Origin of the sequence: Roseibium algicola (assembly GCF_001999245.1) — a bacterium.
Lineage (GTDB): Bacteria > Pseudomonadota > Alphaproteobacteria > Rhizobiales > Stappiaceae > Roseibium > Roseibium algicola.
On sequence record NZ_CP019630.1, the window covers coordinates 850,337 to 908,007 of the forward strand.

At 54.7% G+C, this 57,671-nt stretch carries 49 protein-coding genes, 1 tRNA gene and 1 pseudogene (2 of these 51 running past the window's edge); 24 read left to right on the top strand and 27 right to left on the bottom strand.

Annotated elements, in window-relative coordinates; translation table 11 throughout:
* From hisD to B0E33_RS04070, 3 genes are all read right to left on the bottom strand, one after another.
* A protein-coding gene (hisD, locus tag B0E33_RS04060) for a histidinol dehydrogenase (RefSeq protein ID WP_077293138.1) crosses the window boundary here: on the bottom strand, window positions 1–1,293 show its 5' portion. It extends 15 nt beyond the left edge of the window; only the first 1,293 of its 1,308 coding nucleotides appear in the window; the start codon lies at window positions 1,291–1,293; the stop codon falls past the left edge of the window.
* A 42-nt stretch (window positions 1,294–1,335) separates the two neighbouring features.
* On the bottom strand, window positions 1,336–1,773 hold the full coding sequence (locus B0E33_RS04065) for a DUF2948 family protein (RefSeq protein ID WP_077290487.1): 438 nt from the start codon (window positions 1,771–1,773) through the stop codon (window positions 1,336–1,338).
* A 148-nt stretch (window positions 1,774–1,921) separates the two neighbouring features.
* Window positions 1,922–2,134, bottom strand: a complete 213-nt coding sequence (locus tag B0E33_RS04070; protein ID WP_022999898.1) for a hypothetical protein — start codon at window positions 2,132–2,134, stop codon at window positions 1,922–1,924.
* A gap of 155 nt (window positions 2,135–2,289) precedes the next feature.
* Here B0E33_RS04070 and B0E33_RS04075 point away from each other — a divergent pair, with 155 nt between their 5' ends.
* The gene (locus tag B0E33_RS04075; RefSeq protein ID WP_077290488.1) at window positions 2,290–2,778 is read left to right on the top strand and encodes a DUF3124 domain-containing protein; all 489 of its coding nucleotides are present in this window, start codon (window positions 2,290–2,292) and stop codon (window positions 2,776–2,778) included.
* A gap of 78 nt (window positions 2,779–2,856) precedes the next feature.
* Here the strand turns inward: B0E33_RS04075 and murA are convergent, their stop codons facing one another.
* Entirely contained in the window at window positions 2,857–4,146 is a 1,290-nt protein-coding gene (gene murA, locus B0E33_RS04080; protein WP_062489663.1) for a UDP-N-acetylglucosamine 1-carboxyvinyltransferase, read from the bottom strand.
* Window positions 4,147–4,321: 175 nt separating this feature from the next.
* The gene (locus B0E33_RS04085) at window positions 4,322–4,504 is read right to left on the bottom strand and encodes a hypothetical protein (RefSeq protein WP_022999895.1); all 183 of its coding nucleotides are present in this window, start codon (window positions 4,502–4,504) and stop codon (window positions 4,322–4,324) included.
* A 605-nt stretch (window positions 4,505–5,109) separates the two neighbouring features.
* Here B0E33_RS04085 and B0E33_RS04090 point away from each other — a divergent pair.
* Together B0E33_RS04090 and B0E33_RS04100 are read left to right on the top strand one after the other, a co-directional pair.
* Window positions 5,110–5,184 (top strand) — tRNA-Thr (locus tag B0E33_RS04090).
* A gap of 692 nt (window positions 5,185–5,876) precedes the next feature.
* Window positions 5,877–6,293, top strand: coding sequence for a GFA family protein (locus B0E33_RS04100; RefSeq protein WP_077290490.1), 417 nt, complete (start codon window positions 5,877–5,879; stop codon window positions 6,291–6,293).
* 496 nt (window positions 6,294–6,789) lie between these two features.
* On the opposite strand, the gene B0E33_RS04105 is transcribed toward B0E33_RS04100, so the two are convergent.
* The 11 genes from B0E33_RS04105 to B0E33_RS04155 form a co-directional block, all read right to left on the bottom strand.
* A complete protein-coding gene (locus B0E33_RS04105) occupies window positions 6,790–8,229 on the bottom strand; it encodes an IS1182 family transposase (RefSeq protein WP_077290491.1) in 1,440 nt (479 codons plus the stop codon).
* A gap of 486 nt (window positions 8,230–8,715) precedes the next feature.
* Window positions 8,716–10,158 (bottom strand): DUF11 domain-containing protein, encoded by a 1,443-nt coding sequence (locus B0E33_RS04110; protein ID WP_077290492.1) that lies wholly within the window; start codon window positions 10,156–10,158, stop codon window positions 8,716–8,718.
* Between the two features lie 205 nt (window positions 10,159–10,363).
* Window positions 10,364–11,533 carry a BatD family protein gene (locus B0E33_RS04115; protein ID WP_167579487.1) on the bottom strand — a complete coding sequence of 390 codons (1,170 nt, stop codon included), beginning with the start codon at window positions 11,531–11,533 and terminating at the stop codon, window positions 10,364–10,366.
* Between the two features lie 86 nt (window positions 11,534–11,619).
* Entirely contained in the window at window positions 11,620–13,137 is a 1,518-nt protein-coding gene (locus B0E33_RS04120; protein ID WP_077290494.1) for a VWA domain-containing protein, read from the bottom strand.
* On the bottom strand, window positions 13,134–14,120 hold the full coding sequence (locus B0E33_RS04125) for a VWA domain-containing protein (protein ID WP_077293139.1): 987 nt from the start codon (window positions 14,118–14,120) through the stop codon (window positions 13,134–13,136). The genes B0E33_RS04120 and B0E33_RS04125 overlap by 4 nt, the downstream gene beginning before the upstream one ends.
* Window positions 14,117–14,593: a DUF4381 domain-containing protein gene (locus tag B0E33_RS04130; protein ID WP_077290495.1), complete on the bottom strand. Its 477-nt coding sequence runs from the start codon at window positions 14,591–14,593 to the stop codon at window positions 14,117–14,119. The genes B0E33_RS04125 and B0E33_RS04130 overlap by 4 nt, the downstream gene beginning before the upstream one ends.
* Window positions 14,590–15,576: a DUF58 domain-containing protein gene (locus tag B0E33_RS04135; RefSeq protein WP_077290496.1), complete on the bottom strand. Its 987-nt coding sequence runs from the start codon at window positions 15,574–15,576 to the stop codon at window positions 14,590–14,592. Before B0E33_RS04135 ends, B0E33_RS04130 begins: the two co-directional genes overlap by 4 nt.
* A gap of 9 nt (window positions 15,577–15,585) precedes the next feature.
* Window positions 15,586–16,578, bottom strand: coding sequence for an AAA family ATPase (locus tag B0E33_RS04140; RefSeq protein ID WP_077290497.1), 993 nt, complete (start codon window positions 16,576–16,578; stop codon window positions 15,586–15,588).
* Between the two features lie 66 nt (window positions 16,579–16,644).
* The gene (locus B0E33_RS04145; protein WP_077290498.1) at window positions 16,645–17,016 is read right to left on the bottom strand and encodes a response regulator; all 372 of its coding nucleotides are present in this window, start codon (window positions 17,014–17,016) and stop codon (window positions 16,645–16,647) included.
* Between the two features lie 168 nt (window positions 17,017–17,184).
* A complete protein-coding gene (locus tag B0E33_RS04150) occupies window positions 17,185–17,805 on the bottom strand; it encodes a response regulator transcription factor (RefSeq protein WP_077290499.1) in 621 nt (206 codons plus the stop codon).
* A 3-nt stretch (window positions 17,806–17,808) separates the two neighbouring features.
* Window positions 17,809–19,845, bottom strand: a complete 2,037-nt coding sequence (locus tag B0E33_RS04155; protein ID WP_077290500.1) for a sensor histidine kinase — start codon at window positions 19,843–19,845, stop codon at window positions 17,809–17,811.
* 240 nt (window positions 19,846–20,085) lie between these two features.
* Between B0E33_RS04155 and B0E33_RS04160 the strand changes: the two genes are divergently transcribed.
* From B0E33_RS04160 to B0E33_RS04195, 8 genes are all read left to right on the top strand, one after another.
* Window positions 20,086–21,651 (top strand): arylsulfatase, encoded by a 1,566-nt coding sequence (locus B0E33_RS04160; protein WP_077290501.1) that lies wholly within the window; start codon window positions 20,086–20,088, stop codon window positions 21,649–21,651.
* Between the two features lie 72 nt (window positions 21,652–21,723).
* Window positions 21,724–22,710, top strand: a complete 987-nt coding sequence (locus B0E33_RS04165; protein ID WP_077290502.1) for an HAD family hydrolase — start codon at window positions 21,724–21,726, stop codon at window positions 22,708–22,710.
* A gap of 218 nt (window positions 22,711–22,928) precedes the next feature.
* Window positions 22,929–23,702: a DUF2092 domain-containing protein gene (locus B0E33_RS04170; RefSeq protein WP_077290503.1), complete on the top strand. Its 774-nt coding sequence runs from the start codon at window positions 22,929–22,931 to the stop codon at window positions 23,700–23,702.
* Window positions 23,703–23,721: 19 nt separating this feature from the next.
* On the top strand, window positions 23,722–24,252 hold the full coding sequence (locus tag B0E33_RS04175; RefSeq protein WP_077290504.1) for a DUF6515 family protein: 531 nt from the start codon (window positions 23,722–23,724) through the stop codon (window positions 24,250–24,252).
* A gap of 473 nt (window positions 24,253–24,725) precedes the next feature.
* Window positions 24,726–25,397, top strand: coding sequence for a helix-turn-helix domain-containing protein (locus tag B0E33_RS04180; protein WP_077290505.1), 672 nt, complete (start codon window positions 24,726–24,728; stop codon window positions 25,395–25,397).
* 567 nt (window positions 25,398–25,964) lie between these two features.
* Window positions 25,965–27,029 (top strand): tyrosine-type recombinase/integrase, encoded by a 1,065-nt coding sequence (locus B0E33_RS04185; protein WP_077290506.1) that lies wholly within the window; start codon window positions 25,965–25,967, stop codon window positions 27,027–27,029.
* A gap of 943 nt (window positions 27,030–27,972) precedes the next feature.
* The gene (locus B0E33_RS04190; RefSeq protein ID WP_077290507.1) at window positions 27,973–29,277 is read left to right on the top strand and encodes a hypothetical protein; all 1,305 of its coding nucleotides are present in this window, start codon (window positions 27,973–27,975) and stop codon (window positions 29,275–29,277) included.
* A 6-nt stretch (window positions 29,278–29,283) separates the two neighbouring features.
* Complete coding sequence (locus B0E33_RS04195) at window positions 29,284–30,075, top strand: COG3904 family protein (protein ID WP_077290508.1); 792 nt, start codon at window positions 29,284–29,286, stop codon at window positions 30,073–30,075.
* Between the two features lie 41 nt (window positions 30,076–30,116).
* Here B0E33_RS04195 and B0E33_RS04200 read toward each other — a convergent pair whose 3' ends face one another.
* Complete coding sequence (locus tag B0E33_RS04200) at window positions 30,117–31,007, bottom strand: PhzF family phenazine biosynthesis protein (RefSeq protein ID WP_077290509.1); 891 nt, start codon at window positions 31,005–31,007, stop codon at window positions 30,117–30,119.
* Between the two features lie 95 nt (window positions 31,008–31,102).
* On the opposite strand from B0E33_RS04200, the pseudogene B0E33_RS31615 reads away from it, so the two are divergent.
* A pseudogene (locus B0E33_RS31615) lies at window positions 31,103–31,237 on the top strand (LysR family transcriptional regulator); the annotation flags it as partial.
* 66 nt (window positions 31,238–31,303) lie between these two features.
* Entirely contained in the window at window positions 31,304–31,984 is a 681-nt protein-coding gene (locus B0E33_RS04205) for a LysR substrate-binding domain-containing protein (RefSeq protein ID WP_228148056.1), read from the top strand.
* 268 nt (window positions 31,985–32,252) lie between these two features.
* Here B0E33_RS04205 and B0E33_RS31075 read toward each other — a convergent pair whose 3' ends face one another.
* Window positions 32,253–32,606 (bottom strand): LysR substrate-binding domain-containing protein, encoded by a 354-nt coding sequence (locus B0E33_RS31075; protein ID WP_167579488.1) that lies wholly within the window; start codon window positions 32,604–32,606, stop codon window positions 32,253–32,255.
* Between the two features lie 147 nt (window positions 32,607–32,753).
* Here B0E33_RS31075 and B0E33_RS31080 point away from each other — a divergent pair, with 147 nt between their 5' ends.
* Window positions 32,754–33,104, top strand: coding sequence for a patatin-like phospholipase family protein (locus B0E33_RS31080; protein ID WP_167579489.1), 351 nt, complete (start codon window positions 32,754–32,756; stop codon window positions 33,102–33,104).
* A 269-nt stretch (window positions 33,105–33,373) separates the two neighbouring features.
* On the opposite strand, the gene B0E33_RS04215 is transcribed toward B0E33_RS31080, so the two are convergent.
* Together B0E33_RS04215 and B0E33_RS04220 are read right to left on the bottom strand one after the other, a co-directional pair.
* Window positions 33,374–34,303 (bottom strand): response regulator transcription factor, encoded by a 930-nt coding sequence (locus B0E33_RS04215; RefSeq protein WP_077293140.1) that lies wholly within the window; start codon window positions 34,301–34,303, stop codon window positions 33,374–33,376.
* Window positions 34,290–37,703, bottom strand: coding sequence for a hybrid sensor histidine kinase/response regulator (locus B0E33_RS04220; protein ID WP_077290512.1), 3,414 nt, complete (start codon window positions 37,701–37,703; stop codon window positions 34,290–34,292). Before B0E33_RS04220 ends, B0E33_RS04215 begins: the two co-directional genes overlap by 14 nt.
* A gap of 516 nt (window positions 37,704–38,219) precedes the next feature.
* On the opposite strand from B0E33_RS04220, the gene urtA reads away from it, so the two are divergent.
* From urtA to B0E33_RS04255, 7 genes are all read left to right on the top strand, one after another.
* The gene (gene urtA / locus B0E33_RS04225; protein ID WP_208984573.1) at window positions 38,220–39,398 is read left to right on the top strand and encodes an urea ABC transporter substrate-binding protein; all 1,179 of its coding nucleotides are present in this window, start codon (window positions 38,220–38,222) and stop codon (window positions 39,396–39,398) included.
* 168 nt (window positions 39,399–39,566) lie between these two features.
* The gene (gene urtB, locus B0E33_RS04230; protein WP_031268940.1) at window positions 39,567–40,493 is read left to right on the top strand and encodes an urea ABC transporter permease subunit UrtB; all 927 of its coding nucleotides are present in this window, start codon (window positions 39,567–39,569) and stop codon (window positions 40,491–40,493) included.
* A gap of 10 nt (window positions 40,494–40,503) precedes the next feature.
* Window positions 40,504–41,667 carry an urea ABC transporter permease subunit UrtC gene (gene urtC, locus B0E33_RS04235; RefSeq protein WP_077290513.1) on the top strand — a complete coding sequence of 388 codons (1,164 nt, stop codon included), beginning with the start codon at window positions 40,504–40,506 and terminating at the stop codon, window positions 41,665–41,667.
* 9 nt (window positions 41,668–41,676) lie between these two features.
* The gene (urtD, locus tag B0E33_RS04240; protein WP_022999885.1) at window positions 41,677–42,432 is read left to right on the top strand and encodes an urea ABC transporter ATP-binding protein UrtD; all 756 of its coding nucleotides are present in this window, start codon (window positions 41,677–41,679) and stop codon (window positions 42,430–42,432) included.
* A 9-nt stretch (window positions 42,433–42,441) separates the two neighbouring features.
* Complete coding sequence (urtE, locus tag B0E33_RS04245) at window positions 42,442–43,131, top strand: urea ABC transporter ATP-binding subunit UrtE (protein WP_077290514.1); 690 nt, start codon at window positions 42,442–42,444, stop codon at window positions 43,129–43,131.
* Window positions 43,132–43,189: 58 nt separating this feature from the next.
* A complete protein-coding gene (gene fmdA / locus B0E33_RS04250; RefSeq protein ID WP_055658422.1) occupies window positions 43,190–44,419 on the top strand; it encodes a formamidase in 1,230 nt (409 codons plus the stop codon).
* A gap of 83 nt (window positions 44,420–44,502) precedes the next feature.
* Window positions 44,503–44,877 (top strand): FmdB family zinc ribbon protein, encoded by a 375-nt coding sequence (locus B0E33_RS04255; RefSeq protein ID WP_077290515.1) that lies wholly within the window; start codon window positions 44,503–44,505, stop codon window positions 44,875–44,877.
* 59 nt (window positions 44,878–44,936) lie between these two features.
* Here B0E33_RS04255 and B0E33_RS04260 read toward each other — a convergent pair whose 3' ends face one another.
* The 3 genes from B0E33_RS04260 to B0E33_RS04265 form a co-directional block, all read right to left on the bottom strand.
* The gene (locus tag B0E33_RS04260; protein WP_265733511.1) at window positions 44,937–45,812 is read right to left on the bottom strand and encodes a capsular polysaccharide export protein, LipB/KpsS family; all 876 of its coding nucleotides are present in this window, start codon (window positions 45,810–45,812) and stop codon (window positions 44,937–44,939) included.
* A 324-nt stretch (window positions 45,813–46,136) separates the two neighbouring features.
* On the bottom strand, window positions 46,137–46,997 hold the full coding sequence (locus B0E33_RS30825) for a class I SAM-dependent methyltransferase (RefSeq protein ID WP_156912339.1): 861 nt from the start codon (window positions 46,995–46,997) through the stop codon (window positions 46,137–46,139).
* A 33-nt stretch (window positions 46,998–47,030) separates the two neighbouring features.
* Window positions 47,031–47,750 (bottom strand): methyltransferase domain-containing protein, encoded by a 720-nt coding sequence (locus B0E33_RS04265; RefSeq protein WP_077290517.1) that lies wholly within the window; start codon window positions 47,748–47,750, stop codon window positions 47,031–47,033.
* A gap of 485 nt (window positions 47,751–48,235) precedes the next feature.
* On the opposite strand from B0E33_RS04265, the gene B0E33_RS30830 reads away from it, so the two are divergent.
* From B0E33_RS30830 to B0E33_RS04275, 3 genes are read left to right on the top strand one after another with little or no spacing between them, the layout of a single operon-like run.
* Window positions 48,236–49,588, top strand: coding sequence for a hypothetical protein (locus B0E33_RS30830; RefSeq protein ID WP_156912340.1), 1,353 nt, complete (start codon window positions 48,236–48,238; stop codon window positions 49,586–49,588).
* Window positions 49,528–51,558: an HAD family hydrolase gene (locus tag B0E33_RS04270; protein ID WP_077290518.1), complete on the top strand. Its 2,031-nt coding sequence runs from the start codon at window positions 49,528–49,530 to the stop codon at window positions 51,556–51,558. The genes B0E33_RS30830 and B0E33_RS04270 overlap by 61 nt, the downstream gene beginning before the upstream one ends.
* Window positions 51,558–52,754, top strand: coding sequence for a glycosyltransferase (locus tag B0E33_RS04275; RefSeq protein ID WP_077290519.1), 1,197 nt, complete (start codon window positions 51,558–51,560; stop codon window positions 52,752–52,754). The genes B0E33_RS04270 and B0E33_RS04275 overlap by 1 nt, the downstream gene beginning before the upstream one ends.
* Here B0E33_RS04275 and B0E33_RS30835 read toward each other — a convergent pair.
* The 4 genes from B0E33_RS30835 to B0E33_RS04290 all read right to left on the bottom strand — a co-directional run.
* Window positions 52,751–53,950: a DUF6716 putative glycosyltransferase gene (locus B0E33_RS30835; RefSeq protein WP_156912341.1), complete on the bottom strand. Its 1,200-nt coding sequence runs from the start codon at window positions 53,948–53,950 to the stop codon at window positions 52,751–52,753. The genes B0E33_RS04275 and B0E33_RS30835 overlap by 4 nt on opposite strands.
* Window positions 53,951–55,072, bottom strand: coding sequence for an acylneuraminate cytidylyltransferase (locus tag B0E33_RS04280; protein ID WP_265733512.1), 1,122 nt, complete (start codon window positions 55,070–55,072; stop codon window positions 53,951–53,953).
* A gap of 65 nt (window positions 55,073–55,137) precedes the next feature.
* On the bottom strand, window positions 55,138–56,067 hold the full coding sequence (locus B0E33_RS04285) for an N-acetylneuraminate synthase family protein (RefSeq protein WP_077290521.1): 930 nt from the start codon (window positions 56,065–56,067) through the stop codon (window positions 55,138–55,140).
* A 314-nt stretch (window positions 56,068–56,381) separates the two neighbouring features.
* Window positions 56,382–57,671 carry the 3' portion of a KpsE/RkpR family capsule polysaccharide export protein gene (locus B0E33_RS04290; protein WP_077290522.1) on the bottom strand. It continues 36 nt past the right edge of the window, so 1,290 of the gene's 1,326 nt are visible here — the last part of the coding sequence; its start codon lies beyond the right edge, outside the window; its stop codon occupies window positions 56,382–56,384.

Here is a 57,671-nt window from a genome sequence, read left to right on the forward strand (position 1 = left end):
GATGGAAACAGAGCGCGCGTGCGCCGACAACCCCTCTGATTCACCAAGAGCGATTGCCGCCGGCCCGAGCTGACGCAGATTATCCGCATTGCATTTCAGGATCGAGGTGCGTTTGACGAATTCCAGCACGCTCAGACCCGACGAAAAGCGAGCCGACCGCGCGGTCGGCAACACATGATTGGAGCCGCCGACATAGTCGCCAATGGCTTCAGGCGTATAATGGCCCAGGAACACGGCGCCTGCGTTGCGCACCTTCTTCAGCAGCGCTTCCGGATCGGCAACGGCAAGTTCCAGGTGTTCGGGAGCAATTCGGTTGGCTAGCGGCATTGCCGCCTCCAGATCGTCCACCAGGATGATTGCTCCGTAATCCTGCCAGCTGGCACGGGCAACATCTTCGCGCGGCAACGTTTTCAACTGCGCTTCGACCGCAGCTTCCACCTGATTCGCGAGGTCTTCGCTGTCGGTGATCAGGATTGACTGCGCAGCGGTATCGTGTTCGGCCTGTGCCAGCAGATCGGCAGCAAGCCAGTCGGCATTGTTGCCGCTGTCGGCCAGGATCAGCACTTCGGACGGGCCCGCGATCATGTCGATGCCGACAGTGCCGAAGACACGGCGCTTGGCAGCCGCCACAAAGGCATTGCCCGGACCGACGATCTTGGCGACCGGGGCAATGGTCTGCGTTCCATAGGCAAGAGCAGCAACGGCCTGTGCACCGCCAATACGGTAGATTTCCGTGACACCGGCAATTCTGGCGGCAGCCAGCACCAGCGGGTTCAATACCCCGTCCGGGCTCGGAACCACCATGACGATGCGTTCCACGCCCGCGACCTTGGCCGGCACGGCATTCATCAGAACCGAACTCGGGTAGCTCGCGGTACCACCGGGCACATAGATGCCGACAGCCTCGACTGCGGTCCAGAGCGAACCGAGTTCCACGCCGATGGGATCGGTATAGCGGTCGTCCTTCGGCATCTGGCGGGCATGGTGGGCGTGAATGCGGTCGTGGGCAAGCTGCAGGGCGTCCAGCGTCTCCTGCGGCACCTTTGCAAGCGCGGCATCAATTTCTGCGGCGGACACCGTCAGTTCGGCCATGCTCTCGGCCTGCAGCCGGTCGAACCTTGCCGTATAGTCGAGGACTGCCTTGTCGCCTTCCGTGCGAACACGCTCGAGTATGTCCCGCACGATCTGGTCGACATCCTCCGACACTTCCCGTTTGCCGGAAAGGAGAGCCTTGAACTGGTCTTCGAAGCGGGCGTCGTTGATGTTAAGGCGTAGAACCACGCAATTCTCCATCATGTGCGGTGCCGTGCACCGTCTGTCATTCCGTGCGGGCGGTCAGCTGAGGTCGTGTTGCGGCAGGTTCGGCGTGGACCATGCGGCGCCCAGGTCCGACAGTTGCGCCTCGATGCAGTCCACCTCGAGCGCAAGGCTGCCACCACCTGCAAAGGCGAGCTGGATCGTGCCGGCCGGCTCTTCGCCCGGCTCGAAGGTCACGGCGAGCAATTCCAGGACGGCACCCTTGGCCTTCTGGTTGATGTTCTGCGCCTTCATGCCCCTGACCTGCGCAAAGGCGAGAGCCGTGCGGCGGCGCTCATGTTCCTTCGATCGCTTGTCGGCTTCCTTGTCCCACACGAACCGGTTCAACACGAACACGGCCTTCTGCTCCTTCGGCAGATAGCGGATATCCGCGATGGTGATCACCGCGTCCTGCAGATGGGCGGAAAGAACCTGAAGGTCTTCCTGGTCAAGGGCGGCAAGTTTCAGCTGGTCCATTTGCTCTTGTTCTGATCCGGTCATGCGTTGTCTGGCAGGACGCATATAAGCGACTTTATGCCTGGTCCCAAGGCTGTTGCCTAATGGGGAATAACGGTTTTGGCAATCTCCAATGCCCTGAAACATGCCTTACGGCATCGTGGAGCCCTCAAGGGCCCTCATCCACCCGCTGGCGCAGATCCGCCTTGACCTCGTCCAGCGATGCAATCCGCCGGAAGATCCGACGGCCCAGCCAGAGCCCGAACACAAGCAAGAAGAAGCCCAGAGACGGCCCGTAGGGTGCCGGAACAAGGACAACAGCGAACAGTGCCGCGAAGGCAAAGGCCAGCTGGACCAAAAACCGGATTGTCTGTGCATTCATGCAGTCGCTCCAACATCGTCCCGCAGGTTATCCCGGCGTCGATTTGTAATCACCTGCCATCTGCCTTCCGTCTTGCAATCAGGGCACGCATTCTGGAAAGTGACGCCAGCACATCAGGGCGACACCCTACCATCACACGAACGCACGGGCACGTAATGCTGAAACGATCCACCTGCCTCGGCCTGCTGGCAGGCAGCCTGCTTCTTTTCCAGACGCCGATGGATGTCCAGTCACAGGATTTTACCGAGAAGGTTCTGGGTGAGACCATATATGTCCCGGCCTATTCGCGGGTCTTTTCCCATCCGAACAGGTCCGACCTTCTGGCGGCAACACTTGCCATCCACAATGTCGACCCTGAAGCCACCATTACGTTGCAGCAGGTCGATTATCACAACGAGGATGGCACCTTGCTGCGCACTCTGCTTGATGCGCCGGTGGACCTTGCGCCCCTGCAGTCGAAAACAGTGCTGATCCCGATCAACGACACCACTGGCGGCGTCGGGGCGAATTTCCTTCTCGTGTGGTCGTCGGATAGCGGCGCCCTCAGCCCCATCGCAGAAGCCATCATGACCAGTGGCAGCGGCGGTCCCGGCCCCTCTTTCACGTCACGAGGCCGGGTGATCAAGCTGCAAACGGCGCAGTAGATTTCGCCAAAAATGCATTACATGGGCTGCGCGCGGTTCATGCCGCCCATGTTTTCACACCGTAAATCGATGCTTTGATCAGGCCGAGATGCGCTCGATCTTCGCGCCGCAGCGGGTCAGCTTGTCTTCCAGACGCTCAAACCCGCGGTCGAGGTGATAGACACGGCTGACCGTTGTTTCGCCTTCTGCTGCCAAACCGGCAATAACCAGCGAGACGGACGCCCGCAGATCCGTTGCCATGACCGGAGCACCGCGCAGGGTCGAGACGCCGTCGATCATTGCCGTGCGGCCGTCCACATGGATCTGGGCGCCGAGGCGGGCCAGTTCCTGCACGTGCATGAAACGGTTTTCAAAAATGGTTTCGGTAATCCGGCTGGTGCCGCCGGCCTTCGTCATCAGAGCCATGAACTGGGCCTGCAGGTCGGTCGGAAAGCCCGGGAACGGTTCGGTGGTGATATCCACCGGCTGGATGCCGTTGCCGTTGCGGTAAACCTTGATGCCGTCGGCGGTCTGCGTAATGTCCGCACCGGTCTGGCGAAGTGTCTCGAGCGCCGTTTCCAGAAGGTCCGAACGGGCGCCTTGCAACAGAACGTCACCACCGGTCATGGCAACAGCCATGGCATAGGTGCCCGTTTCGATCCGGTCCGGAACAACCGCGTGATGCGCACCATGAAGGCGCGGCACACCCTGGATGCGGATGGTCGATGTGCCTTCACCCTCGATCTTCGCGCCCATGGCCTTCAGGCACTTGGCAAGATCGACGACTTCCGGCTCACGCGCAGCATTGACGATTTCCGTCTCGCCACTGGCCAGCGTCGCCGCCATCATGATTGTGTGGGTTGCACCGACGGAAACCTTCGGAAACTCGACGCGAGCACCTTTCAGCCCGCCCGGGGCCTTGACGATGACATAGCCGCCGTCGATCTCGATCTCGGCGCCGAGCGCTGCCAGACCGTCGATGAAGAAGTCTACCGGCCGCGTGCCGATTGCACAGCCGCCAGGCAGCGAGACCCGCGCCTCATGGCTGCGGGCAACCAGCGGTCCGATAACCCAGAAGCTGGCACGCATCTTGGAAACCAGCTCATAAGGCGCGGTCGTGTCGACGATTTCACGGGCGGTCAGGTTCAGCGTCTGTCCGGCAAGGTCATCCTGGCCGCTACGCTTGCCGTTCACCGAGTAATCAACCCCGTGATTGGACAGGATCTGCATAAGCTGGGCAACGTCGCGAAGGCGCGGCACATTCGACAGCGTCAGGGTCTCATCCGTCAGGAGCGATGCGATCATCAGCGGCAGTGCCGCATTCTTCGCGCCGGAAATCGGAATGACACCATTCAGTTCCGCACCGCCAACGACCTTGATACTGTCCATGTTTTTCCCCGAACAGGACCGTGCTCACCGCACGGCCATCCCTTTGCATACGTCAAGAAACTCACATCAAACGTGCGGTCTACACGCAAGTTATGGCCCATGCAAGGCGCGCAACCGGCTGCGACCGGGCAATTTTGGGGCGACACAGTCCTGCCGAACAGCCGGCTGGTGGCCCTCAGTCGGCGTCCCGCGTCTTGGCAGCAGACTTGCGGCGGCGCAGATTGGCTCTCAAGGCTTCGGCCAGCCGGTCTTCGCGGGATTTCGCCCCGGCTTTGTCCGACGCCTTTTCGCCTGACTGCTTGCCGGATTTTCCGCCGCCGCTTTCAGCGGACTTGTGCTGCTGGTCTTTTTCGCCCATGGCGCGCCTGTGTGATGATCCTGTGATTCATTTGTCTAGCAAGCTGCCCGCAGCTTGCCTAGGCATCTTGTGTCTTCCGCATTGTTTGCCGCTAACCCTGCCAGCTTCAGCAGCATTCGGTCTTCCCATCGCTGCCCAAAACGTGTCCGCGGCCATGCCGTCCCCCACCAGAGATAAGCAGCATCGCGCCAAGAAGCCTGCACGCGGTGCAGAGCCCCGCCTTCAGTCTTCCCTGTTCCCAAACTTCTGAATTCCCTGGATGCTGCTTCCACCCGCCTTTCGGCGAGGGCCTGTCTCCCCTCTCCCGAAAAGGCCAATCTGCTCTGCGCCTCGACCGGCAAGATTGCTTAATATCCACAGGCGAAACAGGGCCAAAAGCACCAGCTTTGCCGCGCCAACCCTTCAATCGTCCCGGCTTTGACGGGAGGGAGCAAATGACTGCGGAAAAAAATCCCAAAACACTGCTTGCGTCCCCGAAGGTCTTATGGCAAAAGCCCCCTCATTCCGGTCGGCACCGCTGATCGGCACCAGCACTTGCGTCTTGCAACTCAAGCTTTTCAAGCAAAAAAGTTCGACGCCGCGCCTGTCCCAAAGACAAGCCAGATGCTGCCGTAGCTCAGGGGTAGAGCACTCCCTTGGTAAGGGAGAGGTCGAGAGTTCAAATCTCTCCGGCAGCACCATTTAAATCCAATAAATTCAGTCACTTAGATCAAAGAAAAATTCACCCTCCTGTAAACTTCTGCGGAAACAGACAGGGAACAGAGACCATCTTGCAGCACTTTTCGTGCAAAACACGAACAGCTATGTACTGCATTTGTTTCCTCATCACTGACATGTCGGTTGTTACTGGTTCTGTATTGTATCGTTGTATTGCCGACGAGCGGAAGGATCGATGTGTTCCGCTGGTGATTGTCTTTGAACCACGTAGACCTGAAGACGCGTTGGCTTTCATGGGAATAGACGCGAAAGCTGGAACCTGTTTTCAGCCTGACGCTGAAATCCCAGCAACGGTCGCCACTATCACTTCATATCTGAAGATCAAACTTGTGTCTTTGTCGACATCTCGGCCAGTTCAATTGGAAACGAATAGTCACGACCAAGCGGACGATATTCAGCATTATAGGACAACTATGTGCCAACATTTCATAGAACCGCAACAAGAGACCGGGTTGGGGCCGTCAGCGACGCCAGTGAAGTCGATTGTACCGCCCCGCGGCATGGCCGGTTTGAGCCCGAAATGACCGATGCTGCGGCGTGCATGAATGACGGCTTTCTTGTTTCTGCTGACTAGGAATGTCAGTAGAGATTTTGCCATTGGCTTGCTCGGAACACAGCCGACACTAAAGTTTCGTCCATAGACTGGCGGTAGAGGATGTTGAATTTGCTCAAAACTTATTCTGGAAGTTGCCATTGTGGCGATATAGCGTTCGAGGCCACCATTGATTTTTCCGAAGGGACTAGCCGATGCAACTGCACCTTCTGCCGGAAAACACGAAACTGGACTGCGGCAACTACTCCGGAGCATTTTCGGATCACACAAGGCGATAAGCTCATCCGGAAGTATGATGCCACTGATCAGGGAAGCAATTATCACTGTTTTTGTTCAATATGCGGCGTGCGGTTGTTCAGTGAGGGTGACATCCCTGAATTGGGAGGCGTTTATGTCACTGTGGCAATTGCGGCACTCGACGATGCAAGTATTGAAGAACTGAATTTTGCTCCGATTACTTGGATGGATGGTTTGCACGACAATTGGTTCAGCCCACCGCAGGAAACTGAGCACCTGTAGAGTTGTAGGGTAGTGCGGTTCGTGAGGTCAGGCGATGGGTACGCGACCACTTGAGTTTTGCCAGAGGTCACAAGCGGTCTAGTTGGCCTGACTAGGTCTTGGAGCGGACATCCACTAACAGGAAGTCGAGGTCCGCTTTGTCCGCATTGCTGTCATCTGGTGGCCAGCCCTCTTCGCAGATGCAACGGTTGGCTGCTTCGGTGGCCCTCATCGCAGCGCCATTTCCGGAAGTAAATGACCGATAAGGCGCCGGGAGCGGACTGGCAACCATGGGCGACCGAACTGACCGAAGCGGCCATTCACGCGAGCAATACGCGCGGACGCAATCGGCCGAGGCTGTGTGGAAACTGAAGTGTCCGGTCGTGTTCGAGACCTGGGCCCGGGTATTGAGCGGAAGCAGCCGGAATTGCTTTTTTGCCAACAGTAATCTGTTCAGAGCGGCGTTTTGCGGTCCTGAGGCGCTTTCCGACGAGCGTTCCGCTTGGAATAAGCCCAGTCAGGCCAAGATCTCCTTTACCAGTAGCCTGGCGCCGATCATGTTCATCACTCGTTTGATGTTGTAGGCGAGGACGTGGAGCGCCATTTCGGTGCGTACGTTCTTGAGCCTACGCATCTGGAAATGGGTGGCACCCATCGCAGCCTTGATCGTTCCAAAGGGATGCTCGACCGTGCAGCGCCGGGTGCGCATCAGATCCGGAGTTTCCTCCATGCGCTGGTACATCGTCTCGATCAGATGTTCGTGCTCCCAGCGGGTGATCCGGCGCTCTTTTCCTGTCGTGCAGCGTGCTTTCATCGGGCAGAACTGGCAGTCGTTATGCCAGTAGCGCCGGTGCATGAGCCCGTTTTCCTCTCGCGTATAGCGGTAGGTCAGGACCTTGCCGGATGGGCAGGTATAGGTGTCGCTGTCCGCGTCGTAAAAGAAGTCAGCCTTCACGAACATACCCTTCTTGCGATTGCCCGACGTCTCTGGCCGCGGGACAGTCGCAGTAATTCCGTCCTCGTCGCAGGCAAGCAGTTCGGCACTGTTGAAGTATCCACGGTCGGCAATCGCGTTCAGCTTTTCTGCCTGCAGGGCTTGTTTGGCCATCTTCGCCATGGGAGCCAACTGCGCCCGATCATGCACGACGTTGGTCACATCGTGGGCGACGATCAAGTGCGTGGCCGTATCGACTGCTGTCTGGACGTTGTAACCCACGAGGCCCGTGCCTTTGCCGTAAGTTGCCATCGACCTCGCGTCAGGATCGGTCAACGATATCTGGCCGTCCGGAGTGTCCTCAAGGCGGTTGGCGATCCCTTGCAGCCGCTGAACTTCATGGCGGAGCCGCGACAGCTTCTCCTTCAGGCGCTCGACCTTGCGCAGTTTTGTTCCGGACGTCTCCTGCCGGTCGGTGCGATCCATTTCTTCAAGATATCGGGCCGCGCTCTGTTCCAGATGACTGATCCGAAGCTTGACCTTCCCGGACGTGAAATTTCGATCCCGATTGTTGACCGCTTTCATCTTGCTGCCATCGATGGCCACGGTGCCTGAGGCCAACACGCCAATCTGACGGCACAGCTCGACGAACCGAGCGCAGGCCTTGCGGATGGCCGGTCCGTTGTCCTTGCGAAAGTCGGCAATCGTCTTGTGATCGGGCACCAGCCTGCCTGTCAGCCACATCACCTCGACATTGCGGCCGGCTTCCTTCTCCAGCCGTCTGCTGGACGTGACCCTGTTCATGTAGCCATAGATGAAAAGCTTCAGCAGAACAGCAGGGTCATACCCGGGCCGCCCAGTCTGAGCCGGCGCAATGCGATTGAACCCCGAACCCGCCAAGTCGAGAGCATCCACGAAGACATCAATCACCCGAACCGGGTGATCCTCGCCGATCCAGTCCTCCAAACGCTCCGGAAACAGCGTTTCCTGCTTCCGATCCACGCCCTCGATATACCCCGACATCCCCACCTCCAATTACTGAAGGCAAGTATACTCAAATCCCGTGTTTCCACACAGCCTCGGCCCAAAGCGGCGGTACGTCGCGATCTCAATCAATGGAGGCTTTGCGGTCCTAAATTGGTCGTTCGCAGGATCTCATCCCTATCTGCAAAGTAGCCGTTCGTTAGGGGAGTAGCGAAGGTCTATTAAGGGCGGGAAGTGAATGTTTACCGTGGTTGGAACGAATGTCTGAAACGGAGCCGCCAACGGATTGTCTGCATATTTTTTCAAAGCGTGCTTAAGCAGCCATTCTGCGAAAGGTTTTATGGCCGTACACCAGTAGCTGCATTTTTAAGACGACGTCGTGTGCAAGATGCGATTGGGCTGGCGCAACCTATTTCCGACAAGCGGATATGGTTTCACATTTGTCTCGTCCCGAGTAAGTCGCGGCGACACTGCCTATCACCCTCCTTGCAACCGGTCACTTGATCGAACAGCGTCTCTCAGAAACTACCCGCCCGTAAGCCCCGTTCCTGCAACATCGTTGAAATTCACGTAACGCCTCGACGAAACGCTGTATGGATCCTCGCTGGCGTCAGTCTGGGAGGCGAGGACTGTCGCGCTGCTTGCGTCTTCCGCATTGAAAATGTCGTAGTGACGTTCGAAGGCGATGGGGGTATCACCTCCCGGATTCAAGAACACGTTGGTCGCGTCAAGTGTGCCTAGACCGGTCAACATCGGCGGTGAAGTGACGACGATGGCTGATACGGGTCCCCGACCGGCTACGTTCGCAAGTGTCATCAGCCAGCTGCCATCCATCGCCGTGTGAACGGCGGCAAGTTGGATCGGGCCGCCGCCAGGTCCGCAAAGGATCACGGAAACTGTCGCACCAGGCGCTGCCGTCCCGGTCAAGATGGGTGAGATGTAGAGAAGATCTTCCTTTTCCTCCTCATCCTCTTCTTCCGGATCAGCGAGAACCCTGTCAATTTCCAAGGGATCGGGCGCAGCGTTCAGGATATCGATGTCAAAAGCGAAGTTGTTGAGCGGATTGGAATCGAGCCCGCGAGTACCGTCACTCGTCACAGTCACTACGTTGACCGCGTTTTCGATGTCTGCCGAGGACGGAAACAACACTTCAAGTCGCAACGTCAGAACCTGTGGAGCCGATCCGGCCTCCACGGTGCCGAGGGTCCAGTTGATCCGTCCGGTTGCCGCATCGTAGACGCCGCCACCGCTCGCACTGACAAAACGATAGATGCGAGGATCGGCAAGATCCACCACATTGACCCCGTCTGCCTTGAAGGCGCCAACATTCGAGACGGTGATTTGATAATCCACTATGTCCCCGGGGCTGACCTCCTCGACATTGTTGGTTTTGGTCACCAGGAGATCCGGATAGATCAGGCGGTCCGTGTGAGTATCGCGGTTGTTGTCAGGTGTCGGATCAGTGCCGCCTAGCCCATTGTCCTCGATTTCGACGACGTTTGTTGTCGTTGTGTTGCTCGAGGCAAGCCCCGCCTTGACCTTCAGAACCATGGTGAAGGTCTGCAGGCCATCGTCCGGGGACAGCGTGTTGAAGCGCCAGGCGACGGTACCGGACGCCGCGTCATAGCTGCCACCATCGCTTGCTGAAACAAATTCGAAAACGTTAGTGTCGATCCTGTCGATGACCTGGACTTCGGCGGCCACCCGTGTGCCGACATTCTCAGCTGTGATCGTAAAGCTGACGGTTTCGCTGCCACCGATGACGACAATGTCGTTGGTCTTGGTCACGACCAGGTCAGGTGCCGGTGAACGCCCGTCGACGAAAGGAATGATTGTTGCTGTGTCGGTGTTGTTGTCCGGAGTCGGATCGGGCTCGTCCAGCGTAGCAGTTGCCCGGTTGACCAAGAACAGGCGGTCCGGACCGCTATCGGTCACCGGTGACAGAGGTTCGTGCAGCTGCGCCGTCATCTCGATGCTGACCGACTGGCCAGCTGTCAGCGATCCGAGACTGATCGAGAATTCCTGACAGGCTCAACTGTGGAGCATTCTCTTTCGCCGTTTAAAGCGCGACCGTCTGGAAAGACCTGATATCGATACAGTGCAATGTCGAGATATCCGAACCGCAATTTTTCTAAGCGGCGATCGTTGGAAGAGTGCTTGATATGTCCGGACACTAGGGGTTCAACGCAGGCAGCGTCATTGCCGAAGCCTCACGCAGATGCCCACTCTGCATTTTCCTCACAATACGGCTTACGGCCTGCCAGTCTTCACTGCGTTCCTGGGGGCCACCTAGGCCGTATCGGGCAGAGGTTATCGGTAGCAGCGCGCGCTCAATCCGTTCCAGGTCTACTGCCGGCGTAACTGGAGAACGCCCCGCCCAGTCGTCGAGAGTGTGGATCGTCGTTGAAAGATCCTTTTGCCTGATGGCCTCGAGCAAGAGCTTTAAAGCATAATTTTTGCCTGCCAACTTCCGAGCCTGCCGGTCACGTAAATGTCTTCGAAGATAGGGCCAGGCAAGGAAACCCGTCAGGCCGAGCAATAGCATTAACGTGCACAAACCTATCACGTTTTTCAAAACCCAATCCGCCAAGCGGTTCGAAGCTGAGACCGATGCACCGGTCGCTGATATTTCAACCGGGTCCAGCGTAGCGGTCTGCACTTTCTTGCCGTCGATATCGTACCAGTCGATATGCAGAGCCGGGAGAATACCGGAACCATTGCCTTGGACCATGAGTGTCAACTTTTCGGATCTTGTCCCCGATACGACGCCTCTTTCGTCATGCTCCTCTACAACTGGGTCGTCCCGGTAGGCGGCAAATCCTCCAATCGCCGGAACCTCAGTCAAATGCGGCAGAATGATCGGTGAAGCGCCGGTGATCTTGGCGGTTATTGTCCGGGTGATGCTGTCACCCGGCTTGAGCTCAAGTAGGTTCTCCGAAATCTTGTGCGACAGGCTCAGACCGTTGGCGGCAATGAACGGGTCCAGACTTTCCGCACCTTTTGGGACTATTCCCCGCAGTGTGACCGGATCAACGGCCAACTCCACCTTGACCGGTTCGGATGTCTGCGGATCAGCATAGGTCACTTGCAGTTTCTGAACTGGAATCGAGAATTCTCCCGGGACCATTGGCGAAACAAGATATCGTCGAGAAACACCTGACCAGCTCTCACCGTCGATCGTCCTGCTCGTTGGCGAGGTGGACCGCTCCGGCTGGCGGATGCGAAGATTGGGCACATCGAGTGGTGGAAAAGCGACGGGCTCCGGCATCCAGGTCGGCACTAGAACCGTCACCCGCAAAGTCAGGTACTGGCCAGGAATTGTCTCTTCTTCCTTGAACTCCACCTCTACGATGGGCTCAGTTCTGCCCTGAGCGCTTGCCTGATTTGACAGTAAGCAAGTCAGAATCAGGAGAAGAAGGAAAGGCGCTCTCATTGTTCAGCCGCCTCTATCGCAAATCTCTGACGGAGGAAATCGCTGGTCCTTGTATCGACCAGGTTCATCCATTGCTGAGCGGTCAAGAGCCCGGATGAATCGCCTTCCTCACCGATAGCGGTTTCAGCTCCCTGGTTCTCTTCGTTGTCAAAAACGACTTCATCAGCACCGATACCTCGGTCCTCGCCCGTGTCCGATTGCTCGCGGGTGGTTTCGACATAGTCGACGATTTCCTTAGCCGTTTTGAGGTTTTCGGCCGCTCCAGGGTAGTCCGGATCAAGTTCCAGCGTTTCCTCGAATGCCCTGACGCCGTCCCGGTAAGCCCTGTTGCGGATATGGGCGAGGCCCCTGGCAAAAGCGGCCTCCGGCGTCTCAATCCTTTCATAGGCCTCCGCCGCGGCTTCATATTGACCGTCGCGATAGAGCGCTCTTGCCTTCCACATGGGATCGGAGAAGAGATCGGCGGCGGCTTTGTAGTCCTTGTTCTGGTAGGCGAGCCTGCCTCGCTGATCAGCTGTGAAAAACCAGTCTGCGACATCGGCTTTAGCGCTTTCAGGAGCCCCAAAAGCAGAGACCGTTACTATAATGATCAGCCAGCGCATGGTCCATCCGCGCCGGAACCATAACAGTGCCAGTAAAGCTGCGGGCCATGCGAGAATCCATCCCCTGTCGTCCCATGGTTGCGTTCCGCTTTGGTTGAGCGCGCGCCGATAGTCAGCATTGAGGGCTCTGTCGAGGGTTCGCAAGTCTGCATCGTCCGGCGACACACGAACACGGACGAAATCAAGATTGGCAAGCTCGCTACCCGTCACGCCCTCCGACAACATTTCCAGCGCTCCGATTGCAACATCCGGATCGTCTGCCGCATTGAGGGTGTCCACGTCTTGCGATCCGATCTCGTCCAGAACGAACAGCACGGCTCCGCTTGTTTCTTCGTTTTTCAGGACGGCGGTCGCAGTCTCGAATGCAGTAACGGCATCCGCGCCCTTTTTCGGCATTATCTCAGGGTCCAGTCCTTCCAGATAGGGCTTGATCACAGTCGGGTCGTTGGTCATCGGGACGACAAGATGCGCCGTTCCGGCATAAGCGACCAGGGCCGTTCTTGCGCCCGCACGCAGCTTGAGGAGATCCTCGGTCTTCTGCTTTGCCCGCTCCAGCCGCGTTGGGACGACATCGTTTGCGGTCATGGAGGGGGTTACTTTCAGGATCACGACCATTGGTGCGGTCTGGGCAACAAACGGATCTGGAATTCGCGTCCAGGCAGGCCCGGCGGCGCCGATCAGGGCAAGCGATATGATTGCAGCGACCCAGTCGACCGGCAGCAAGCGCTTTCGGTCATTCGTCCGGAGGGTCAGGGCGTCTCGCAGATGGGGGGCGAGCCCTGCATCGGGCACACCGGCCTTCCTGGCACGGTAGCGGATCAAAACCCAGATCGCAGCGATCACCGGCAAAAGCAGCAACCAGACAGGCCGGATGAAGTGAAATTCGGACAGGAAAAATCCAATGTCTGTCATGTCGTCGCCCTCCCGGACCGTAACCCCTTGCTCAAGACAAGAAGTGCGATCAATCCCGTCAGCGCAGCAATGAGGAGCGGCAGATAGGCAATGCTTGTCTTCGGGCGGTAGGACAGCGTGTTCGTCAACCGCGGCGCCAGTTCATCGATCCGGCCATACACCTCGCGAAGGCCCCTTTCGTCTTCCGCAAAGAAGAAGGAACCTCCCGTCCTGGCGGCAACCGTCTTGAGTGTTTCCAGATCGACACGGTCCTCGCCGGCCGCATCCGGGTCACCAACCCCGATCGTGAAGATCTCGATCTCCTTGCCGGCCGCGATTTCCGCCGCATTCACCGGGCTCATGCGGCTAGCCGTATCGGTGCCGTCCGACAGCAGGATCAGAAGACGCTGGTCGATATCGCTTGCTTCGAAGGTGCGAATTGAAAGACCGATGGCATCACCGAGCGCCGTATGCGGCCCCGCCATGCCGACCTCGGTCTGGTCCAACAACGTGGTGATTGTGGTCAAATCCTCCGTCAGCGGTGCCTGGACATAGGCCCTGGAGCCGAAGACAATCAGTGCCATCCGGTCGCCCTCACGCTCGGCCACGAATTCCCCGACAACACCTCGCACAGCGTCGAGGCGCTGCTTGCTCTGCCCTTCCGGCGTGTTGAAATCCTTCGCGTCCATAGATCCGGAAATGTCGATGGCAAGGACGACGTCACGGGCGGATTGCTCCACCTCGACCGCTTCCCCGATCCGTTCCGGCCGGGCAATCGCGATGACGAGGAGGATCCACACGATGCCCGCACATACCATCTGGATCGCTGTTCGCCTCAGGATTACCGCTCCCGGCCCGGTTTTTGCGCTGGCGGTTTCGGCGATCCGTCTGAAAAAGGGAAACCGCAGCGCCGGCACGCGTTCCCGGTGCGGCGGCAACAGCCAGAAGACAAGCAAGGGCAACGGAAGTGCGAGGAGTGCCCAGGGAAATGCAAGCGTGATCATCGGCTGCCTTCCCGTCGGTGCGATCTGATCCATCTGGCCGCGGCAGTCTCCAGTTCCGCCGACGGCGGCACGTCCCGATAGGGGGCCGCCGTAAGTGCCTCCCCGGCTGCGCCATCAAACGGGCTTCCCTTGCAGGTGGATCGCAGGAAATGCAGCCAGTCCGCGCCCGTCAATCCGGCTACGTCCTTCCTGGGGAACGCGGCCAGCGCGGTTCTGCGCACAATTGCCGCGATCTCCGCCGGTACCCCCTGCGCCTGTGCCAGTGCTCCGAGCGCGGACCTGCGGTAGGCGTTGGCGCGCCAGCTGCGGTAAAGACGAAAGCCCGCAAGCAGGGCAAGAATGATGACGGCAATTACCAGGGCTCCCCATCCCCAGGTCTGCGGCATCATGGAAACGGGCGGCGGATCTCCAGGCTCAACCAGCTTGTCCAGCAGGTCGAGAAGGCTTGTCTGTTGGGACCCGCTCTCGCTCACAGCCGCCTCCCGGCCAGGCCCATATAGTGTGCCATCTGCTCCACACTGTCCCGTGCGGTCGTCAGGGGCAGGACAGGAATACCGTAGAGCCGCTGCCAGTCGAGGACCTCGGCCAGGCGACCCTTCGCCATTTCTGTCAGCCGACGGTGGACTTTCGTGTCTCCCGTGTCGATTTCCGCCTGCAGCGTACCGTCTGAAACGACGATGCGCCGGCCTTTGGGGAGCGTGTCCGTGTAGGGATCGGACACCAGTCCAAGCACCAGGTCGTTGTGCCTCGATATGCCAGCAACGAGTTTGTGCGTCAGTGCATCTGTTTCATCGAAATCGGAGAAGACCAGTACCAGGTGATCCCGTTTGGCGATGCGGGCGACAGATTTCAGAACCTGATTGAGCGGCATCGGCGTGCTTACGGGCGCTTCGGCAGACAATAGGCTGTTGGCGTCGGCCAGCGCCGTCAAAAACGCGTCAAGGGAGCGCCGGCTTCGACCGGGGCGAATTTCCGCAATCGCCTGGTCGCCGAAGACAATACCCCCAACCCTGTCGCCCTGATCATGGATGCGAAAAGCCGACAAGGCAGCACATTGTGCGGCGGTAACTGACTTCATGTTGAGTTCTGATCCGAAGAACATCGACATGCGCTGGTCCACGACGATCAGCGTTGGCCGGTCCCGTTCTTCCGTGAAGATCCTGACATGCGGCGTGCCGGTGCGGGCCGTGACTTTCCAGTCGATAGCCCTGACGTCGTCCGACGGCAGATATTGGCGCAGTTCCTCGAAATTGAGCCCCCTGCCGCGCAGGCGTGACGCATGCCTGCCGTTCAGTATACTCCGGGCAGGCTGGCGCGGCAGGAAGGTGATGCGGCGCGCCTTGGCCTGAAGCACTCTTAAATGGGCAAGGTCGACGCTGATGCGCGGGTCAGCAACATTTCCAGGTGTGCCGTGCTCCTTCAATCCTGCCCGCATCCGTGCTGCCCTGTCGCGCATGTCAATCTCCTAAGGAAGCGCCACCTGGCAGGTCAGCTCCTTTATCACCGCATCCGGGGAAATCCCTTCCCCCTGCGCCTCGAAGGTCAGTCCCAGGCGATGGCGCAGAACACCGGCGATGATGGCTCGTATGTCTTCCGGGTCGACATAGTCCCGTCCGTTCAGCCAGGCATGGGAACGGCCGCATTTGTCCAGCGCAATGGATGCGCGCGGAGATGCGCCGACCTCGATCCAACGTTTCAGTTCCTGCCCGTAGTTTTCGGGAAAACGGGTGGCGTTCACCAAGTCAGCCATGTAGCGCTGCATTGCATCCGACACGTGAATACCCCCAATTTCCCGACGCGCCTCGAATACGGCTTCTTGGGGTATTGCCTGCATCTTCTCGACCGATTCCGTACCCGGACCATCCTCATTCAGAGCGGCGATTTCTTCCTTTCGCACAAGTGCAATCACTTCCACCTCGTCCTCGACAGGCGGATAGGTGATCAGAACATGCATCAGAAACCGGTCCATTTGCGCTTCAGGCAAGGGATAGGTTCCTTCCTGTTCGATTGGGTTCTGCGTCGCCATGACCATGAAGAGTGGATCCATCCGATGCGTCGTTCCCGCCACGGTCACCTGCCGTTCCTCCATCGCTTCCAGCAGCGCGGCCTGAACCTTGGCGGGGGCGCGGTTGATCTCGTCGGCAAGGACTATGTTCGCGAATATTGGCCCTTTATCGAATCTGAATTCCGACTTTCCGTTCGTTTGATAGAGCACCTCAGTTCCCGTGACATCGGCAGGCAGGAGGTCCGGCGTAAACTGGATGCGGCTGAAATCCGCTTCCAGGTTCTTCGCAAGCGCCTTGATCGCCCGGGTCTTGGCAAGGCCGGGCAAGCCTTCGACGAGAAGATTTCCGTTTGCCAGTAAACCGATGAGGAGGCGGTCGATCACATCACGCTGGCCGATAATGGATTGCCCCATACGCTCGCGCAGTTCGACAATCTGGTCCCTGGCACTCATCTCTCTCCACCCCCTACTGGCTGATTGTCTGTTTCTACCGGGAGCAAAACACTCACCTGACAAGTTTCAATGATCAAGAATGTCGCGAAGGGTTTTTGCGATGACATCCCGTTCGAACGGCTTCACGAGGTATGCCGCAGCGCCTGCCCCCATGCACCGGGAACGTTTTCCAGGTTCATCGAATCCCGTCATGATGACGACAGGAGGACTTTCAGCCTCCGACTTCGTTTTCAAGAGCACATCCAGCCCGGTCATGCCGCTCATGTGGAAGTCGGCTATCACACAGTCGCTGGAAACGGCAGTTCGTTCCGCCAGAAATTTCTCGCCGGATTCAAATTCAAGTGTTCGGTAGCCGAACGACGCTATAAGCCGTGTGAGAGCGCGGCGAACGGCATCGTCGTCTTCAATAATTGCCACAATGGGAGACGTTTCTTCCATCGCAGTTTTCTATATTAGATTGTAGTCGAGGTGTATTGGACCAGGGTCCTATCTCTGCTTCTGCTATTGAACGACAGTCGTCCAGCAAAACGAGGTTTGACAACCGGCTACCACCCAGGCAGCAAAATGCCGATTGGTCTGCGTTCGTTTACAGCAAGCTTGGCAACATTAACTTGCACTGAACAAGGTCCAGTCCCGCACCAGATCAGCGACGCTGTTTGCCTGCATCTTGCTCATGGCCCTGCCACGGTGAACCTTGATCGTCTTGAGAGTCACTCCGAGATCCGCGGCAATCTGCTTGTTCATCTTTCCTTCCATCACGTGCAGCAGGACCTGACACTCTCTGGTCGTCAGCCTTTCCAGGCGCGTCTGAAAGGAAGACCTGAATTCAGTATCTCTTCTCGACATTCGGTCCCGCTCGAGGGCAACCTTGACCGCTTCCAGCAGTTGATCGGCAGCGACGGGTTTGGTCAGGAAATCAACCGCCCCGGACTTGATCGCGCTGACGCTCAACGGGATCGTTCCGTGTCCGGTCAAAAAGATCACCTGCCGCTTGGTATTCCCTTCAAGGAGCAGCTTATGAACGTCGTAACCGTTCATGCCGGGCATCTCGACATCGAGGATCACGCATCCAGGTGCGCCTGACTTGTGGAACTTTAAAAAACTCTCGGCATCGCAATGGCATTCGACCCGGTATTCTTCCGCCTCCAGCAATCGGGCGAGTGCCTTCTGGATGAGGGTATCATCGTCGACGACGTAGATCGTTTCCGGTGCAAATTCCTGACCCATATTTCACCTTTCCATTGCAGGGAGGGTAAGGACGATCCTGACCCCGGCTTGTCTCGTCTCGTCAATTTCCAGCGTGCCGCCGTGCGCCTGAGCGATCGACCGGCATATTGGCAAACCAAGGCCCATGCCATCGCCCCGCTGACTGACGAAAGGCTTGAACGCGGCCTCCTGCATTTCCCTCGTCATGCCTGCACCGCAGTCAGAAACAGACAAATACGCCTGTCCGCCGGCATCAAAACCGGTGCTGATGTCGATCCGACGCCGGGAGGGTGGCAGGTGGGCCATGGCTTCTGAAGCGTTCAACACCAGGTTCAGGGTAATCTGCTGCAGCTGCGAAAAGTTGGCGCGAACGGTTATCGTGTTCGCCGTGCTTGAAAAACTAGTGCCCGTTTGCCGAGCAGCAAGCTCGCTCTTTGCAAGTTTAAGTGTTTCCGTTACAGCCTCATTCAGGTTGACGGGCGAACAGGTAATATCCTTGTTCATGAAGAGTTGGCGAAGACCGGTGAGGGTTTCCGCCGCATGTCTGTCCGCGCTGACGACGTCCTCAAGGATACCCCTGATGTCTTCCGGCTTTGCAGTCCCGCGATCAAGCAAGCGCAATCCCGCCTCCGCGTTGGTAAGGATCGAGGTTAATGGCTGATTGAGTTCATGTGCGATCGATCCGGACAGCTGGCCGAGCTGCGAGACTCTGGAAATATGCGCGAGTTGAAGACGCCCTAGTGCAAGTTCCTTCGACATGCGTCTGCGCCATCTCTCAAGAAGGACCAGGGCAAGAATGGTACCCGACTGCAGCAGGATGATCGTTAGGCCAACCGCGATCTGCCAGCGGTATTTTTCCCAGACCGAGGGATCATAGTTTTCAAGGATGGCGTCATCCGGGAGCAGAGCCGGATTAATGTTCCAGTGCCTGACCTGTCGCCAGTCAAGCACGGGGTGAACCGCCGACTGCTTCAGGTTTTCGGAGGGACGATTCCCCTGGAGCAGTTCTTTGGCCAGCAGGCCAACCTCCCTGCCAATGCTGACAAAGGTTTCCACCTGGCCACCAACAATGCCCGTTCCGATGAACGAACTGTAGACGCCATAGGCAGGAACAGAAGCATGCGGGAGGATTTCAGCGGCTGCATCGCGTGGAACAAATCGTCGACCGTCCGCATCCGCGAAGACTGTCAGAACAAGCAAAATACTTTCATCCGGGAGTTCAGAAACGGCGGTTTGAAATCCTTCAAGGGAAAGGTCCGACAGCTGGCTCACAGCCAATCCGGCGTAGCTGGTTCCCAGCTTTGTCTCGGCCGTTTCGCGCCAGCGATGATCGAAGTCCGAAGAACCCGTAAGAACCACCAGGCGTTTGGCGGATGGGTGCAACCGCGCTGCCAGATCAGCGGTTTTCTGAACATCAAAGCTGCTCAAGAGCCCGAAAATCCTGGACCTGTCCCGGATACCGTCGAAGGTCGACTGTGAAACCGCACCGGCAATGATGGGAACCTGATCCGGCACCCAACTCAACCTGTCCTGGGCGAATAGCAGCGCATTCGGCCCGATGGCCACGATCGCATCAAACTGAAAGCCTTCGTATTTCGCCGCCAGAAATGTAGTTATCCTGTCTTCGTGAGCCGTGTCCTGAAACCTCACCGTGTCCAGGTATTCGCTATAAAGCTCGACTGCAGTCGGATTTTTCTGGTCGAACTCCTCTTGCAGCCCCCGCGCGATCTCCCGGATCGCGAACAAGGTACTTTCGTTTTCATAGAGTATCAGGATACGGGGGACATCCGGATCGTCTGCAGGTGCTGCAAACACCAACTTCGCATCCAGTAAGACACCCGGCGAAATCGCAAACAGAAACAGCATTATCTGCAAACAAGGCCTTGTTGCCCCTAAGTCCAACTTAACTGACGTCGCAAGATTGCAGATACTCCGGATGGAAACAGGTTGGGAAAAAGGCGGACACTGCCCGCACTCCGAACGATGTCGCTGAAGACGCACCTGTGACCGTCTCATAACCCGGACTTTTAACAGGGAGAAAAGTGATTTCAGCTCGACCATGCAATTCAATCAACCATGAAGAGCATCACGTTGCGTCATAAAAACCTGTAATTCAAGGACTTTACGTGAAACAATTGCGTCCGTTTTTTGTTGCCACTGGGAAAGCCTTACCATCGTGACAACGGCAAGATGCGGGAAACCCAGCCCTTGTTAAGGCCCCATCGATCAAATCGGCGGAGTTAGTTGCCCGAGATATAGCAACAGTGACGTCTCAAGCACTTGTCTGAAGGAGGACAGGAAATGCGAAAAAGGAATTTGGCGCAGCTCGCGCTCATCTGCGGCACGGCGTTGGCGACGGCCAGCGGTGTCTACGCGCAGGAACCGGAAAAGCCGAATATCCTGGTGATTTGGGGCGATGACATCGGCCAGACCAACCTCTCCACTTACAGCTTCGGTCTTATGGGCTACGACACGCCGAACATTGACCGGATTGCCACCGATGGTGCCAAGTTTACCGATTACTATGCCGAGCAGAGCTGCACGGCAGGGAGGTCGACGTTCATCACCGGCCAATCGACACTTAGAACCGGGCTATCAAAAGTTGGTCTGCCTGGCGCCGATGTTGGCTTGCAAGATGACGATGTCACCATCGCCTCTGCGCTGAAAGATCTTGGGTATGCCACCGGTCAATTTGGCAAGAACCACCTTGGAGACAAGGATGAGTTTCTGCCGACAGCGCATGGCTTCGATGAGTTCTTTGGCAATCTCTATCACCTCAATGCGGAAGAAGAGCCAGAAAACTTCAACTATCCTACGGATCCTGCGTTCCGCGAGCAGTACGGCCCACGCGGTGTGATCCGGTCATCTGCCGATGGCAACGTCGAAGACACCGGTCCGCTGACCAAGAAGCGGATGGAAACGGTGGACGAGGAAACCTCTGCCGCCGCCATCGACTTCATGAAGCGCCAGGTGGAACAGGACAAACCGTTCTTCATCTGGATGAACACCACCCGAATGCACTTCCGCACCCATGTGAAGGCTGAAAACCGAAGCGAACCCGGTCTCACAGCCTTGACCGAATATGCCGACGGCATGATCGAACATGATGCCATCGTGGGCCAGATCCTCGATGCTCTCGACGAGACAGGGGTGGCGGACAACACCATCGTCATCTATTCGACGGACAACGGACCTCACCAGAACTCCTGGCCGGATGCCGGGACCACGCCGTTCCGATCCGAGAAGAACACCAACTGGGAAGGTGCTTTCCGCGTCCCGGCAATGATCCGCTGGCCTGGTCGCATTGAGCCCGGCACTGTCAAGAACGGTATGTTTTCCGGTCTTGACTGGTTCCCAACTTTGCTTGCAGCTGCCGGTGATACGGACATCAAGGACCGTTTGCTTGCCGGTGCGTCCATCAATGGCAAGGACTACAAGGTCCATCTCGATGGATACAACCAGCTCCCCTATCTGACGGGGGAAACCGACGAGACGGCCCGCAAGGAGTTCTTTTACTTCAATGACGATGGAGCGGTGGTCGCGTTGCGGTATGAAAACTGGAAAGTTGTGTTCCAAGAGCAACGGGCAAAAGGCACCTTGAATATCTGGGCAGAGCCTTTCACGCCGTTGCGTGTACCCAAGCTGTTTGACCTGCGCTCCGACCCTTACGAGCGGGCCGACCGCACCTCAAACACCTATTACGACTGGCTGATGGACCATGTGTTCCTGTTGACGCCGGCACAGGTTGAAGTCGCGAAGTTCTTTGGAACGTTCGAGGAATACCCGCCTTCCCAGCGTGCCGCGAGCTTCTCGGTCGACCAGATTCAGGAACAGCTCGAAAAAACGCTGAACGGCATGGCGCAGTAGACGCCTGAAACACTTGCCCGCGCGGAGCACACTCCTCGCGGGCCAATCCCGCATCAATGCGTGAGGTTTGCCATGCGCAGCATAGTTGTCGCGATCGCTCTGGTCCTGTTGCCGTCATGGTCGCTCGCAGACCCTCTTCCCTCCTGGAACGATACGGAAACCAAGGCTGCAATCCTGGATTTCGTCCAGGCAACGACAATGCCTGGAAGCGACCGTTACGTCGATCCGGCCGCCCGGATCGCGACGTTCGACAATGATGGCAATCTCTGGGCGGAACAGCCTGTCTATTTCCAGCTGATCTATGCACTGGACAAGGCCAAGGCGATGGTCGCGGCAGACCCGTCCTTGGCTGAAAAAAGTGCCGGTATGAAGGCTGCGGCTGACGGAGACATGCAGACCTTGCTAGCCGACGGTCACAAGGGGTTGCTTGAGGTCATGGCGGTTTCCCACTCCGGCATGACGACCGACGAATTCAAGGACGAGGTCGAGACTTGGCTGGAGACCACGAAACATCCCGAGACCGGCCGCCGCTACGATGAGATGGTCTATCAGCCCATGCTGGAACTGCTCACCTATCTGAGGGATAGGGATTACAAGACTTACATTGTCTCCGGAGGGGGTATCGATTTCATTCGCGTCTTCTCCGAAAGAGCCTACGGCATTCCTCCGGAACAGGTTGTGGGCTCAAGCATCAAGGCAACTTTCGAAGTGTCAGACGATACTGCGGAAACGGTGAAGAGCCCGGAACTCTTCTTCATTGATGACAAGGAAGGCAAACCGGTCGCTATCAATCAACACATCGGCCGGCGCCCTGTCATCGCCTCCGGCAACTCCGACGGCGACCTTCAGATGATGCAGTACGCCACCCGCGGTGACCGCAACGCTCTTGCCATTTTGCTGCACCACACGGACGCGGACCGGGAATGGGCCTACGACAAGGGTTCCAAGGTTGGAGGGCTGGACAAGGCGTTGGTGGAGGCCAAACAACGTGGCTGGCTAGTGATAGACATGAAAGCCGACTGGCGAACCGTTTTCCCCTGGGAGCTGGAAAAGAGGTAGGAGAAGTATACCTTCATCGTACCATTTTCAGGTTCCGGGACTTGTCTCAATTTCTTCTTAGAAGCGTAACCAGTTCACCCTACCTGAAGGATCCGAACCTCCTGTCATTGTCACGTTCCTGTTCCTGCGATCGCTGTTAACACCGTAGCCTGCGGGCAATCCTGGTCCAGTGGGTACTCCCTGTTTCGTTCAAAGCAATACGACTTGTTGGAGGAAAGATGACCACTTTTGGAACGAATGCCTCTGTCCTTGCATTAACCGGCTTTTTGGTCACGACTGGGCTGCCGCCGGTCGCTATAGCGGCGGACAGTGCCGCTGACGAGGCAATGCAGACGGCCATCGACGCGGTTGCCGAAATGGGCGCGCAGTTGCGTACCCTCAAGAGCTTCGAGATCCACGCGGACGTTTCTTATGACGACGTGATCGACGACGACGTCCTCGTCCAGAGAAACGAGGAGGTCACGATCTCCGCGCGAGTTCCGGACGGCCTTCACGCTGTAATCGAAGGCGCAGACCTTCATCGAAGCATCACCTACGACGGGCAGAAGGTGACGATCTTCGGCGAAACGCTCGGCTACTATGCCGAGTTCGAAGCGCCCGCGACCATCCTCGAAACGATTCAAACGGCAGCGGAGAAACATGATCTTCAGCTTCCGCTGGCCGACCTGTTCTTTTGGGGAACAGACGAAGACGACCTCGCCGATGTTAATGCGGCGACATTGATCGGACCGGCGAATATCGGTGACCGCCTCTGCGATCAGTATGTCTTTTCGCAGGAGGATGTGAGCTGGCAGATATGGATCTCCCAGGGAGACCGGAAACTTCCCTGCAAGCTGGTGATCGTCGACCTGTCTCAGCCCGCAAAACCTCAATATTCAGCGATTATCGAACTGAAGCCGGAAGCAACCTTCGATCCGACCTTATTCAGTTTCGTCCCACCGGCGGCCGCCAAGAAGATCCGGATCTACACCGCGGACGCGGTTGATCAATAATCCAGGAGGAGTACAGATCATGCGCACATTCCTGATGTCAGTCCTGTCGGCAGCCCTGATTTATGGCTTCGCTCCGGTAACAGTTCATCTTGCAAGCACCGAACAGGCAGAAGCCCGAGGAGGCGGTCACCGTGGCGGCGGGGGTGGCGGTGGACGCCACACAGTCAACAAGCGTCCAAGTGGAAATCATCACGCCGGGGCGAACCGGCCTGGTGGGGGTGGTGGCGGTGTCCACCACAAGGTCAATAACAACGTGGTGAAACGGAACAACACGGTTGTGAACCGCAACGATGTCGATGTGAACGTCAACCGGAACACCAACATCAATGTCGATGGCCGCTACTACGATCGCGACTACCATCCGGTCGCTGCGGCAGCCGCCATTACCGCGACCGCTGTCGCAGTCGGAACGATCGTCGCCTCGATACCGTCTGGCTGTTCCCAGGTAGAAATAGACGGCATCGCCTACCAACAGTGCGGAGACGTCTGGTACGCGCCGCAATACCAAGGCACGACAGTCAACTACATCGTGGTAAACCCACCGAGGTAGTCCATTGACGACTTTGATCGGCGGAAAATTGAAGTCCGGCTACCAACGTTGGCGAATAGAAAAATGTTTTCGGTCTTTCCGGCAAATTTCGAACTATTCCCGCGAGTGAGGCGAATCGCAGCTTTCGAAAAACACGACTGAAAACTCAAGAGTCTGAACCGGGGACGCGAAGCGGACACCGATGTTTACGCCGATCAACATAAACGCTCAGTGAAACCAGAGTCTCTCGACCAGATCAGATAGGCATCTGTCAAAACATAGTTTCTCAATACCGCAAAGGCGATGGCTCAGTTCGTATTTTAGCATTTCCGCTAGCCAGATACCCCCAACCTACGAAACGCTCAATTTCACACACTGCTTTGCAGCGGCAAAAGGACAATCTATTTATGGGTCCGCCCACCGACTCGGCTAGTCTGATCGAATTGGGTGTTTCGGCCTAATCAATTCGAGAACAAACGACCTAACAACCCGACATGTCTTGGCACGAACGGATCATCAAAAGACGCAAACTGCTCGGTTACTCTAGAGCTGCACTCGCACGCGCTGCCGGTGTCAGCTACGACAATCTGAACAAATATGAGCGTGGCGAGGTCGATCACCCGCGCGGTGACACGCTTGCAAAAATCGCGAATGCTCTCGGCACTACTGAAGGCGCTCTTTTGTTCGGCGATTTGATCGAAATGGCCGCGATAAAGCGCAACGGCACGACAGTCCCTATCTGTGGCGAAGTCGCTGCTGGTCTGTGGATGGAAGCAGACTTGTTTGAAGGGGAGCGGGGCGCAAGATCGACTGTTCTGGGCGATAGCAGATACCCGACGGAATTGCAGTACCTTCTTACCATCAAGGGCGAAAGTTTGAACCGTGTCGCGCGTGATGGCGACCTGATCCTTTGCCTCAATTACGCGCAGGCAGGCATCGAATTGCAGTCAGGGGACCTTGTTGTCGTTGAACGCACACGTGACGGTGGACAGACAATTGAGCGAACAGCGAAACGTCTCGTTCAATCAGCCGACGGATTGCAACTTCACCCGGAATCCAACGACCCACGATTTCAGGACCCAATCGTCTTCAACGAGGGGGATGAAGAAGTTACTCAAGTGAGGATCGTTGCAAAGGCTCTCTCTGTCCTACGTCTCTTACCTTGAATTAAATTCCAATAATTCTCTGCAGGTTTGAGAGGGAGGGTTCCAAAAGCCAAAGGCCCCCCTACCCCCTATGGAAAACCATAGAAGGCAGGGGAGCCTCTGGCGTGTCTGCTGGCCCGAGCCGGGATGGGACACAATCGCCAGGAAACCTCTCGGTTAACCCGTCCTCTGTTTCTGGCGGCACCTTAGGACTTACGACCCCCGCGCCCGCAGCTTTCATCCAGCAGGGAGTTGCACCCCGTCGCCGCGATAATCCACGGCTATCGGGATTGTGGATTGCGGTCAACCTAAAATTGGATTTTAATTCCTATCTCTGGAATTATCTGATTAATGGAAATTGAGATTTCAAAATCCGCATCGAGATCGGACATTCATGACGACAATTCCCAAGATCCTTGAAACTGGAAAGACACCGGGTCAGTGGGTGCAAACTTTCTCTGAATTCGGGATCGAGATTTCCGAACGCTCGCTGAAGGAAAGAGCACGGCAAATCGGTGCCTTTTGCAGCCTTGGCAAGGCTCTTTTGCTCAAACCAGAACATATTGACCGGATATTTGAGGAAACTACATGCCGCTCGAACTCTATAAGCGTGGCCGAAAATGGTGGCTCAGGGGCCGCACCGATGGCATTGACGGCTACATCAACCGAAGCCTTGGAACATTTGACCCGGCGGTCGCAAAAACAAAGCTCAGGGAAATTGAGAGGAAAGCGCAACAACGTGCGCTCCTTGGATCAGATGCGCCTTCGGAAGCAGACGAGCTGACCTTTGCAGACGCGGTGATGCTCTATGACGCAAAGCCGGCGGATGCCGGCTACCTGCTGAAAATCATTCCGTTTCTTGGCCCAATGCGCCTCACGGACATCACTCCAAAGCTGGTGCGCGATTTGGGCAGAAAACTCTATCCCCTCGCTGCTTGCGATACGTGGCGTCGTCAGGTTGTGACTCCCGTCTGCGCCGTCATCAACAATGCCCATCAGGAAAAAGGGACACCTCTTATCCGGGTCAAGGCCTATAATGCACTGGAGCGGCAGATACAGGATGAGAAGCGTGGAAAGCAAAGCCGGGGCGAAAAAACTCCCGGGTCCTGGGAATGGCTGACAGCCTTCCGCTCCCACGCCAACCGATACCAGGGCGCACTTGCCTTTTTTATGTTCACGACGGGCGCCCGTATTTCCCAGGCAATAGAGATTGAACCAGAACACCTTGATCTGCAGAACCATCGATTGCTCATGCCGGCGGCAAAGGGGCACCAAGAGCAATGGGTCAGCCTCATGACCGAGCTTGTCGTGGAACTGGCAAATCTGCCGCCGCGCAATGACCGTGTTTTCGGCTACCAGCAGCGTTGGGGCGTATACAAGGCTTGGAAAACTGCCTGCCAAAATGCTGGGATCGATTATATTCCGCCCCATGCTGCAGGACGTCACGGATTCGGAACCGAGCTTGTCGTCCGCCAGGGCGTGGACCCGCGTACTGCTGCTGACATGGGTAGATGGTCCAGTCCAAAGATCCTGCTGGACACTTATACCCATTCAACCAAGAACACAGCATCCGTGCATGAGGCTTTCCGACGAGGCAAGCCAGAGGCGTTTTCCGAGCCGCTCAAACCAGGAAAATCCGCCAAGCGCAAGTGATCCGGCCCCTTCGCTCAAAAATGAAAGGGTCCATTCTGTAAACGCGAAACGCTCCATGCGCCTATTTTCGGGTTTCGGTACTTTTCCAACCTTCTGGCAGCCATGACGAAGAGGCTTACCGGCTTTAAAAGATGCAACATGTCCAAAGCGCTGAAATGGTTATGCCTAGAGCGGCGATCCTTGCGTGGCAGACTACCAACTAGCCCCATTTTTCTTTCACGCATTCTGCCCACTGCTTTGCGGCAATGAGTGGAACAGATTGGTTCAGCTGCTATAGAACTTGTTGTGGCTTTGCGTGGGCATTCAATAATAACTGGTCTGCCGTTTTTTTGGTCTCTTTAGAAAGCGAGACCGACGGCATCAAGCAGTTTCGGCACCACAATTGACAGAACTGTCTTTTCGGGCGGGAAGTCTTCAAGGGATCGGCTATGACTGACCGCCTCGCCTCTTGGCAGAGCACCTCAGCATGAAGTACCAAAAGCTCGGTCAGAACCTAATTTGATACGGTGAGACAAAGTTTTCTCGGTTTGTTCATGCTGCGGACCGACGCCTAACTTTACGCTCATTTACAAAACCCAAACAGCTGCAACGACGCGAAACCGGGAAGCAATTGAACGTATTACGGTTTCTGCAATCAGACCACGCTTTTGGTAAGGGAGAGGTCGAGAGTTCAAATCTCTCCGGCAGCACCATTTCACATTTCTTCCCGCAAAAGACGCTAACACCCTGAATGGTAAGGCAATTTCTGGCGTTCTACAGTCCTCGTTTCGGGTGTATTCCAAGCGCTCATCAAAAACCAATCTGAAGACTGTTTTCAGTAACTCGACGGCGCATGGGCCTTCAAGGTTCTTCCTTACGTTCCATTGCCGGAATAACGCCGCAATGCTTGGTTTTATGGGGTAAAGCCCTAGCTAAGCTGCTTGCGAGCTTGTGAGGAAATGCCATGAATGAAAGCCAGACCAAATTGACTGCTGCGGAAGCAAAAGGCCTTCGCACTGCCAAGGAGCTTGAAGCTCATCTTGCTTGGCTTGAAACCTTCACACCTGCGGCGCTCGGCGTTCTGGCAATCGCTTCCGGTATCTACACCTACCTGGGTGTGTCCTCTCTGCTGGAGGATACGGGTGCGATGAGTTTCTTCGCGGCGGTGGCCTATTCCGTCGCCGTGTCAGTCGGGATTTTCGTATTCTGGAGCTACATGCTTCGGCTCATGCCTGCGATGCGCAGTGCGGCGGGTTTCATCGGACTTTCGGTTTCAATGCTTGTGGGGTCGGCTGCAATCATTGCCATGTCGAGCTGGCTCAACGCGGCTGCGCTTGCGGGATCGGCGGCTGTCGAACAACACCTGGATACGACAGTCCGTGACTACCAGGCGGCTTTGGAGCAGGCACATGAGATCGCCCTTTCGGGCCAGGCTCTCGGGCGCGAGGTTCAACGCGCCAAGGAAGCATTCGAAGCACTCGCCCAACAGGAACGCTCCGGCGAGCTCTCAGGCACAGCGGGTGAAGGCGCAGTCTTTCGAGTTCTGACGCAAAAAACAGAAGAGCTCCAGAACCTTGAGGAGCAGATTTCAGAACAAAGGCCACTGATCGACTCTGCCTTTGCCCGGGGCAACGAAATCCTTGGGCGCATGCGAGCCCTGACGGTTGCCCCCGGCCCGGTTGAACAAAGGTCGGTCGCGTTTTCGGAGGAAAGCGTGCGTCTTGCCGGCGTTATTGCAAACCTGAACCAGTACTCCGTTGCACCGCTCGTCGCTCGAGCAGCCGAGGACCTGCCTGCATCTGTTGTTCTTCCCGAACTTGACGGCCGAAACAGCAGCGTTCGAGACGCTCAATCAAGCACCATCGCATCCGTGTTGAACGCCCTCGACCAACGCAGCCAGACCCTGCGGCGCGCAGCCGATGAAGTGCTGGCGTTGGAGCCACCACAAGAGACGGCCTATAATCCGATCTCAAGCGCCGACGCTGTGATCAGGTACGCAGGCAACTTTGTCCCCTCATGGGCTGGTGCTATCGCGATCGACCTCCTGCCCGCCGTTCTGGTCTTTGTGGTCGCAATCACCCAGGCATCGATCCGTAGCGGCCGGGATGGGCTAAGCATCGAGGAAACCCTGACGCTCGCAGACCTCAAGGCAGCAATCAATGCGATGAAGGATGTTGAGGCTTCGATGGGGGCGGCAGACAAGGAAGTCTTGCGCCGTGTCGCAAATGCGGAAACTTCCGAGCCCGCAAACCTGAATGCCGCGGAGTAGCACGACGTGTTTTCCGAGCGCCTTGATACGTCGCGGATAACCATCCAGCGCAGCCTGAAGTGGGTTTTGGTCGCCCAGGCGATCCTGGCAGCCTTGTTGGTGCTCTCGCATCTGCAGGCTCAATGGACCCCGGGGGGTGGCGGCAACGATGCACTGCCGTCCGGACCCACGACACCCGGCGATCAGGTGAGACACTACGATCCATCTCGTAGCTTTCCCGACTTCATGCGGACACCTGCCCCGTCGACTTTCAAAATTCCGGGTGACATGCCTCCCAGGCTTCAGTTTGAAGTGATCGACAGGGGCGAATTGGGAGAAGCGATTTTCCTGAAGGGCCGGATCTCATCTGGAGACGCCGAACGCTTTACGAGCTTCCTGGCCAGCCTGGAAGAAGCCCCCAAAGTGGTTTCACTCCATAGCCCCGGAGGCAATGTGAGTGAGGCATTTGAAATTGGTCGTAGCCTGCGCGCAGCTGAGCTGGATACCACCATGCTGCCTGGTCTGGTGTGCCTTTCGTCGTGTCCTTACATTTTTGCAGCCGGTGTCAATCGTTCAGCCTCCAAGGATGCTGCCGTAGGCATGCATCAGCACTACTATGACACCCCCGGCTACATGCCTGTTTTCCTGGCGGTGGAAGAGATTCAGTACGGCCAGGGGGAAACGATGGAATACCTGATCGAGATGGGTATCGATCCAGGCCTGATGGTCCATTCTCTCAATACACCCCCCAAGGAAATCTACATCCTGGTTGAAGATGAGCTTCTCGGCACCCGGCTCGCGACGGAAATCCTGGACTGAGCGCCGTTCAGCAGAGGTCGGGTCTGAGCCCGCTCCAAAAGCTACAGATGCAATTGGCCCGTTGCAGTGAGCACAGCGGAACCGGTCAGCTCAACAGCGTCGGGGCGCACGAGAAGCCGAATATGGCTTTCCCTACCCATGGAAACTCCCTGTACGACCGTGAACGTTTCTTGTCCTCCAGCACCGCTGCGGTTGGCCAATAGCCACCCCAGTGGGCCTGCGGCGCTTCCTGTTGCCGGGTCTTCCCGAATGCCTACCGTTGGATTGAAGAAGCGAGCATAGGCTTCCCCTCTCTGTTCACCAGATGTCGTGAAAACATAACATCCTTGCGCACCGGCACGCTCCAACAACGGAAGAAGCATGGAGGCGTCAGGCTCCGCGCGGTCAACTTCGTCGCGGGAAACGAGCCTGACGAGCATATGCGCCGCACCCGTGGAGACCACAACCGCTTCCTGCGGCCCGAGGGCCGGTTCGCTCTTGTCGAGCCCCAGTGCTTCGGCAAGCGCCTGCAAGTCCCCGACATCGCCAATATGGCGCGGCATGGCCTGAGCCAGGGAGACAGTTGCCCGTCCATTTTCCCGTCCGATCGAAACTGGAAGAAGCTCGTCCCCCAGTTGCTGAACAAACGAGGTGCGTTCACCTAGTTGGCCCGTTTCTGCCAACCACCACCAGACACCTAGCGCGTTATGGCCGACACCAAACACTTCGTCTCCGGTCGGCGTGAACGATCTAATTCGAAAGTCCGCAGAAGCCTCTGTAGGCGTCAAGACAAATGATGTCTCCGATAAATTGAATTCGACGGCGATCGCGCGCATCGTGTGCTCGTCCAGGTCATCCGCGTCTGGAACCACAGCAAGAGGATTGCCGCGCAGCGGCCTCTCGGCAAACACATCAACGATCGCATACTGTTGAATTTTATTCGTTATATTCATTTGAGTTCCTCGCTGTTTCGCGAAGAATTCACTTGAACACGCAGGATTTAGCAATCTAATCTATTTCAACAGTATTGAGAAAAATTGTACATCAGATGCCACAACCGTCTCTAAAATCACTGCAAGCAGCGGAAGCTGTAGGCCGTTTAGGCAGTTTGTCGCGGGCGGCATCCAGCCTCAACGTGACGCCAAGTGCGGTGAGCCACCAACTACGTCTGCTTGAGGCGCAACTCGAGGTAACGCTGTTCGACAGGACGGATACGGGCTTGGTCCCCACCGCTAAAGGCAGGTTGCTTTTGCCAAAACTCACGGAAGGGTTTCAGGTGATTTCGGACGGGTTGGCCGAGATAAGCGCCAAGCCTCGACCCTTGCTTACCGTTTCGTGCGGTCTCGCTTTTGCCGCGCGTTTTCTGGTGCCGCGCCTGGTGAACTGGAACGCGGAACATCCGGATACAGAGATTAGGCTCGTCACCACCAGCCGACTGGTCGATTTCGATCGGGAAGGCATCGACATAGCCATCAGATTTGGCAAAGGCGAGTGGCCGGATGTGAAAACCGAAAAGATCGTCGACCAGTCGATCGAACTCGTCTGCACTCTTGGCCTCAGCAAAGCACTCCTGACCCAGGCAACAGCCTCCAAGGTTCCGCTCATAGTTGATGAGCAAAGCCTTGTTTCCTGGACCCAGTGGTCTTCCAGTGTAGGCCGCAAGCATCTCGATCCTTCGCGACACCCGGTGGTCCGCGTGCCTGACGCGTCACTATCGTACGAGGCTGCTGTTTCCGGTCAGGGCCTGTGGCTGGCTTGGCCCGTTCTGACGCGTGACGCCGTTGCCTCCGGCATTCTGGTGAGACCAGACATTCCGAGATGGGATGCAAATCTCGGATACTGGGCTGTATCGACAGCGTCGAGATGGCGCCGGCCTCAAGTCAGGAAATTTCGTGCCTGGCTGCACCAAACCTGCGCAGCGGCTGCCTGAGGCAGCAGGCATTTCGACAAACTGAAAATGTCACTGATCTCAATGTGCAGTGCCGATCAGCAAAAACGCGCAGGACACCATTCCGGATGCGGTCATGGCGCGCCTCATGTCTCAAGACCACTGTTCGGAGAGGCAACGACAAGAATGTCCACTTTGCTGACTGGCACTTGCATTGGCAAAAAACGCGTCGGCTGACAGAGACTGTCCAGGGACTGTCGTCAGCTTTCCGATGGCCACCCTGAAGCTGGCTTGGTCAGAGCAACAAGCGTTATTTGCCGGAAGAGACGTCGGCGACGCAGCGGTGGAGATGTCGCGCCAGCGTCGTTGCTTCTGCTTTCTCATCCTTGTGTTTCGGTCGAACCAGATGGAATGCGCCATCTGGAAACAGCGGTTGGTTCCGGAACACCGCGAGCTGCCCCTGCCGCAGCAGGTCGCTTGAATTTGAAACCCATCCCAGCATCACTCCCATCCCGGCAATCGCAGCCTGGGTGGCCTGAACGTAGTTGCTGAACGTCCGGTTGCCCTGCCCGCTTCCGGAAAGGCCCATAGCTTCGAAATATTGATCCCACCTCGGCCAGCATTCATCCTCAGCCTCGACATGCAATAAAGTCGCCTTTGCCAAATCGCCGTCGCCTGCGACCTTACCCAGGCAACCACCGAGGTGCTGGACAGTGGCCCTCTCCATTTCGCAGTGCGCGCGAGCAACTCTCCGGCCGGCATTTTTCCACCAACCTTGAAACAGGGGCATTTGCTGGTAGATGGAGCGATTTTGAACAACGTCCCGGTCGACGCGATGCGGGACCGCGTCGGGTCGGGCCAGGTGATCGTGGTCGACGTCAATCCCCGCGAAGATCTGGTCGTCGATGTCTCCCTGGAACGGTTCGGCCCGCTTGATGTTTTGACACGCCTGTTTTCGCGCCGAACGGAGAAGCTGCCAACCCTGCCTGAAATCCTGGTGCGTGCCGGCATTGTCGGCGGCATCGCCCACCGGGATCAAACCAAGGCGATGGCAGACCTCTTGATTGAACCTCCGGTGGGTCGCTTCCCCCTTATCGGCTATGGCCAGGCTCATACCATCGCCCAGGTCGGTCAGGATGCCGCGAGAGCGCGATTGAGCTGAACCGTTTCCATACGGAAACGAGCCCCGGAGAACAGGAAAAAGCTTCGGGATAGTGTAAGTCTATTTATCATGCCGCAGGGATTTCAGAATGATCTGGAGCGACGATATCGAGAGTCGCTCGCCCGTGCCTATTGAAGTTCATCCAGCCTTTGTCCGGATGAGGGTCTCGAGCGTCGATCTGTTGAGAGACGCAAGTGAGTTCCACCGCCAGACACCAGGTAACAAGCGACGCGGCGCTTCTTCCAGCAAGACTTTCTTGTGCGTCGAGATCAGCCTTCCAGGATACGTCTCAGTGAAACGACCGCGGCCGAGGTTCGGTTTTCAACGCCCAGCTTGCCGAAGATCCGGTCCAGATGCTTGTTTACCGTGCGTGGGCTCATGTCCAGAATGGAGGCGATTTCCTTGTTGGACTTTCCGTTGGCAATCCAGATCAGGACTTCGGCTTCGCGTTCCGTGAGGTCGAAGGCATCCTTCAGGATTTCGGAAGGCACGCTGTCCGAGACATCCGACACACGCAGCAGATGCTCACCCGCACTGATGTTGCCGGCATAAGTGAACCGCAACTCCCGACCCTTGATACGGGCAACAATGTCCTCTTCCTTCTGGGCAGCCTTTCCCTGTGGCAGCAGGTAATGGCGCAGCCAGTCGACGGCAGCTTCCGGCAACTGCCCGGCAGCCGCTGCGTCCTCGGCCGTGCCCGTACCAAGCAGCGCGGAGGCCTGCGGTGTCGCCCAGCATAGGGCGCCCGACAGGTCGACCGACATCAAGTAACGCCCGGATGCATCAAGTGCGACATGGGCGCTGCGCGAATTCCGGGCGTTGGAAATATGCACGCGCAGGCGGGCGATCAGTTCGTCCGGGTTGACTGGCTTGGTGACATAGTCGACGCCACCTGATTCCAGGCCCCTGACAATATGTTCCGTCTCGCTCAGTCCGGTCATGAAGAGAACCGGTACATCCCGAAGGTCTTCCAGCGCCTTCAGGCGCTTGCTGGTTTCGAATCCGTCGAGCTCGGGCATGATCGCATCCATGAGGATCGCATTGGGGATCACGCGGGCTGCGATTTCTATCGCCTTTCGACCGCTTTGAGCCACCAGAACGGTGAAACCGGCTTCCTCCAGGGCGTCCGAAAGCATGCCCAGGGAAGAAGGTGTGTCATCGACCAGCAGCACCGTCTCGGCCTGACTAGGAGCATTCATGATCATGTCCGAGCCTTTCCAGAAGCTTGTCGTATTGGGTGAGATCGAATTCCTTGATGAGACGCCGCATGTGATGGACAAAGTCCGCCGCATGCGGCTCATGCGCCTCGATGTCGTCGAGCTTTGCCTTAATTCCACGCACATAGCCGATGTCGCTCAGCTGTTTTAGAATCCCGAGGCTCTCCTCCGACGGCAGGCAGGCCTTCTCGAATATCGCCCTGCCCGACGATCGCAGGCCCTCTACAGGCGGTGCTGCCGCGGGGTCGTCCGTGCGCCAGACGAGTTTCAATGCCAGCTGAAGCTTGTCCTGCAATTCCTGCAGCCTCACGGGCTTCACCAGGTAGTCGTCATGATAGATCCGGTGCACCGGGTCCCGGCCACTGTCATCCGCATTGGCCGAAATCATGATGATGACCGCATCGCCAAATCCGCTTTCCCGCAGCTTGCGGGCAAGGTCCCAACCACTCATGCCCGGCATGCTTATGTCGAGCAGAAAGGCATCGGGACGTTCGTCCTGCACCATCGCCAGACACGAGCGGCCGCTTGCAGCCGCAAGAACCTTGAAACCGAGCGGCGACAGGAAATCCCTGACCAGCGCCCTTTGGGCGGGATCGTCATCCACCACCATGATCGTCTGGATCGGACCGTGATACCCGCGAATGCGTTTTTCCGCCCGCCCCGCCTGGATCGGCGCTTCCGCGGCGCTCAGCAGCATGCGGACCTTGAACGTGCTGCCGGCACCAACCGTGCTTGAAACCTGGATGTCACCGCCCATCACCTCACTCAGGAGTTTGGTGATCGTCAGACCGAGCCCCGTCCCCGGAACGGCTTCCTTGCCGTCCTCCTCTATGCGTTCGAACGGATTGAAGATCCGCTCGAGATTTTCCGGAGCGATGCCGATGCCGGTATCGACCACCGCAAATTCGGCAACCTGGCTGTGATAGGACACCTTCAGTTTGACGCTGCCTGTGTCTGTCCATTTGATGGCGTTCGACAACAGGTTAATCAGCACCTGCCGCAAGCGCTTCTCGTCACCGAACACGAACACCGGAAGGTTTTCGGCAGGCTCGAACAGAAAGCGCAATTCCTTGGCGTCGGTCTGAAGGCGGAACATGTCGACGGTCTGTGCCAGGAATTCATGCAGGTTGAACCGTTCCCGGTAGATGGTGAGATGCCCGGCCTCGATTTTGGAGATGTCCAGCAGGCCCTCGATCAGCCCGGCCAGGTGATCGGCCGAATGCTGGATCACCTTCACGGCGTCTCGTCTGTGGGCGGGGATTGCCGGGTCCTTGCGCATCAACTGGGCGTAGCCGGAGATCGCATTTAGCGGCGAACGCAGTTCGTGGCTGATGCCGACCACATAACGGCTCTTGGCTTCGTTGGCGGCCTCCGCGGCTTCCTTGGCTTTCTGCAGCTTGGCGTCGGTGCGTTTGTGCGCGCGGATTTCCTTCATCAAAAGGCTGGTCTGGCGCCTTGTTTCCTCATTGGCGAATTTCCGGCTTTCGTGGACAAGAACGAACAGCCAGGCCATGACACCCGAGGTGACCAGCAGAATGAAGAAGACCTGGGTCAGCGCCCTGCCAACCCCTTCGCTACCCGCCCCCGGCGAAATGGTTTCCGCCTCGACATAGACAAGCGACAGGATCGCCCCGAGCGAAGCGGTGATCAGGATCATGACACTGAAATAAAGCCCGATCCGGGAGCTCATCCAGCCGGCGATCCGGTCAGGAAGGATCGAATGAAGCAGAACAGTGACCTGGTCGCCGATGCGTGCTTCCTGTTTGCAGTCATCCTCGCAGCGCGCGTCGAGAGAGCAGCACAGCGAGCAGATCGGCCCCGAATAGACCGGGCAATGCGCCATGTCCTCATGCTCGAACGTATGCTCGCAAATACAGCATTGAATGTCGGGGGGACGTTCGCCGTCGGGGGTTACAGCCCGTACCGGTTCACGGGCGATATAATATTTGCCGCCGGTCGCGTAGGCGATCAGCGGGGCAAGGAGAATGGCGGTAAACAGAGCAATGTAGCTTGCCAGCGCATGAGCGGTCTGGCCGAACACCCCGGAATAGGCAATGAGGGCGATCAGGCTTGCCGCGCCCATAGAGCCAAGGCCGACCGGATTGATGTCGTACAGATGGGCACGCTTGAACTCGATATGTTTCGGGCTGAGCCCAAGCGGCTTGTTGATGACAAGATCGGCAAAGATCGCGCCGATCCAGGCAACGGCAACCACGGAATAAAGACCGAGCGTGCGTTCCAGCGCCTTGTAGACACCAAGCTCCATGAGCGCGAGTGCAATCGACACATTGAAGACCAGCCACACCACCCGGCCCGGGTGGCTGTGGGTGAGACGGGAGAAGAAGTTCGACCAGGCAATGGAGCCGGCGTAGGAGTTGGTCACGTTGATCTTGACCTGGCAGACAATCACGAAGAGCCCTGTCAGGGCGACTGCCACCTCCGGCGTCGTGGCCTTGGTGAAGGCGACCAGATACATGTGCGTCGGTTCGATTGCCTTGTCCGGACTGAGGCCGCTCTGCAGGGCCAGAACCACCAGGAACGACCCCAGCAGCAGTTTCACCGCGCCGATAAGGATCCAGCCAGGACCTGCCGCCAGAAGGGCGAACCACCATTTCAGCCTGTGCCCGCGCCGTTGACGCGGCAAAAAGCGCAGGAAATCGACCTGTTCGCCGATCTGTGCGATCAGCGAGAACAGAACGGCGCTTGAAGCACCGAAAAGCAGGAGGCTGAACTGGCCGCCCTCGTCGCCTAGCCGGCCGGAGAAGTTCTGCCAGTCGTCCAGTGGGGCAACGCCCTGCCAGGCCAGGAAAGCAAACGGCAGGATCTGCAACACGATCCAGAGCGGCTGGGTGTAGATCTGCAGCCGGCTGATCAGGGTGATGCCGTAGATCACCAGCGGAATGACCACAAGCGTGCACAGAAGGTAGCCGATGTTGAGCGGCACACCGAGGAACAGCTCCAGCGCCGTTGCCATGATGGCCGCCTCGAGGGCGAAGAAGATGAAAGTGAAACTTGCGTAGATCAGCGAGGTCACTGTCGAGCCGATATAACCGAACCCGGCTCCGCGGGTGAGCAGGTCGATATCCACGCCGTATTTCACGGCATGGTAGGCAATCGGAAGGCCGGTAATGAAGATGAGCAGGCAGACGACGGCAATCGACGAGACGGCATTCGTGAAACCGTAGTTGTAGGTGACGGCAGCCCCGATCGCCTCAAGGGCCAGGAAGGAAATTGCGCCCAGCGCGGTGTTGGCAACCCAGACCGGAGACCAGCGGCGGGCGCTTTTGGCGGTGAAACGGAGCGCAAAGTCCTCCAGGGTCTGGTTTGCGACCCACTGATTGTATGTTCTCCGCAGGCGCACAACCCGCTGATGACTACCCATTGCCCATCACCATCCCGCCCGCCGGAACCGGCGCGCCAGCCCACTCATTGTGCATCGCATCTATTTTTCATGCACATTTTTGTTCAAGATTTGCGACCTCCCCCTCGAATTGATCAACAACCGCCGATCGACAAACTTCCTAGCAATTTCTATGCCTCATTCAAAAAATATTAAAAAATTTCAATATTCCCATCAATACAAGTCATTCGAATTCAAAAAATACGAATGACAACTTACATTACGATCGAATTTCAGATTTTTGGACTATGAATTTATTCCAAACATGGAAGTCTTTCACATGCGGCAGTGCGGAGAAATAAGTCAAATAACCCACAGCAACTGACGCATTGCGGCACTGCACAATTCCAGACGAGCCTTGGATGCATGCGGAGGAGCTTCACGGCGCTCTGCTTCAACCTCAACCTCAGAGGGGTCCAGAGAATGAAACGTCTGAAAGACTTGATTGACCATCGGCTGTCTCGCCGGTCCGTGCTGTCAGGCACGGCAGCCGCGGCAATGCTGGCCACCGCCAGCACATTTGCACCTGCCATCGCCGACGACGCCAACACGACTGGCCTTGCGGTCACAGAAGACACCGTGAAGGTCGGCATCCTGCACTCCGTCACCGGAACCATGGCGATTTCCGAGACCGGGTCGGTGCAGGCGGAAAAGCTCGCCATCGACCAGATCAACGCCATGGGCGGCGTGCTTGGACGCAAGATCGAATACATCCAGGAAGATGGCGCATCCGACTGGCCGACCTTTGCCGAAAAGGCGAAAAAGTTGCTGGTGAACGACAAGGTCGCGGCTGTTTTCGGATGCTGGACATCCGCGTCGCGCAAGGCTGTTCTGCCCGTCTTCGAGCAGTATAACGGCATGCTCTACTATCCGACCTTCTATGAAGGCCTGGAACAGTCCCCCAACGTGATCTACACCGGCCAGGAAGCCACCCAGCAGATCATCGCTGGCATCGACTGGGTTGCCAAGGAAAAAGGCGCCAAGAGCTTCTACCTGCTTGGTTCCGACTATATCTGGCCGCGAACGTCCAACAAGATCGCCCGCAAGCACATCGAGAAGCTTGGCCTGGAGGTTGTCGGCGAAGAGTACTATCCGCTCGGCCACACCCAGTTCAACTCGGTGATCAACAAGATCAAGCTGAAGAAGCCGGACGTGATCTACGCCATTGTCGTGGGTGGTTCCAACGTTGCCTTCTACAAGCAGCTGAAGGCTGCCGGCATCGACATGACCAAGGAAAAGCCGGTTCTTCTGACCATCTCGGTGACCGAGGATGAAATCCGCGGCATCGGCGGCGAGAACATCGAAGGCGCTTATGCCGCCATGAAGTACTTCCAGTCTCTCGACAATGAGAACAACGCCGAATTCGTCAAGTCCTTCAAGGAAATGTGGGGGGACGACATCGTTATTGGCGACGTGACCCAGGCCGCCTATCTCGGCCCCTGGCTCTGGAAGGCCGCGGTTGAAAAGGCCGGCAGCTTCGACATCGACAAGGTGCGCCTTGCCTCCCCGGGCATCGAACTCACCACCGCGCCGGAAGGCTATGTCCGCGTCCATGAAAACCACCACCTGTGGTCCAAGACCCGCATCGGCCTTGCCAAGCCGGACGGCCAGTACGAGCTGGTTTACGAGACGGCCGACCTGATGGAGCCGGATCCGTTCCCGGAAGGCTACCAATAAGCCTCCGACAGTTCCCCCAGGGATGGAAACGCCCTTCCAGAAAGCGGGCATAACCGGGGCGCTGCGTGGAGGCAGCCTGCGCAGCGCCCGTCCCCTTCGTTTCAAACCCTTATTCGCAGCAGGGGAACAGGCGTTCCGCCTTGACCCCGCAGCATGGAGACGCGCGCAATGTTCGCCGATTATTCATGGACGGAACTCGGGTCCATATTCGCCATGCAGGGTTTTGCCGGACTGATCCTGTTTTCCGTTTTCGTCCTCATGGCCCTGGGTCTTGCAATCATTTTCGGCCAGATGGGCGTCATCAACATGGCTCACGGCGAGTTCATGATCCTGGGCGCCTATGTCACCTATCTCTGCTCCAATTTCGTCGAGACCTATGTCCCGTCCCTGTTCGGCATCTACTTCTTCTTCGCCATGGCATTGGCCTTCGTCGCCGCGGGTGCACTAGGGGCACTCGTCGAATGGTCGCTCATAAGGCATCTCTACAAGCGTCCGCTGGATACCCTGCTGGCCACCTGGGGCCTGAGCCTTATCCTGCAGCAGGCCTACCGGTCGATCTTCGGCGCGCGTGAAGTCGGCGTCAGCCTGCCGAACTGGCTGCTCGGGTCCGTGCCGCTGACGGACATCATCGAAATCCCGATCAACGGCATCTTCGTCATGGTGCTGACCCTGGTCATCGCCATCGGCGTCTATTTCATCCTGTTCCGCTCCCGCATGGGCATGCAGACCCGTGCTGTGGTCCAGAACCGCGTCATGGCCGGGGCCGTCGGCATCAACACCGAAAAGGTCGACCGGCACACTTTCGCGCTCGGCTGCGGCATTGCAGGCATCGCCGGCAGCGCCTTCACCATGATCGGCTCGACCGGCCCAACCGCCGGGCAGCTTTATATCGTCGATACCTTCCTGATCGTCGTTTTCGGCGGCGCTGCAAGCCTGCTCGGAACGATCGCGTCTTCCTTCGCCATCAGTCAGGCCCAGTCCACCATGGAGTTCTTCCTTTCCGGCTCCATGGCGAAGGTCCTCACCCTGCTGACCGTCGTCGGGATCCTGATGCTGCGCCCCGAAGGTCTCTTCTCCCTGAAAATCCGTCGCTGAGGAGGTTCCGATGACACATGTGAAATCCCTGCTGTCTCGACAGGAACTGATCGGACTGCTGGTCGTGGCCGCGCTGATCTTCGTCTTGATGCCCCTGTCGATGGACATCTTCCGTCTTAACCTGTTCGGCAAATACCTGACCTATGCCTTCGTCGCCATCGGGCTGGTGCTGTGCTGGGGCAAGGGCGGTATCCTGAGCCTCGGGCAGGGCGTCTTCTTCGGCCTGGGCGGCTATTGCATGGCCATGTACCTGAAACTGGAAGCCTCCACGCCGGAAGCAACCGCGATCCAGTCCACCCCGGGTATTCCCGACTTCATGGACTGGAACCAGATCACGTCCCTGCCCTGGTTCTGGGAACCCTTCAACAGCCTGACCTTCACGCTGCTGGCCATCATCGTTCTTCCCGCGCTGTTCGCCTTTGTTATCGGTGCGGCGATGTTCAAGCGCAGGGTTGGCGGTGTCTATTTCGCCATCATTACCCAGGCAATCGCAGCCATCCTGACGATCCTGATCATCGGACAGCAGGGCTATACCGGTGGCGTCAACGGCATCACGGATCTCAGGACCCTGAAGGGATGGGACATCCGCACCGACGAGGCCAAATACGTTCTCTACTACGTCAACGGAGGTCTTCTGATCGCCGTCCTGCTGCTGAGCCAGTTCGTTCTCAAAAGCAAGCTCGGCCGTCTCTTGGTCGCCGTCAGGGACAAGGAGGACCGGGTCCGGTTTTCCGGTTACGACGTCTCCAACATCAAGATCTTCGTCTTCTGTTTTGCCGCGGTCCTGTCAGCCATCGGCGGCGCCATGTTCACCTTGCAGGTCGGCTTCATGTCTCCCTCGTTCGTGGGCATCGTTCCTTCCATCGAGATGGTCATCTTCTGTGCGGTCGGCGGCAGGCTTTCCATCTTCGGTGCGGTCTACGGAACGCTGCTGGTGAACTGGGCCAAGACCACCTTTTCCGAAACCTTCCCCGAATTGTGGCTCTTTGGCTTGGGCGGGCTCTTCATCGCTGTTGTCCTGGTGTTCCCGAATGGGCTGTCCGGCCTCTATCGCACCTACCTGGCGCCACATGTCGACCGGCTGATTTCACGGGGCAATAGCGGCAACCGGTTAGAACGAGTCAGCCCTCCCCCCGACCTTGACGGCGAAGCAACCGCAAAGCCAGCCGAGTAGGAGAGACACATGAACACCATCAGCAACAACACCGACTTCCTGCTGTCCATCGAAAACCTGTCTGTTTCCTTTGATGGCTTCAAGGCTGTGAACGACCTGAACCTTTACGTCGACGAAAATGAGATCCACGTCATCATCGGACCGAACGGCGCGGGCAAGACAACGGTACTCGACCTGATCTGCGGCCGCACCAAGGCGACTGCCGGTTCGATCAAGTTCCGCCAAAAAGAACTGACCCAGCTGCGCGAACACGAGATCGTGCTTGAGGGGGTCGGACGCAAGTTCCAGAACCCGTCCATCTATGAGGACCTGACAGTCTTCGAGAACCTGGAGCTTTCCTTTCCCCGTGGCCGAAGTGTCTTCGGTGCCCTCACCTTCAAGCGCGATGCGGAGGTGACGACCCGCGTGCGCGAGATTGCCGAAATGGTGTTCCTCGACACGCTCCTGGACATGCAGGCAGCCCTGCTCAGCCACGGCCAGAAACAATGGCTGGAGATCGGCATGTTGCTGATCCAGGACCCGGAACTCCTGATGCTCGACGAACCAGTTGCCGGCATGAGCGTCTCGGAGCGCAAGCAGACCGCGAAGCTTCTCAACGAAATCACCAAGGGACGTTCGGTGATGGTTGTCGAACACGACATGAAATTTGTCGAGGACATCGCCCACCGCGTCACCGTCCTGCACCAGGGCAAGATCCTCTCCGAGGGCTCAATGGCAAAGGTGCAGGCCGACCCCAAGGTCATTGACGTCTATCTCGGCCACTAGGAGGCGACCATGCTCAATGTTGCACAGTATCACGTTGCCTACGGCCAGAGCGAAGTCCTGCACGGCCTCGACTTCACGGTCGCGCCGGGAGAAATCATCGCCATCATGGGCCGCAACGGCATGGGCAAGACCACGCTGATGAAATCCCTGATGGGGATCGTGCCCACCAGCAACGGCGCTGCCGCGGTCGACGGCGTCGACATCACCATCATGAAGAGCTACGAGCGCGTCGCCAGGGGCATCGCTTACGTGCCTCAGGGACGGATGATCTTTCCGACCATGACGGTCCAGGAAAACATCGAAACCGGCCTGACCATCAGCGGCCAGAGCAAGGTTCCCGGCGACATCTACGAGCTGTTTCCGGTGCTGCTCGACATGAAGGGCCGTCGCGGCGGCAATCTCTCGGGCGGCCAGCAACAGCAGCTGGCGATTGCCCGCGCGCTGGCGACCAACCCGAAGGTCCTGCTGCTGGACGAACCGACCGAAGGCATCCAGCCGTCGATCATCCGCGAGATGGGCCGCGTCCTGAAACGTATCCGCGACGAGCGCGGACTTTCCATCGTTGTGTCGGAACAGGTTCTGTCCTTTGCCCTCGACGTCGCCGACCGGGTGCTCGTCCTGGAAAACGGCCGCCTTGTCCACGACGAACCGCGGGCAAGCGTCGACGAGGAAAAAGTCTCCGCATTCCTGTCCGTCTAACCAGCTCATCCAGTTCAACAGCGCACGCTTTTCAGGCGCAAATCCAGAGGAGAACCCCATGGCAGATACACTGATTTCGGTTGATTTGAGCGAGTCCCCGCATACCAATGAAAAGGTCCATAACCGCTGGCATCCGGATATTCCGATGGCGGTCTGGGTGGAGCCGGGCGACGACTTCAAGATCGAGACCTATGACTGGACCGGCGGGCAGATCAAGAACAACGACGACGCGGCGGATGTGCGCGATGTCGAACTGGAACAGGTGCACTACCTCTCCGGTCCGATCGGCGTCAAAGGGGCCGAGCCGGGCGACCTACTGGTCGTCGATATCCTCGACATCGGCGCCAAGGAAGAAATGCTCTGGGGCTTCAACGGCTTTTTCTCCAAGCAGAATGGCGGCGGGTTCCTGACGGAACACTTCCCGGAAGCCCAGAAATCCATCTGGGATTTCGAAGGCATGTTCACACGCTCGCGCCATGTGCCGGGCGTCAGCTATGCCGGCCTGATCCACCCGGGTCTGATCGGCTGCCTGCCGGACCGCAAGATGCTGGACATGTGGAACACTCGCGAAAAATCATTGTTCGATACGGATCCCGACCGCGTTCCGGCACTTGCCGCCCTGCCGAACACCCAGTCTGCGCATATGGGACAGCTCAAGGGTGAAGCGCGCGACAAGGCAGCTGCCGAAGGCGCACGGACGGTTCCCCCGCGTGAACATGGCGGTAACTGCGATATCAAGGATCTGTCGCGCGGTTCGAAGATCTATTTCCCGGTCTATGTGGACGGTGCCGGTCTCTCCATGGGTGACCTGCATTTCAGCCAGGGCGACGGTGAAATCACCTTCTGCGGCGCGATCGAAATGGCCGGCTGGCTGCACATCCGGGTCAACCTGATCAAGGGCGGGGTCGCAAAATACGGGATCAAGAACCCGATCTTCAAACCCTCACCGATCACGCCGAAATATGACGACTACCTGATCTTTGAAGGCATCTCGGTCGATGAGGCCGGTACACAGCATTACCTTGACGTGCACATTGCCTATCGCATGGCCTGCCTCAACGCCATCGAGTACATGAAGAAGTTCGGCTATTCCGGCGCGCAAGCCTACGCCATCCTGGGAACGGCGCCTGTGCAGGGACATATTTCGGGCGTGGTCGATATTCCAAATGCCTGTGCCACCTTGTGGTTGCCGACCGACATCTTCGACTTCGACATGATGCCGGGTGCGGACGGACCGAAGACCTTCATTGACGGATCGGTCGACGTTCCGCTTGCCCCGGATCTCTGATCCGCACGCGACGACGAGACGGGCCCTGCCCGTCTCGAACCCCTTCCGCCGGCGAGCCGGCTTTCCGTCTTTCAGGATCAATCATGCCGACCTACGATTATCTGTGCACTTCCTGCGGTCCCATCTCGGCCAACCGGCCGATGTCCGCCCATGCGGATCCGATCGAATGTCCGATCTGCAAGGCGGAAGCTCCGCGCGCGATCCTTCAGGCGCCGCATATGTCGGGCCTGTCTCCCAGCGACCGGGCTGCCCATCAACGCAACGAAACTTCCCGGCACAACCCGAAATTCTCGACCAAGTCGGATCGTGACGACAGTGCGAGGGAAAACCGAAAACGTCACCCGTCGGGCTGCTCGTGCTGTTCCGGCTCGAAAGGCATTTTTCGCTCAAGTGCGGTCTACAAGGCCGACGGCAGCAAGACGTTCCCCTCAAAACGCCCCTGGATGATCAGCCACTGACAATGCAAGCGTGAGCCCCTATCTAGCTTTGCGTCCTACCGCTCGAGCGCGGTTGAGTCTCAGGCCTCACTGCGTGCAAGTTGGATTCGTTCTTCCAGTTGATAAACCGCCTCTTCAAAGGAGATCTCCCGAACAGGATCGTGTTCCAGGTAGTGGCTGTAGTCGAAATAAAGTGCAGCAAAGACTGCTTCCAGGGATACCGGGTGACGTCGGTTCAATTTCACCGGGTTTCGTTCAACGGTTAAGCCCCAGCCTCCATAGAATGGTACTCCGAAAGTGTGGACCTCACAGCCAGCAAGAATAGCTTCGAACCCCAGTTGACTGGATACGCAATAGACCTTGGCACATGCCTCCAGAAGCGGCCAGGGATTGATCGCTTCCGGTGTTAAACGCAACCGACCTTCAGTCAGGGCCTTGGCGCAATTCTCATCCACTTGCGCGAGAGCCTGGAGGACTTCAGGCGTGAAATGCCCTGCCTTGCGCCCAATCATTGTTTCCGGGTGAACCTTGATCAGAATCTCTGCTTCACGGTTCTCCTGGATGGCGACTTGCAGCATCTGGCGGAAGGTTTCATCTTTCGCAAATGCCCCCGGTATCGACGCATCGCCGGCGGTTTGATCAATAACAAGTACCCGATCCTTGCGATCGGAAGATTGCAAACCAAGTTCTGAAATGTCCGAGAAATCGAAACTGTTGTATTTCGAGAGCCGCTTGGACCGGATCAAGTCGATGGCATCGTGGATCTCTTGCGTCCGCATGGGCTTTGCAAAACGCCGACGAACAAAACACTCCAGATCACTTGGCTGGCGAGCATCGTAATAGATACCTGTTCGATCAAGGACCAGGGAGACCGGCTTTTCCTGGTTGCCAGGTCTGACGGATCTCAAAAATCCATCTTCGAAAGCCACATAAGGAAGATGGTGTTTAGCCGCCATGTCTCGAGCACGCTGCGCAGTCGGCTTGTGCCCCCAACCGGCTATTGCAACTAAGGAACGATCGGAAAGCTGTAATCGACTTGGTTCGTGAAGGGTAAGGCACGCCACAACGTCCCTTGATTTCCAAAGTCCGGACGTATTTAATCCGATTTTTTTCAAATCTTTAACCCTAAATACTCCATACGCGATTTTTGAATAACTATTGGTTTGCGAAAACCTCAAATTTTTAATCAGTACTTTGTAAATTTGAGGTTTTCTTTGATAAGTAGCAGCTTATTTTGGGCTCACGCTCACTGTATTATTCCCCCTGTATTTTGCAACACTTCACCTGATCTTCTTAGCTACCACGCAGATTGCTCCCCGAGTATCACTCGCAAATTCGTCCATCTCATCGGGTGCATAGATGGGCGAGTTCCGAATTGGCCAAGGATTTGGTGCGAGGCATTTATTAAACACGATCACAGTATCGTCGCGACGTAATACTTTACGGATACCTTCTGGAGAGAAAAACATGGTGTGTGGATCGTTATCACCCTTATAAACGCATCTGGTGAACATGCCAGGAGGAACTTCCACAAGTATATGTCCACCTAAACGCAGAGCGCCAATCAAATTTTCAACAGTAGAATTTAGTGTTTTGTGTGTAAGATGCTCAATGGAATGCGAGGCATAAGCAAGATCTAGGCTTCGCTCTTCGAGATCATTAATATTTACGCGTTTCGCTCCAATATATTCAAGGTAGGGTTTACAATGATCGTCTGGTTCAATAGCTAGTTTGTCTTGTGCCCCGCACACATGTAGGAACGCTCCATGACCTGCACCAAGGTCTACGACACTTCTGCAATTTGCTCCGACTTCTTTCAATATACGCACATGAGACCAAGCGCGATGAAAATAGCCATTTCTATTGTCTGGCGCGAAAAATTCTTTTGGGCTACCAGATCGATCTCCACGACCAGCACCATAATCGGATTTGTAATACTTTTCGATCACTAAATCTGCGTTTTCTGCGTAACCAGATCCGCAGCTAGTACACCATATTGTTTGAAGCACAGAAAACTCTCGACTAGTAGTCGGATAATCCGAGCGCACGTGAAACGTTCGTTCTCTGCAAGTAGGGCAGGTTCTATGCCGGTCGAGCTCAAATACAAGTTCATAGTTTTTCGTTTTAGCTTGGTCGTTCATTTGCTTCTCTTATTTTCTTGAGCTTACTTTGAGCTATGTAGCCGAGATCAAATACGTCGCATAGTTCACTCTAGTAATTATGTCCGTAATTGCAATAGGTTTAAACCCATTTGACTGAAGTAGCTCCCAAAACTCTTCAATCTGATATGAGTTCGCCGTTACAAATTTTTGTTCATACTCGGATATGTCAGTTATTCCTCTGTATTTGCTAAAACCGTTATCGTAGCGGATCTGTATGACACCTACAGCATCGCGCTTACAACACTTCCTAATTGCCGATAAGACATGAGAACCGTATACCTTGCTTGGAAAATGCTGAAATACGGCAGTGCTAATAAAAAAATCTACCTTGTCCTGAAATGATTCGACTGCATCTTCGATATTCTCTTTCAAAAGCACCGCATCAAAGACCACCGCAGAATTCTCAGCATTAAGCATCCGCATGCTTTCAAGAAGGTTCTTTCTAGAGATATCAATACCAATGTAATTCTCAGCAGAATTCCTAAATGCAAAGAGGTTTGCGCCACCTCCAGGACCCCATTCAAGAACTGTTGAGCCGGTGATTTCGCCTCGATCACGTCCAATGATTTTTAGAGCTTTTTCTATGTTAAGGAGAGTCTCATTTCCGATATTTTTCCATGCCTCATCATCCTCCCACCGCCCGACACCTCTCCAGTGGGACTGATCCTGTCGCAACAGTTCATCTCTATGACTTTCCCAAACCGCGTGCGCAGCAATATGTTCATTTTTCATTTGAACCCAATTCGGTCTACAAACAATTGGTGAAGACCAAGACCTTGGGCCTTGGTGCCGCCACAATAACAAGCAGGACGAACCTTGCAATCATCAATCGGAAACTCCAAACAGCAACTTCTCAATCGAACTACTAAGGAGACACCCATCAGAAATCCACTACCTCGAGCCACGCATACAGTTTCTCCTAACCAAATTCTCGGCTACGATGAAATCGATTCGACGCTTTGATATCAACAAATTTAATTCGGCCCGCTGTTCGAAGATTTCTAAGACAAGAACTACGCCCGATTGACAATTATGATTGGTAACATAAAAAAATGCTTCGAGAATACTACGAATAGGTGCACTCTGTATTTCTTGAGATCGAAAAATCAGTCAACCAGAAGAGAATTCGTCGTTTGAAATCGCAATTTCGAATACTAATTTACGCAAAACCAACAATAGAAAACTATTCGTTTTTCAATTGTCGGCACTGGGCTCGTATGGCTCAAGAAATATATCGAGCGAGCACGACAAATGACTTTTGCTCAACAGATATTGTTATCGGTGAACATCAACTACGTTATTTCCCTAGAGAAATGCACGAGAACCTAATTGTTCTAGATCGAAATTTTTTCTCCTTATTTCCTGATCGTTTTCGCTCTGATGTCGCCTTGAATGACCTTAAGGTCGATCAGAAGATTCGCAATGAAGTTGCTGAATATCTTTCAAAGATAATGGATAAAGACTATGACTTGGCTATATGTCTTGCCGACAAAGGAATTGCGCTCAGAGGGGCGCTACCCAACACGAGAATTATCTCAGTCGTTGAATCATATTTCACTAGAAAACCATTCCCAAATTTGTGGAATGTTGATTTATGCGGCATAGATGATACAGACACAATGAATACTATGCATGACAGTATAGTTAACATGACGCTGTCAGCAAAAGAACAAAATTTTTTAAATTATTTTCGTGAAAACTACAGAAATTTACTTCATTCTGACGGAATTTTCTCTGAGAAACTAAATAATATTAAGCCATTTGGCCTACTTCCATTACAACATCAAAATGTTTCTGCTGTTGAAATGTATTCACGCCATCACTCTCAGATGGATTTACTAATAGACATACTAAACCACTGCACAGACAATTATAACATACTCGCTACTGAACATCCTCAATACCCAGAACTTTCAAAAACCTCTTACACTTGGCTACGTGAAACCTATAGAAACTTTAAGTTTTTCCCCGATTTTTTTAGATTTGAAGGATTGAGTCAAGGTTTGCTAAAATACGCGGATTTTTGTGTTTGCCAAACATCCACTGTTGGTGTCCAGGCCGCAACAATTTGGAATTTACCCGTCTATCAAGCTTCCCACCAAAATCGTGTAACGCCTTTTTCTGTTGGCTGCTTTAATTCAAATTCTAAAAAACTAAAGTCAAAATTGACTGAAACAAAGTCATGTGAGCTGGATAAGCAGCTATTTTTCGTTCTTACTAGGCTGTCTCATTCTCGTTCAGACTTGGTTTCCGCAAAGGGTTTTAAAAGGATAATTGGAAATATAATGGCTGGTGGGACGTGCATCGAGATATACGCAAACTTAGCTAAGTCGAAGGATATGCTAACCTATCATAGGACCCATATTGAAAAAGCGGAAAAAACTGCAGTTGGCGCAAGGCCTTTTAAGAGCCTAATCCATCTGGAGAATAATCCAATTAGCCTAATCGGCTCTTGGGAAGCAGAAACACTTCCGTCGGACAAACCGCGACGGAAAAACGACAAAATCGGATGGATGGCGCGGAAATGGAAAAAATTAAAGAAGCTATCGAAAACCATAATGGTAAAATAGTTAGTTTTGATATCTTCGATACTTTGATTTTCAGACCAGAACTGGAAAGTCGTGATCTATTTTTCTTAGTTGAAGCGCGAATTAAAGAGGAACTCGGAAAACAATTTCCTTTTAGTAAAATAAGACGTGCAGCGGAACATAGTGCCCGCGAGAAATTATATGCGCAGAACCCTGCTAAAGAAGAAATTTTGCTTGGTGAGATTTATGAAGAGCTAATCACCCGGTATGGCATTTCAACCGAGTTAGCAGACCATTTAATGAATACAGAACAAGAAATTGAAATAAAATACTGCAGGCCTCGCCTGTCTGCCCAAGAAATTTATAAATATGCTTTGAGCATAGGCAAAAAAATTACACTTGTGTCAGACATGTACCTCCCTAAAGAGACGATATTAAAACAACTTAAAAATTGCAAATATGATAATTTTACGAAATTTTATCTTTCATCTAATTACGAACTCTCGAAGCATAAAGGCGGCCTTTGGGATTTTGCTATTAATGACCTTAAAAATTCAAATTTAATTGATGAACCCAGAGACATCCTCCACGTAGGAGACAATAAATGGAGCGATTATGAGGTCCCTAGTCGCCTTGGAATTAATTCTATTTCGATCCACAACCCAAAGAATCTTTTCCTCTCCAGTCCTGCAATCGGCAAAATAGTTAGCGATCAAATCAAATTACTACCTCAAGAATTCAAGTTCATCCTTGGCTTTCTAGCGAACCATAAATTTGATAATCATCTTAATGATGACGTCGTTCCTCACTATAAGACTTTATTTGGTGACACGCCTTATGAACTTGGATTTCAAGCAGGCGGAATGTTTATTCTAAATTTTGCCCTTTGGATGTATTCAGAATGCAAGGCTAGAAACTACGATGAAATCGTATTTTTGAGCCGAGATGGATATACATTGAAAAATGTATGTGACAAAATTTTTCCAATTTTAGGAGCCAACATTAAAACCCAATATTTACCCATCTCCAGGCGTGCAATTTATGCTACAAATGTTCAGAGTTTGGTCGATATTTGCACAATCGAACTAAAGCATCCTGTGAAGCAGGGTATGACACCGAGGATGTTAATTGAATCGAGATTTAATTTTGTAGATTTTGATGTTATTGCGAATTCTCTATACAAGCACGGCGTTAATGATCTCGATAGCCCTATTGAGAATTTACAAACTGTAGTTGACGCTCTGACCGCCTGCAGTACTACGATTTTGGAAGCTGCTGAAACTGAAAGAGATAAGCTGGCAAAATACTATTCGCCTGTATTGAAAAATAAAAATGCCGTGCTTTTTGACCTAGGTTATCACGGCTCTGCCCAGCGGGCACTTTCAGAGTTACTAGACCGCAAATTACCCTGTTTCTATTTTTACGGTCATAAGGGGCTTGTCGATCTATATAGAGAGGGATTTATAGTCCAATGCTATCTGTCACACCCAGAAGGTTCATACTTACAAAAACAACTAGTTACAGAAATAGTTGAAACATTCTTTTGCAGTCATGGTCCTTCGGTTACACGGATAACCCAAACAAATGGCTCCTGGGAACCAGAATATGAACAAACTCCTGGTTGGGGCATCGTCGGTGCTTTAAAAGTTGCCCAACTACAAGAAGGCATCTTTGATTTCATTGATGAGCTTATCGAAATGTTAAATAAGGATGTAAGACATATATATGTTGAACCCTCTTTATCATATTTGTTTCTTGAAATATTGATCAAATTCGGCGGGCCGTCAGATAAAATGTTATTTAGTGACATTGAGTATGAAAACGCTATCACTGGCGAAAGACAAGATTTGTCATCAGCGCGCTATTGGCGCTACAATAAATCAAAATCAAAGACAAAGATGGGGAAAAAATTACTAAAATCCTTTGAGCGCTCTCCTATTGCTGATCTTCTTGGAAAGAACCAGATGCTTCGTAAGACGTACAATCGTGTTTTTTATCGCAAGGTAAGTTAATGACAGCCAAATTACTTATTTATTGCCCTGCCATGACGAGAATGCGTGGCGGAATCGAGCGCTTAGTTGCTGATATTTTGAACGCCAATCTACCTTGTCTTCAGGATCATACTGTTCACGTTGTATCTCACAACCGTGGTGATTTGTCTGCTACTATCCCGGTTTTCGAACTTCCAAGTAGCGTAGATGTAAGCGCCTTAAATTTTGGACTACGTGAAGATCGAATTGCGGAATTGCGGCGTTTTTTGGTCGATGAAGGCATTACTCACGTCGTGGTCATGGACGCTAGCCCCGTCTTTGCACAATTTTTGCTCGCAACTGAAGGCTTAAATGTTCCAATTTTATTGTCGGAGCATTTTGAACCAAGTAGGTCTGCCATGCAGCTGAAAGATCCAAGCCTGAGAGAAAAAATTCTTTCTTTGGCTGATGGGATACACTTTCTGTTACCATCTTATTCAGCATCTAAGCCTAAGAGTTTCAATGGAAGAAGCTTCGTAATTGAAAATTCCGTTGGAAAGCCGGAACGGTTGGCTAATGTAACTGTTAGCAATAGGAATGGCAGATTTTCTTTAATAAACGTGGCACGGCTCCACTTTTGGCAGAAAAGACAGGATGTTCTGGTTAAGGCATTTGCTAGAATTGCAGACAAGCATCCCATGTGGGATCTGAAATTATGGGGTGATGTACACAACAAGAAAGACTATGATAAACTAAGCAATCTTGTATCCGATTCTGGTTTAACTTCTCGCGTTTTCTTTGGAAAAAGCCTAGGCCACTCAGAATTACTTGAAGAGATCCAGAATTCACATCTGTTTGTGATCCCATCTGATTTTGAAGGAAGTCCTATATCACTAGCTGAAGCTCTGGTCCATGGGTTACCTGCGGTAGGTTTTTCAGAATGTCCTGGGGTGAATGAAGTAATTCGGCATGGATACAATGGTTTCCTTGCTCTTGGACTAGGCGATCCCAAATCTCTTTCTGAATGTCTTGATATCTTAATAAGGTCCACAAGATTGCGTTCAGAATTTAGTGCGAACGCGGCCACTCTTTCGGATGTGCGAGCTCCCTCAAAAATCATGTCGGATTGGGAGACACTTCTGGCTTGGTTCACTTCAACAAAAAAACCACTTAGAAACTCACATCCGGATGCAAAGCGTATTCTTTTGTCAACTAAACAAGAGCTTCTACCAGACTAAATTTTCTTTAGATTCCTCATCAATCGGCTCAACCAATTTTCTTTTGACATATACTTTCTACTTAAAATGTACTCTTGCCCATAGGAGGATATTTCTTCTTGTAATTCCTGTCCTATTTGGCACCGTAGACTACTTTGAATATCTCTCTTTCGTTTGTAGTCTTTTTTGACACTGTCTATCAGACTTAAATTCGAATATGGTGAGCATGTATACTTTGAAAGCCAATTCTCATCTACTTTCAAATGCTTTCCAATTTGTATTTCTGACAAGCTTTTCAATAACCCTGACCCATAAAAATATTGCAACCCATAGTCATCGTGGGCCCCAAAATCCCTAACTATAGTAGTTGGTACATTGGCGTGGATTGCCTCAATGGCAACGGTCGATGAGACGGTTATACAATGGGCTGCTTCTGCAAGAAGCTGTCCGGCGCTCTGTTCTGTTAGAGATATATTCGAAGGTATACTTCCTTCTAACCTTATTTTTTCGTCAAATAGATCCTCAATAGGATACCAGGACCTATGAAGCGTCGCTTTAGAACCTGCTGCTCTCGCTTTTACTAGGAACCTTCTACGAGGATGTCGACTCGCCAGATCGCATAATTTATCTACTAAATACTTACGTTCAACATAATAACGAGGAATTATTGCTTGCTCAAAAAACACAATTGGGCCCGTGTCGCTTGCGTTTGGCGTACGTTCGATCTTTTCAAGCAGTGAAACATTTCCGAATAAACGAGAATTTGATGCATCGACCTCATATGCTTCACACATTTTTGTATAGTTATCGAGATCTCGCTGACAGTTTAGCCACAGCTGGTCTGCAGGGGCCCGTGCGGCAAAACCGTCGTAATCGTATCGTAATATCAAGCCAGGATATACACATATTACGTAAGGTCGACGTTCCCCATAACTACTAAGGTAGTGAAAAAGACGCCTTGTAGAAAGACCCTCTAAACAGGATAGTACTATATCAAACTTAAGTATCTCACCGCTTTCACAATAATCCTTAATATCAACGTACTGTACTTTATTACCCAGTCCTAATTCGTTGAGTTGTTCATGGGATATTTGCTTTCTTCTACGAGCTTTTACAAGGGCATAGTCTACCGTTGCACCTAGTTTCTCGAAATATGGCGCTATTAAACGCGCAGCATTAAAAAATGAATCATATCCCGCGAGCGCTAAGACTTTCATTTACCTTTCACCTACGAGGCCCTCTGTAAGTAGATAGTCACACATTTCTCGAATTGCTCCTTTACCGCCATCTGCACTTAGAACATGGTCAGCTACGCTTCGCGCTGAAGGATGCGCGTCAGCAGGTGCAAAAGAGAGAGCGCAAGCCCTCATACATTCAATGTCGTTCACATCGTTACCAATGTAGGCTAAATCTTGCCAATCAAGCTGGAAATCCTTACGCCAAGCATCTAAAATGGAGTGCTTATTGTCGACCTGATTAATAACCTGCACCTGAAGTTTGGCGGCCCTCGCTTTTACGACTGGATTTGTTTCTTTGGATAGAATCATCAGTCTAACGTTTCGCTTACCTAAGAGTTCTAGGCCAAGGCCGTCCCGACGGCTACAAGTAACCCACTCCCGGCCATCTTGGTCTATTGTGACCCGATCGTCAGTATGAACACCATCAAAATCTGTGATAACTGCTTTGATACTTTGGGGACGTGTCGTTAATTGAGCCTTTCGATCTCTTCCGTGCAGAAACGCCTCGACCACGTCCCAGTCTTCCTGGCTGTCAATCTCGACCGTTGGACCATCGACCGGGACCATCACCACAGGTCCACAGAAACGCTCTTTTTTCTCCAGAAAAGACGGAACATGCATGGCATAAATCGCGCCGTTTTCGCGGTAACGCGGTTTCATGTCTTGCCGGCGCTGGCGAGGCTTGCTGTGATCGTGCGTAATGCCCTGAGCAAAGCCATCTTCACCCTCCTGCCATATGAAGCCATGATCCTCAACAACAGAAAGCGCTGCTTTCGCGCCTTTGCTGACCATACTCCCCACGACAAGATCGATGTCTTCAGGACGCGTGAAAGCCGACGTGCATTGCAGGAAAACAAGAAAGTCAGGCAACGCCCTCCCCTGTGCCTGCAAATGTTCAAGCGCATGCAGGAGCGCTGCCTCGGAACTTGCAGTACTGTTGCTTAAAGCATCCGGACGCCGAATAATAGTTGCACCAGCTTCGTGAGATAGCTTTAGTATTTCTTCATCGTCGCTTGTGACAAAAACCTCATTCACCGCTTTCGCCTGCAATGCAGTTTGGATTGTACGCACGACAAGCGGTACGCCCAACAGAGGACGCATATTTTTGCCGGGGAGGCCTACCGACCCCCCTCGGGCTGGAATAACTGCGACGACATCCATCTGAGTTAAGACACCTGCCGAATGTTCGCCCCATGCTTTTCTTCACGCCACTTCAGCTTATCGCGCTGCACTTTCTCGACGTCCAGAAGATCTGACTTCTTGAACTCAAGGGCCTTGGCAACATTACGCAAGTCTCGGCACATGCGGCGCAATCCGTCCGGTTCTAGACTTGCGGCGTGGTCGGTGCCTTTCCAGGTACGATCAAGCGTGAAATGGCGTTCGATATACTCGAATTTGCCTTTGCCAAAACGATCGTATCCAGCGGCTCCAATGGCCATTGCGGCAACATCCGCAGCGATTCCGAGATGGTGGCCAGAAAATCCTATAGATTTAACGCGATCTCCGTATTTTTCCTGAAGCGTGTTGATTTCCATCAGGCAGAGATCTTCGAAAGCAACTGGATACCCAGACGTGCATGCATAAACCACGAGATCCTTGGCGCGACCGTGCTTTTCGTAGAAGGCGATAACCTTTTCGATTTCATCACGTGTGGTCATGCCCGTTGAGACGTGGATCTCACCGTCGTAGTTCTTGCAAAGATACTCTTGGAGTACAAAGTGCTGGTTGGTTGCTGATGGCAGCTTGATAAGGTTGGGTCTTAGCGACGTAATTTCCTGAGCAGACGTCAGATCCCAAACTGAAGTCGAGTAGTCAATACCGGCCAACCGGCACTCTTCCTGCAACTCCTTGTGCTGGCCTACAGAGAACTCAAGATACTCACGATGTTCTCCGTATGTCGCTCCATAGGCATTTTCGGGCACCGGATGCGGGGTTGCATATTCTTCTGCCGTCAAAAGTTCGCGATTGTGACGTTTCTGAAATTTGGCAACGTCCGCACCACAGATCTTGCTTGCTACCTGGATCAATTCCTTGGCGATGTCCATGTCGCCCTTATGATTGCAGCCAATTTCTGCAATGACTTTCACTTCAACCATCTTCTTACCTTTTCGGCCAAATTTGAACTCTGGATAGCATCCAACAGGAGTGTGTTCAGCTAAAATCTGTTCCCAAACCCTTTGCTGCTCTATTCCCATATCCCTATAGACAGGACAAGGGCTGACCAGGGATTTCTTCTCAACAAATATGCACCGGGCCAACTCGTTACCAAGTCACAAGATCAGATTTTTGGTTAGTCGACTACCGCTTTTGCTTTATGATAGCATGCCGACGACTTCACTAAAATCAACATCAACTTAATTTGGCATTCAATACGTCTTGAAACCGCGCACTTGGTAAACTCATTGCCAGATCAAGTTCGGTCCCGGACGTTGTAATACATCATTACCGCCACAGACCACGTTCCAGCTAACAAAAGGAATGCGGCAAGTGAATATAGGAAACGGTGCGGATACTGCGCGTCTTCTGAGAGGGTTGGCTGGATGAATGTCGCCAGGTAAAGATGTTTACCGTCGGCCTCCTGACGAGCCGTTTCCAAGCTGGCAAGCGACGTTACATAGAGTTGCTGTGCAAATTCTTCTTCCAATGCGAGTTCCGAATAATCCGCAAGACGGAAAGAAAGAGCTGTCCTGTTCGTACCAGAAGAACCGGAAGGCGATGTGCCGGAGCCAAGGCGTTCCCGCGCACTTGAAATCTGGCCTTCCAGGGCCTCGATTTGCTGGTTCAGGAGCCTGATACGCGGCGAGTCCTCGTCCAGGTAACTCATCAGGGTCTTTTTTTCTGCTTCCCGGCTTGCGCGCTGCTGATCCAGTCCGGCAATCATTTCCACAGCAAGCTTGGCATTTTCCTCCGGACTGACTTCCTGTGTCTCGTTCCTGTAGGCAAGCATTTGCTTGCGGATTGCTTTCAGGCGCGCCTCGGCGCGCGCAACACTTTCTTCCGCGAAACGTACGGTTTCCCGCCTGTTAGCCTCGGAAAGCTGGTTGACCAGTATTTCGCTGCGTTTAAGCACTGCCTTGGCGATCTCGACCGAATCCTCGGGCCGGAAGCTGCGCACTTCAACCTGGATGACCCCGGAGGTCGCATCAAAACTGACGTCGACCATGTCATTCCAGTAGCTCAAACGGTCTTCGACCGGCAGATTGCTGCCCATGCTGAACAGAAAATCCGAGGATTCGCGATTGAAGATGGTCTGCAAATCCAGATCGTCCGGAAGGTCCTCCAGCACGGATTGGCTTTGCAGGTAGTCCGTGACGATGTAGCTGTTGGAGGTCGCAGACTCCCCCCCGGTATTTCCCATTACCATGCCAAGCACTTCAGTCGCCGCGACGGGCTGGGAGCTGCGGACGGCAAATGCTGTCATGCTGTGATATTGATCGCTTGCCCAGAAAAACATGTAGGCGGAAAACGCGGTGGACGGTAAAGCGACGAACAAAATGAAACCTAACAGCATCATTCTGTGCCGCATTTTCGTCGCGGATTTCGCCGTCGCTGCCGGCAGTGCCAAGTCAAGCAATTTCTGCGGATCGAGGCCGGACTTTTTCAGCCTACTAATCAGCTTACCGTCCTTGGAATTTGCCTTGGCAACGGCACCTCCCTTTTTGGACGGAAGATTGAACACCGTTCCCTGACCAATCTCGTC

Coding starts and splice junctions, on each gene's coding strand:
- B0E33_RS04265 (WP_077290517.1), bottom strand. CDS start 47,750: ATGAAAAATGAACATATTGCTGCGCACGCGGTTTGGGAAAGTCATAGA.
- B0E33_RS04260 (WP_265733511.1), bottom strand. CDS start 45,812: ATGGCGGCTAAACACCATCTTCCTTATGTGGCTTTCGAAGATGGATTT.
- B0E33_RS04190 (WP_077290507.1), top strand. CDS start 27,973: ATGAATGAAAGCCAGACCAAATTGACTGCTGCGGAAGCAAAAGGCCTT.
- B0E33_RS04155 (WP_077290500.1), bottom strand. CDS start 19,845: ATGGTCGAGCTGAAATCACTTTTCTCCCTGTTAAAAGTCCGGGTTATG.
- B0E33_RS04275 (WP_077290519.1), top strand. CDS start 51,558: ATGACAGCCAAATTACTTATTTATTGCCCTGCCATGACGAGAATGCGT.
- B0E33_RS04085 (WP_022999895.1), bottom strand. CDS start 4,504: ATGGGCGAAAAAGACCAGCAGCACAAGTCCGCTGAAAGCGGCGGCGGA.
- B0E33_RS04100 (WP_077290490.1), top strand. CDS start 5,877: ATGTTGAATTTGCTCAAAACTTATTCTGGAAGTTGCCATTGTGGCGAT.
- murA (WP_062489663.1), bottom strand. CDS start 4,146: ATGGACAGTATCAAGGTCGTTGGCGGTGCGGAACTGAATGGTGTCATT.
- B0E33_RS04070 (WP_022999898.1), bottom strand. CDS start 2,134: ATGAATGCACAGACAATCCGGTTTTTGGTCCAGCTGGCCTTTGCCTTC.
- urtB (WP_031268940.1), top strand. CDS start 39,567: ATGTTCGCCGATTATTCATGGACGGAACTCGGGTCCATATTCGCCATG.
- urtA (WP_208984573.1), top strand. CDS start 38,220: ATGCTGGCCACCGCCAGCACATTTGCACCTGCCATCGCCGACGACGCC.
- B0E33_RS30830 (WP_156912340.1), top strand. CDS start 48,236: ATGGCTCAAGAAATATATCGAGCGAGCACGACAAATGACTTTTGCTCA.
- B0E33_RS04110 (WP_077290492.1), bottom strand. CDS start 10,158: ATGACGGCGCAGCTGCACGAACCTCTGTCACCGGTGACCGATAGCGGT.
- B0E33_RS30825 (WP_156912339.1), bottom strand. CDS start 46,997: ATGAACGACCAAGCTAAAACGAAAAACTATGAACTTGTATTTGAGCTC.
- B0E33_RS04255 (WP_077290515.1), top strand. CDS start 44,503: ATGCCGACCTACGATTATCTGTGCACTTCCTGCGGTCCCATCTCGGCC.
- B0E33_RS04135 (WP_077290496.1), bottom strand. CDS start 15,576: ATGCGCGACAGGGCAGCACGGATGCGGGCAGGATTGAAGGAGCACGGC.
- B0E33_RS04150 (WP_077290499.1), bottom strand. CDS start 17,805: ATGGGTCAGGAATTTGCACCGGAAACGATCTACGTCGTCGACGATGAT.
- B0E33_RS04175 (WP_077290504.1), top strand. CDS start 23,722: ATGCGCACATTCCTGATGTCAGTCCTGTCGGCAGCCCTGATTTATGGC.
- B0E33_RS04075 (WP_077290488.1), top strand. CDS start 2,290: ATGCTGAAACGATCCACCTGCCTCGGCCTGCTGGCAGGCAGCCTGCTT.
- B0E33_RS04120 (WP_077290494.1), bottom strand. CDS start 13,137: ATGACAGACATTGGATTTTTCCTGTCCGAATTTCACTTCATCCGGCCT.
- B0E33_RS04215 (WP_077293140.1), bottom strand. CDS start 34,303: ATGAATGCTCCTAGTCAGGCCGAGACGGTGCTGCTGGTCGATGACACA.
- fmdA (WP_055658422.1), top strand. CDS start 43,190: ATGGCAGATACACTGATTTCGGTTGATTTGAGCGAGTCCCCGCATACC.
- B0E33_RS04065 (WP_077290487.1), bottom strand. CDS start 1,773: ATGGACCAGCTGAAACTTGCCGCCCTTGACCAGGAAGACCTTCAGGTT.
- B0E33_RS04125 (WP_077293139.1), bottom strand. CDS start 14,120: ATGATCACGCTTGCATTTCCCTGGGCACTCCTCGCACTTCCGTTGCCC.
- urtE (WP_077290514.1), top strand. CDS start 42,442: ATGCTCAATGTTGCACAGTATCACGTTGCCTACGGCCAGAGCGAAGTC.
- B0E33_RS04285 (WP_077290521.1), bottom strand. CDS start 56,067: ATGGTTGAAGTGAAAGTCATTGCAGAAATTGGCTGCAATCATAAGGGC.
- B0E33_RS04185 (WP_077290506.1), top strand. CDS start 25,965: ATGCCGCTCGAACTCTATAAGCGTGGCCGAAAATGGTGGCTCAGGGGC.
- B0E33_RS04170 (WP_077290503.1), top strand. CDS start 22,929: ATGACCACTTTTGGAACGAATGCCTCTGTCCTTGCATTAACCGGCTTT.
- urtC (WP_077290513.1), top strand. CDS start 40,504: ATGACACATGTGAAATCCCTGCTGTCTCGACAGGAACTGATCGGACTG.
- B0E33_RS04270 (WP_077290518.1), top strand. CDS start 49,528: ATGGATGGCGCGGAAATGGAAAAAATTAAAGAAGCTATCGAAAACCAT.
- B0E33_RS04160 (WP_077290501.1), top strand. CDS start 20,086: ATGCGAAAAAGGAATTTGGCGCAGCTCGCGCTCATCTGCGGCACGGCG.
- B0E33_RS04140 (WP_077290497.1), bottom strand. CDS start 16,578: ATGAGTGCCAGGGACCAGATTGTCGAACTGCGCGAGCGTATGGGGCAA.
- B0E33_RS04220 (WP_077290512.1), bottom strand. CDS start 37,703: ATGGGTAGTCATCAGCGGGTTGTGCGCCTGCGGAGAACATACAATCAG.
- B0E33_RS04165 (WP_077290502.1), top strand. CDS start 21,724: ATGCGCAGCATAGTTGTCGCGATCGCTCTGGTCCTGTTGCCGTCATGG.
- B0E33_RS04105 (WP_077290491.1), bottom strand. CDS start 8,229: ATGTCGGGGTATATCGAGGGCGTGGATCGGAAGCAGGAAACGCTGTTT.
- B0E33_RS04145 (WP_077290498.1), bottom strand. CDS start 17,016: ATGGAAGAAACGTCTCCCATTGTGGCAATTATTGAAGACGACGATGCC.
- B0E33_RS04180 (WP_077290505.1), top strand. CDS start 24,726: ATGTCTTGGCACGAACGGATCATCAAAAGACGCAAACTGCTCGGTTAC.
- B0E33_RS04200 (WP_077290509.1), bottom strand. CDS start 31,007: ATGAATATAACGAATAAAATTCAACAGTATGCGATCGTTGATGTGTTT.
- urtD (WP_022999885.1), top strand. CDS start 41,677: ATGAACACCATCAGCAACAACACCGACTTCCTGCTGTCCATCGAAAAC.
- B0E33_RS04280 (WP_265733512.1), bottom strand. CDS start 55,072: ATGCGTCCTCTGTTGGGCGTACCGCTTGTCGTGCGTACAATCCAAACT.
- B0E33_RS30835 (WP_156912341.1), bottom strand. CDS start 53,950: ATGAAAGTCTTAGCGCTCGCGGGATATGATTCATTTTTTAATGCTGCG.